Below are 57,671 nucleotides of genomic sequence, written 5' to 3'. Positions count from 1 at the left end.
GAGACAGCTCGCGTGGCTCGGGCAGACGCAGCGTCCCTCCTCGGTGGGACGGGTCCTTACCAGCATGTGACCGGCCTCGGGGTGCAGCATGCCGTGAAGGAGTCTGCCCGCGCACATGACGCCCGCGCCCACGCCGGTGCCGATGGTCACGTAGACGGCGTCCTCGAGCCCCTTGCAGCAGCCGAAGACCACTTCGCCGAGGCAGGCAACGTTCACGTCCGTGTCGTAGGCCACCGGAATCCCGAGGGCGTCGGCGAACGCGGCGCGAAGACCATGGCCTCGCCACGCGAGCTTGGGCGTCTGGAGGATGGAGCCGTAGCGCTCGTCGTTGGGGTCGACGCAGGTCGGGCCGAAGGCGCCGATGCCCAACGCGTCCACATCGCGGGCGGTGAACCACTCGATCATCTGCGGGACGGTCTTGGCGGGCGTAAGCGTCGGGGTCTCCATACGGTCGAGGACCTCGCCGTCGCCGGACACCACGGCACAGACCATCTTGGTCCCGCCGGCTTCGAGGGCGCCGAGCCTCATTTGCTTTTCGCTCATGTGATCCTCCTTACAAAGGGACGCCCGCAGTCATGGTCAACCGCGGGCGCCCATAACGTTGGCTTGTTTCGAGGCGACCCTACCTGGGCACGCGGTCCTGCCTTGCGGCAAACGGGGCGAGCACGGCGTGCGGCTCGCTTTGGTACCAGTAGGCGACGGTGGAGATGTCGTCCTCGCGCTCGTAGAGCTTGATGTCATCGTTGCCGAGGTCCTGGAACGTCACGCGCAGGTCCTCCTTGAACGAGATCGGGTCGGGAAGGTGCCACCTGTAGAGGCCGTGCCTGGGCAGCGCGTCGTCGTTAGTCGCGAGCATCGGATTCGGGTTCGGCTTGCCCGCGCTGAAGCGGTCGCGCGTGGCGTCGCGCGTCGAGCGGTACGGGTAGCCGGCGAACAGCGTGTTGAAGCACTGCGCCTCGGGCAGCGCGTGGGGCGGCCTGTCGAGGAAGGCCCAGGCACCGCCGAAGTAGTCCTCGGCTCCCGTCGAGGTGACCGTGGGGAACTCCTCGTCGCCGTCGAGGAAGAACTTCATCTCGCCCTCGCCCCACCAATAGCGCTCCAGGGCGCACAGGGCCATGTAGGTGCCGACGTAGTAGCCCTTGCCGCGCACGCCGTCGAGCACGGTGTAGTCGACGCCCCTGCGGGTGCTGCGCTCGCGGTTAAAGCGGGCGTGGAAGTACATGGCGTCGTCCGGCACGTCGGTGAGCGCGTAGTTGAACGTGTAGAAGATGTACTTAATGAACCCGGGGTGCTCGCTCGTAAGCGTGACCTTGGCGTGCTTCCTGAAGGGCATCTCGAAGTAGCAGTTCATGCCGCCCGTCGGGTTCACGCAGATGGGCATCGAGTTGACGATGGCGCGCTCACCGAAGCCGTTGCAGAAGAAGTCGCCGACAGGGCACTCGACCGAGGGGGTCTCCTCGTCGTCCCAGTAGAAGCGCAGCACGAGGTCACGCATGACGAAGCTGCCGGCGGCGGTCTTGTCGGGGACGGTCATCCAGATGTGGCGGATGATGCCGGGGCCCTCGATGTCCGCGAGCGTGATGGTCTCGCCGGACTCAAGGGGCACGCAGCACGAGCCCTTGCGGCCGACGCCGAGGTGGCTGGCCGACATGGCGGCGCGGCCCTTCTCGCCCGTGATGTTCTCGGGGGTGATGGCGCGGCTTTCCTCACCGCCGTGCATCCACACGTCCTTAAGGAACTCTCTCATCGTCGACCTCCTCTATTCGTCGTCGTCGCACTCGGCGGAACTGGCACCGTTCACGTAGATGATCTGCTGGCGCGCCTCGTTGACGAGGGCGTCGAAGTCGAGTTTCTCGTCGGGGCGCGCGAGCGCGACCGTCATGGCGAGCGGGAGGTTGACACCCGCGATCACGTGGATCCGGTCGGAGGCGAAGCGGGAAAAGCGCTGGTTCACGCTGCCGCCGTACGCGTCGGTGAGGACGACGACCTCGTCAGTGCCCGAAAGAGCCGCCTCGACCGCCGCGTCGAGCCCCTCGCCGTTGTCGTTCACGTAGGCGCACACGGCGTTGACGGCGTCGCCCTTACCCGTAAGGAACTCGAGGGTATCCTTGAAGCCCTGGGCGAGAAGGGAATGGCTCGCCACAACTATCTTTCTCATTGATTCACCAATCTCTTGGGTCGAAGCTAGGCGAGGATGCCGGCGGCGGAGGCGACCATCGCGAGGACGATCACCACGAGGATGAGGGCCGTCATGCTCGCGTTCTTCTTGGTAAGAAGGTAATACGCGCTTCCCGTGATGGCGGCGGGGATCATGGCAGGCAGGATCTTGTCGAGCAGCGGCTGAATCTCCATCGCGACGTCGCCGAAGCTGAAGCTAATCGGGCAGGTGACGCCGATGACCGAGGCGATGAGGCAGCCGACCACGGTGAGGCCGAGCACGGAGGCGGCGGCAGTGAGGTTGGGAAGCTTCTCGCTGAAGTCGGTGACGAGCTTCACGCCCTGCTTGTAGCCGAACTCGAGGGCGTGCATGCGGACCCAGAAGATGGCCAGGATGAGCGCGAACCAGATGCCGGCTCCCACGGGGTTGCCCTCGATGGCCATGTAGGCGGCGATGGAGCCCATGATGGTCGGGATCATGGTCATGAGCAGGGAGTCGCCGACGCCGGCGAGCGGTCCCATGGTGCCGATCTTCAGGTCTTGGACGGCGTCCGCCGCCGCTAGGCCGTCGCGCTCCTCCATGGCCACGCAGGCGCCAAGGATGATGGCGGCGAGCCAAGGCTGGGTGTTGTAGTAGCGGAAGTGGTTGTTGAGCGCTTGCTTATAGTCCTCGTCGTTCGTGTAGATCTTCCTCAGGACCGGCGAGAGGGCGTAGGCGACTGAGGCGCCCTGCTGGGTCTGGTAGTTGAAGGTGCACACGCTCATGAGCCAGCGCCAGTTCGCGTTGCGCAGGTCCTTCTTGGTGACCTTGTAGCCGGAGGGCTTGCCCTCGGCGACGGCGGTGATGTTCTCGTTTTCCATGGTTACTCATCCTCTCCGATGAAGGCGTCTGCGGAAGCGTGGGCGGCGAGCTCGGTGTCCCTCTCGGCACGCTGGTAGAACGCAATCGCGAGGGCAACGCCGACGATGGCGGCGCCGATGATGGGCACGTTCAGGAAGGCCGAGAGGAAGAAGCCGGCGAGCAGGTACTGGAAGTACTTGGCGGTTGGCATGTAGCGGAGCAGCATGGCGATACCGACGGCCGGGAGCATCTTGCCGGCGAGGGTGAGGCCGGAGAGGAACCACTGGGGCATGACCTCGAGGAGCCAGTTGACGGCGGGCTGGCCGAGCGTCACGGAGACAAAGACGGGCAGGGCGGCGCACAGGCCGAAGAGCGCGGGGCAGACCCACAGGATGGCGTTCATCTGATTGAACTTACCCTCGTTGCAGAACTTCTGGGACTTCTCGACGACAAAGCCGTTGAGGATCTTGGCGACGACGTCGAGCTGGATGCCGAGCATGCCGACCGGCAGGCCGATGGCGAGGCCCGTGTCGGAGCCCAGGGTCACGCCGTAGGCGGTGGCGATGATGGCCATCGTGCCGTAGTCGGGAATGGAGGAGCCGCCGAAGCCCGCGACGCCGAGCTGCATGAGCTGAATGGTGCCGCCGATGACAAGGCCGGTCTTCCAGTCGCCCATGACGACTCCGGTGATGAGGCCCCAGAAAACGGCGTAATTGACGAAGATCATCGGGATGCCGTAGTAGTCCACGTGCTTGATGAAGGCCAGCAGGGTCAAAAGGACGACCTGCAGGATAGTGAAGTTGACCATATTTCCCCCTTAGATGAGGTCTGCGACGGAGACGGGCTTGTCGGCGGGCACGAACTGGGCCGTCACCTTGACGCCACGGGCGATGAGCGCCTTGTAGCTCTGGACGTTCTCGGCGGAGGCGTAGGCGCGCTGGGTGAGCTGGATGCCGTCCTCCTTGACGAGCGAGCCGCCGACGACCAGCGACGGGAGCTCGACGCCCGACTCGACCAGGCGAAGCATCGTCTCGGGCTCCTTGGCGATGACGAAGACCTTCTCGCGGTCGTACTTGCCCGCGGCGAAGTTCTTGAGCGCGGTCTGCTCGGAGATGATCGAAACGGCCATGCCCGCGGGGCGCGCCATCCTCATGGTGGACTTCAGGACCTCGTCGCCGGCGACCTTGTCGTCGATGACCATGACTCGGGTCGCGCCCGACACCGGGGCCCACTGCGTCACGATGATGCCGTGAAGCAGGCGATTGTCGATTCGTGCCATAACAACACTCATGTTTGCTCCTATCAAATGAAGTTTTACGTTCGGTACTGCCTCGGCGCTATCCGGATTCGCGCCGGGCAAGGGGTTATCGGATTATTGAGGACGCGCGGTCAGCTTGCGGCGGCGCGGGGAAGGTCACTCGTCGAGCAGGAGGTCCGAGGAGCCGAGGCGCTCTTCTCGCGCCGGGGCGGCGCTCACGCTTATGTAGTCGAAGACATATGCGATCTCGCTTACGGGAACCTCTACGCGATAGCGCGTCGAGATGCTCGAGAAGCTCTGCCTGAAGGACTCGATGAAATCGGCGCGTTCCTCCTCGAAGCGGTCCTGGCCAACGTAGGTCTCAATGGGGTTTCTGGTAACAAGGCGCTCGACGAGACAGCAGAGGTGAACGTAGAGCCCAATGATGGCGTTGCTGCCGATCTTCTCGCCTGTCCTGCGCTGAAGCTCGTGCACGGCGCTCTCGATCTCATGGAATAGCCGCTCCGGGTCGAGGATGGTGATGGAGCGGATGACGTTCTGCAGCGTCATGTTCGAGAGCAGCTTCTCGTGGAAAGAAGAGAGCTCGGAAGCGTCAAGCCACCTGCCGAACACGGCATCAACCTTAGAGGCGGACGCCGTCGACATGATGTCCTCGAGGGCGACGAAGGGGACGGAGGCGACCCCGGGGTCTCCCGTGCCGATGACGGCGCAGACGCGGTGCTCGGAGAAAACGGCGTCGTTCGACCCGTTCGCGACGAGCTGCTTGAAGGGCCTCGTGAGCAGGCGCGCGCCTATGGTGCGCGGGAGGCTCTGCGAGACGAGCTGGCGTATCCTCTCCGCGGCGTCGACCCCGGACTCGGAGCAGAAGACGATGGCGTCCTCACGGTTGACGCGCTCGATCACCTTGCAGTGCGTCACGCACGCGGCGGTCGCATCGCCAAGAACCTCGGCGATGGACTTGCCGCCGAGCAGCCCGACCCCGATCTCGAGCGCAAGACCGGTAGAGACGTTGTTCACCACGCCGATAGTGGAGTCGGTAACGTTCTCGAGGGCCTTATAGGCCTCCTCCAAGGAGCCCATGTCGACGAGGAACACGACCCCGGTGCAGTAGGAATGGCGGTCGACGAGGCGCTGGAGCGGACCGACGATGTCCTTCAGCTGCTGGTCGTAGGGCATGTCGACAGCCTCGTACACATGCATGCCGAGCATACGGTTCGCCGCGTCGGCGATGCTCGTCGCCGTTGAGTAGCCGTGGGACAGGATGACGCAGAGCGTCCGAAGGGCCTTCGCATCGCGAGACTCCGATGCGACGCACAGCGTCAGAAGCGTCTTCGTGAAGTGATCGAGCGAGATTCCCAGCGCCCCTTCCACGTCTGCGGCGACCTGATCGGAGACACTCGAGGCAAACGGCAATTCGGAGGTCACGGCACCGAGGAGATGGGAGATTTGCTCCGCACAGGCAGACTTTCGCTTAGCCAGGCCGATACCCGGCCACAACTGCAGGCAAATCTCCTGGGCCAGTAGAAAAGCGACCTTCCTCGAAAGCTCGATGCCATAAGAAGAGCCTGCGTCGGCAAGGACCGCGCCCACGACGCGCTCGAAGGCGCGCGACCTCGAGGAGGCGACGCCGTGGTCGAAGATCAAGTGATCCTCAACGCCGCGCACAGCGGAGACAGCTTGCGAGACAAGCTCGGAGACAGAGAGCTCCCCGGCGCAGAATCGCTCATCGAGGGAGCACAGGGCATCGAGCGCCTGCTCGACCGGCCCTGTGCTCTCGGCGGCATCCAGAGACGCGTCGATCAGAACGCCATCGTCGGGCTGTTGATCGATCTGCGCGGAGGAGAGGAGCCCGCTGGGAAGAAGATACGGGCGAACGACGACGTAGTCGCCCTCGCGATTGAGGAACGCTTTGGCGCAGCAGTTCGTCACGCAGGCGCGCAAGCCGGCGATGTTATCGGAAAAGTCCGCGTTCACGAGGCAACGGTATGCGCCGCGGCTGATCTTCACATCAGAACCGATTCGGCACCCCTCGCTGCGCAGGAAGCTCAAGATGAGATCCTCGCGCTCCTCGGGGGTCCGCTCCTTGAGCGAGGGGACGCGGGCACAGATGGGCATTTTGCTGTAGGCCGAGGAAACCTTCAGGTCATCGGCGGATAGCGTCGTCGAAAGAACGAGGCGAGCGCGCGGCGCATCCTGGGAGGCATCGAGCCCGAGGGCCGTCGCAAGGCAGTGCTCCATCGCAGAGGGAGAGAGTGCCTCGATGCCGTTGACAAAGACCACACCCCCGCGCGCATTCGCGATCGACTCGTCAAGAAGCCCGTTGAACGAGGCGGCGTCCGGGACCCCGGCGCAGTCGATGCGCACATAGGAGGAGTCGCGGGACAGCAAGCCCTGGTTCTTGCCGTACTCGTACACAAGGCGAGAAAGGAAAGACTTACCGACACCCACGCCGCCGCTCAAGAGGATGGGCAGGCCAAACGGAGGGTACTGAACCGCAGCCTTGCACTGCTCGACAACGGAGCTGAGGCTCATGTCGAAGCCCACGGCACGCGCGAAGTCGCGGTGATCGGCGATTCCCGTCGCCTGGATGAGGTCGGCGAGCGAGGCGTACTCGCTTGCAGAGAGCTTTACCTGAAAACGCTTCTGGAACGCGCGGCGATGAAAATAACGGACAGGCCTGCCCGCCACCTTAACCACAAGACCGGCGCGAACAAGGTCGTTGAGGTACTGGCTCGCCAGGCTCCTGGAGATGATGAGTGTCTCGGCGATGTCGGAGGTGGACAGACGGGCAAGGTCGTCGAGCGAGACGGCAGAGGTGAGGGCCTCGAGATGCTCGAGAATCCTGTCCCTCATGTCGACGGGTTTCTTTGCCAAGCTGTCCTGTGTGGTCTTGTCCATGACTTCTTACCTCCTCGTACAAGGAGTATAAGGGGAGAACAGAGAACGGAAGGGGGCGCGTGGGGGAATCAACAGCTCCGAGGAAAAGTGCACCACTTGAGGGGCAGAAAACAACGGCCATTGAACATTCAGGGCCGACGCTCAACACTTCGGCTCGACACTTCGCTTTGGAAAGGGCCCCGGCGCGCCGGGGTCCCAACATAAAGAAGGGCCCCGGCGCGCAGGGCCTAAAGCTTAACCATGCGCGCGGCGATGCGGGCGCAGTCGCAGGCGGCCTTCTTCTCGAAGGTGTTGTAGTCGACGACCCGGCCCTCGGCGCAGGGCTTGTCGCTGATGGCGCGCACGACGACGAGGGGCACGCCGTTGAGATAGGCGGCCTGCGCGATGGTGCAGCCCTCCATCTCGCAGCACAGGTCGCCGAAGATCGCGAGGATTCGCTCCTTCTGTTCCGCGGGCGAGACAAACTGGTCGCCGGAGACGACGCGGCCCTTGAGGACCTTAATGTCGGGGGCGACGGCGGCCGCGGCGGCGCACGCCGCCAGCAAGGGCCGGAACGGATCGCGCAAGATCAAGGCGTCGCCCGGGAGGTCGGGCGTTACCGTCAGCCGGCGCCGCGTCTGCCGCATCATGAGGGAGAACGGCCTGGCCGGCGCATACGGCAGGAAAAGGTTCAAGGTGCACCCCGGGGCGATCAACGAGGCCGACGTGTCGAACGTCGTCGCGCGCGGCTTCGGCGGCAGGGCGCCGTACACCCATATATGCAGCGACTTGGCCTGCGTGCGCGTCGGGGCGTCGTGGAACTACGTCTGCCTGCTCGTCGACCTCTGCAACGGGGAAATCGTCGGCCACTCCGAAGGATCGAGGAGGGACGCGCGAGCTCCGAGCCAAGCTCTTGGATTACGTGCACTGGTACAACAACTTCAGGATCCACTCGACGCTGGTCTTCATGTCGCCGGTCGAGTTCAGGGAGGCGGGGCCGTCCCTCCCGGAATCGTCCAAATAAGTGTTGCCAATCCATAGCCAATCCAGCCATCATCTCCGCGAAGGAGGACGTCAGGAAAAGCTCGGCTTGAGCTCGGTCGGACGCGGTCTGTGGGGCATCATTCAGGCTCAGGGGGTCTCCTTGTCTTCTTCGGTCGCAACCTGAATGATAGGGACGGCCCCTTCTCTCTTTCCCCTTCGTTTTCGACGCGTCACCCTCTCGGCGGGCTTAAGGCCCGCGCTCGCGGGTGCAGGGGCTACGCCCAAACCCCAAAAACGTAACGCCGTGCTCGAAGCGTTTCCGGACGTCAGCGTAATCTCAAATCCCGTTCGTCAACTCATGGGCAAGCCACCTGAGACTACTCATTTCTCCTACTGGCAATGAAGACCTGCGACCTGCAGTTTTGCAAACTGCTTGAAAGCCACCTGCGTTGATTCACTTCCTATTGCAGCTGGCGGCTTGCACGCGAAAAGGCATTTAAGTTTCAAAACGGGCGTTTTCGGCGCTATCGAGCCTCCAAAGGCATCCCGCCGCGCCCTTTGGGACAAAAACAAAAACTCAAAGCCCTGAGTTCGAAAATAGTTTTTGGAGTTGTCCCGACTTTTGTCCCCGAAGCCGACGAAACGCGACAGGGTGTCACCTGGCGGCACTCGATTCGAGACGGCACCGAAAACTGGATGCAACCGGAATGACGGGACGGCAGAACCGAAGTCATCGAGTGGGGATAGAAAAAGGCCCGGGTGCCGTGGCATCCGGGCCTTTGCTAGCAACTTGATGTTGCGGGCAGCTTAGAACTTGTGGCCGCACTTCTTGCAGACGCGCAGCTTGTTCTTGCCGTCCTTCTCGTGACCGACGCGGGTAACCTTACCGCACTCGGGGCAGACGAGATTGACGTTGGAGGCGTCGATGGGAGCCTCCTGCGAGACGATGCCGCCCTGCTGGTTGGCAGCGTTGGGCTTGACGGCCTTCTTGACGACCGAAACGCCCTCGACAACGACCTTGTTCTCGGCGGGGAGAGCACGCAGGATAACGCCCTGCTTGCCGCGATCCTTACCAGAGAGAACCTGGACCTTATCGCCCTTCTTGATATACATATATCTCCCCTAACTACAGGGTCTCGGGAGCGAGCGAGACGATCTTCATGTACTTCTTGTCACGAAGCTCGCGAGCGACGGGCCCGAAGATACGGGTGCCGACGGGCGAACCATCGTTGTTGATGACAACGCAGGCGTTCTCATCAAAGCGAATGTAGGAGCCATCCTTGCGGCGGATCTCCTTAACGGTGCGAACGACGACGCAACGGACAACGTCCTTCTTCTTGACGTTGGCGCCAGGGGTAGCCTCCTGGACAGCACCGATGAACACATCGCCGATGCCTGCATAACGACGCTTGGAACCGCCAAGCACCTTGATGCAGCGAATCTTGCGAGCGCCGGAGTTGTCGGCGACGTTCAGCATGGTTTGCATCTGAATCATGGTAGATGTTCCTCCGAACTAAGAACCGAAGAGAGGTGCGCGGCCTTTATACGGCCCGTGGTATGCAAGCCAGGCATACGCACATCTTCGGAAACGTACAAGTCGTAAGAGCGACTGCTTATTTAGCGCGCTCGACGACCTCGATGAGGCGCCAACGCTTCATCTTGGACATAGGACGGGTCTCCATAACGCGGACGGTGTCGCCCACGCCAGCCGTGCACTCCTCGTCGTGAGCGTGCAGCTTCTTGGAGCTGGTCATCATCTTGCCGTACTTGGGGTGACGCTTGCGCTCGGTGATGGTGACAACAATGGTCTTGGCACCGGAGACGGAGGTAACGACACCCGTACGGACCTTACGCGAGTTACGCGAATCAGTCATGTTCTCTCCTTAGGTCCTACTCGGCGACAGCGGACTTCTCCGCTGCGATCTCGCGGGCGCGCTGCTCCGTGAGGACGCGAGCGATGTCCTTCTTCACGGTGTTGACGCGAGCGGTGTTGTCCAGCTGGCTGGTGGCCATCTGGAAACGAAGGTTAAAGAGCTCGGCGCGCATTTCCTTCAGCTTCTCAACGAGCTGAGCGTCCGAGAGCTCACGAATCTCTGCGGGCTTCATTAGTTCTCCTCCTTGGCGGCGGCGGCGTCCTCAGCAGCCCACTTGGCCTCGAGAGCGGCCTCCTCAGCCATCTCCTTCTCGATGCGCTGCTCAGCGTTCTTGGCAGCAACAATCTTGGTCTTGATGGGAAGCTTGTGCTGTGCAAGACGCAGAGCCTCGCGAGCGACCTCCTCGGGCACGCCCTTGACCTCGAACATGATGCGGCCGGGCTTGACGACGGCCACCCACTCCTCGGGGTTACCCTTACCAGAACCCATGCGAGTCTCGGCAGGCTTCTTGGTGATGGGCTTGTCGGGGAAGATCGTGATGTAGACACGACCGCCACGCTTCATGTAGCGGGTCATGGCAATACGAGCGGCCTCGATCTGACGGTTGGTGATCCAATGGGCCTCGAGAGCCTGGATACCAAACTCGCCGAAATGCAGCTCGGTATTACCCTTGGCCTGGCCCTTCATGGAGCCACGCTGCACCTTGCGGTGAAGAATACGCTTAGGGGCAAGCACTACTGACCCCTCCTCTCGGAGTTACGACGACGAGGACGGGAAGAGCCCTCGAGTGCAGGGTTGGGAACAGGCTGGCCCGGGAGCTTCTCGCCCAGGTAGATCCAGACCTTCACGCCGCAAGCGCCCATGGTGGTGCTGGCGACAGCCGTGCCGTAGTCGATCTTGGCACGGAGGGTGTGCAGAGGCACGCGACCCTCGCGGTACCACTCACGACGGCCCATCTCGGCACCGCCGAGACGACCGGAGCACTGGATACGGATGCCCTTAGCGCCGGCCTTCCGGGCGGACTGGACAGCCTTGCGCATAGCGCGACGGAAGGCAACGCGGCCCTCGAGCTGCTCGGCGATAGACTGAGCAACGAGGTTGGCGTCGAGCTCGGGGCGCTTGATCTCGACAACGTCGACGGAGAGCTGGCCCTTGGAGACGCCAGCGACCTTCTCGAGCTCGGTGCGGAGGGTATCGATCTCGGCACCCTTCTTACCGATGACAACGCCGGGGCGAGCGGTGAGGATGATGACCTTCACCTTGTCGCCAGCGCGCTCGATCTCGACGCGGGAGACAGCTGCGCGGGAAAGACGCTTCTCGAGGTACTTGCGGATCTCGAGATCGTTACCGAGGGTCTTAGCGTAATCCTTCTCTGCGAACCAGCGGGAGCGCCAGTTCTCGGTAATGCCAAGACGGAAGCCGGTGGGGTAGACTTTCTGACCCATACAGCTTTACGCCTCCTTTCGAGGAGCAACGACGACGGTGATGTGGGAAGTACGCTTCAGAATGCGAGAAGCGGAACCCTTGGCGCGGGGACGGATGCGCTTAAGCGTCGGACCCTCGTCAACATAGGCAGCGGCGACAACCAGGTTGTCGGCACGCAGACCGTTGTTGTTCTCGGCGTTCGCAACGGCGGAACGGAGAACCTTCTCGACATCCACGGCGACGGCGCGGTCGCAGAAGTGGAGGATGTCGAAGGCCTGAGCGACAGGCTTGCGGCGGATCAGATCGACCACCAGGCGGGCCTTGCTGGGGGAAACACGCACGTACTTAGCGACGGCGCGAACCTCGGTGGCCTCAGTTTCAATAGACTTAGTTGCCATTTACGGTTAACCCCCTATTTGGCCTTGTGGCCACGGAACGTACGAGTCGGCGCGAACTCGCCGAGCTTGTGACCAACCATGGACTCGGTAACATACACGGGCACATGCTTGCGGCCGTCGTGGACGGCGATGGTGTGACCAACCATCTCGGGGAAGATGGTGGACGCGCGGGACCAGGTCTTCACGACGTCCTTCTTGCCAGCCTCGTTCATCGCGGTGATACGCGAGAGAAGGCGAGTCTCCACGAACGGGCCCTTTTTGAGACTTCTGCTCATAAGTGCTTTCTCCTAAAACTCGGTATCCGAAATTACTTCTTACGGCGACGAATGATGTGCTGGTTCGAGACCTTCTTCTTCTTGCGCGTACGAAGGCCCTTCGTCGGCTTACCCCAGGGGGTAACAGAGGGACGACCAGAGGTGTGGTTCTTGCCCTCGCCACCGCCGTGCGGGTGGTCGACAGGGTTCATGACGGTACCGCGGACGGTCGGGCGCACGTTCATGTGACGCTTACGGCCGGCCTTGCCGATGACGATGTTGGCGTGATCGGCGTTGCCGACCTCACCGACGGTGGCGCGGCAGGTAACGAGGATGCGGCGCATCTCGGAGGAAGGCATACGGACGATAGCGTACTTGCCCTCCTTACCCATCAGCTGGCAGGAGTTACCGGCGGAACGGGCGATAGCGGCGCCCTTACCCGGCTGGAACTCAACGGCGTGGATGAGCGTACCGACGGGGATGTCGGCGAGGGGCAGAGCATTGCCCGGCTTGATGTCGGCGTCAGAACCGGACATGATGGTCTGACCGACCTCGAGGCCCTTGGGGGCCAGGATGTAGCGCTTCTCACCGTCAGCGTAGTGCAGCAGAGCGATGCGAGCGGAACGGTTCGGATCGTACTCGATCGTGGCAACCTTGGCGGGCACGCCGTCCTTGTTGCGCTTGAAGTCGATCACGCGGTAACGACGCTTCACGCCGCCGCCCTGGTGGCGGGTGGTGATGCGGCCGTTGTTGTTACGACCGGCCTTCTTGGGCAGGGGCTCGAGAAGAGACTTCTCGGGCTTGGTGCAGGTGATCTCGGAGAAGTCGGAGATCGTCTGCCAACGCCTACCAGCGGAGGTCGGCTTAAGGTGCTTTACAGCCATTACAATCCCTTTCAATAGGAATCCGTTAGCCATCGCAGACAGGGATTCGAGGTTCTGCCTCGGGTGCGATGACACCGGACGTATACACGGTTCCGGGCGTGTCCATTTTATACGCCCAAAACCTTGAGCTCCCGCCTCCCCTATTTGGGAGGCATGAGCTCACTCAACAGCAGCGAGTCTTAGGCCTGGTTGCCAAAGACCTCGATGGTGTCGCCCTCGGCCAGCGTGACGATGGCCTTCTTCCAAGAACGGGTCTTGCCGGCGACATAGCGCACGCGCTTGGTCTTGGGCTTGACCGTCAGGGTGTTCACGCGAACGACCTTGACGCCGAAGATCTCCTCGACAGCGTCCTTGATCTGATACTTGTTAGCATCCTTGGCGACCTCGAACGTGTACTTGTTCAGCTCCATGCCGGAGAAGGAACGCTCGGACACGATCGGACGGATGATGATCTCGTGGGCGGTCATTTATGCAAGCACCTCCCCGAAGTGAGCGGCGATGTCGGCGGGCATCAGCACGGCGTTGTTGTTGACGAGATCGTAGGTGTTGGCCTCGTCGGCAGTGATGATGAACGTCTTGGGAATGTTGCGGAACGACAGGTAGGCGTTGACGTCCTCATCGCGAACGATGATGGTCAGACGCTTGCCCTCAAGGCCGAGAGCCTTGAGCATGGCGACGGCAGCCTTGGTGGAAGGCTTCTCGAAGCCGTAGTCGTCGACGAGCACGAGCTCGCCATCGGCCAGCTTGGCGGACAGCGCGGAGCGCATAGCCAGCTTGACCTCCTTGTTGTTCATACGCTTAGCGTAAGAACGGGGCTTGGGGGCGAAGACGACGCCACCGTGACGCCACTGGGCAGCACGGATGGAACCCTGGCGGGCACGGCCGGTGCCCTTCTGACGCCAAGGCTTCTTGCCGCCACCGGAAACCTCAGAGCGACCCTTAGCAGACTGGGTGCCCTGACGCCAAGAGGCCATCTGGCACTTGACGATGTGGTGCATAACGTGGATGTTCGGCTCGATGCCGTACACCTCAGCGGCGAGCTCGGCCTCGGCGACCTTCTTGCCCTCGCTGTTCTTTACTTCAAACTTTGCCATTTAAGTGTTCTCCTTGGTATGACGCTGGGCTATATGGGCTGGGCCCTTAGGCCATACGGATGGCGACGAGACCATTCTTGGCACCCGGGACAGCGCCCTTGACCAAGATGAGGTTCTGCTCGGCATCGATGCGGACAACGGAAAGGTTCTTGACGGTAACGCGCTCGTTACCCATGTGACCGGCCATCTTGACGCCCTTGAGGACGCGCGCAGGATAGGCGCACTGACCGATAGAACCGGGGTGACGCTGGAAGTGAGAACCATGCGTCATAGGACCGCGGCGCTGACCCCAGCGCTTGATGCGACCCTGGAAGCCCTTACCCTTGGAGGTACCGATGACGTCGACCTTCTCGACATCAGCGAAATCAGCGACGGTGACGACCTCGCCGACCTTGTGCTCCTCGCCGTTCTCGACGCGGACCTCACGAAGGAAGCGGACAGGCTCGACGCCAGCCTTGGCGAAGTGACCAGCCATGGGCTTGTTCACGTTCTTGGCCTTGATGTCGCCGAAACCGATCTGGACGGCGTCATAGCCGTCGGTTGCCTGAGTTTTAACCTGCGAGACAGCGCAGGGGCCAGCCTGGATGACCGTGACGGGAACGACGTTATCGTCCTCGTCCCAAACCTGGGTCATGCCAATCTTGCGGCCGAGAATCATGCTGATCAAGATATGATCCCAACTCTCGCGTGGTCTTGGGACAATGCGTACACCACCGAGCGTACGCCCCTAGAGGACCACTACTTACACGACGTGCTCCCCAGCCTTGTATTTCGCCCGGACTACCTGACAACCCTATTAAGCAGGCATTTTGTCCAGCCAGAATACTCCCCTGGTTTCACACAGCTGTTTAGTATACACGGCTGCGGGCGTATCCATCGAGATTCATATTTCACTCACATTGTTTACGCAGGTAAAGTGCGTGGATGGCTCCCGAGCACGGCGGAGGGCCGGAGAAATATATTAAGGTCCCTGCTCTACAGTCCTGCGCAAGACGGAGAGCACATTAAGTGCTCTCCTTTGCGTGCGGAACTCGCGATGACCTTAATATATTTCTCCGGCCCTCCGCCGTGCTCGGGAGACGACACGTTGATGTCTGCTTAACTCTGCTCGCTCAGGCTAATGACTTTGTTGGGGGTCCACTATTTGCTGGAGGGTGAACTTGCATTGCATTGGCTCGCCCTCTACTTGTGGCTCCGCCTCATCAAAATCGAAAATCATAATGGCGCAGTTGGGGAGTTTTGTTGGGAGCTCGAAGCCCTCTGGGGCTGCAGCTTTGATGAATTGGCGGCTGGCGCTGCCGTGGCTTACTGCTAGGAGGGTTTCGATGCCCTCGGCGTCCATGAGATTGGTGAGGGTGCCCACCATGCGCTCCTGCAGGGCATGGCTTCCTTCTCCGCCAAATGGGATCAGGTCCTCGCCGGGGTCCCAGACGTCGGTGGGTAGGGCGTCGTGGGGGCCTTCTTCGAAGGTGCCGTAGCTGCGCTCGATGATGCCTTCGCAGGGCTCGACTGCTGCATCCCGGCCGAGGAGTTCGGTTGCGACGAGACTTGCCGTGTCCATGGCTCGGCCTAAGGGCGAAGAGACCACTTTGTCGGGAACGACGTTGTGGGCTTTGAGCCACGCGGCTGCCATCCCGGCTTGCTGACGACCCAGGTCGGTCAGCGGTGAATCGCAGCGGCCCTGGACGAGCTTTTTAACGTTGAATTCTGTCTGACCGTGGCGGAGTAGATATAGACGCTTCATGCTCTCCCCTTCTGTATAACTTGCTTTGCTGGCACAGCCCTACTCGTGGGTATGGCCTACGTAGTCTTCGTCGATCGTGATCTTGGCGACCGACTTGGGATATTCCGATTCGACCCGTTTCGCCAGCGCGCGCTTCAGGTCCTCGGCGCTCATCGCCAAATCCGAGGGACGTACGCAGTCAAAGATCACGTTGGTATGCGTGGGGCCCGGAACACAGCGTAGGTCGTGGATCGAGAGGCGGCTATCAATCTCTTGAGCCATAGCGTTGATGCGCAGACGCATGCTCGCCACCTTGGGGTCATCGGTCACGATGGGATCGTAATGGAGCGTGACGATCATGCCGTCTTCGACCCTAAACGACTGCTCGATGTTATCGAGCGTGTCGTGACTTTCCAGCGGGCTGGCCTCGGCTGCCATCTCGGCGTGAGCGCTTGCGAACTTCCTGCCCGGGCCGTAGTCGTGAACCATCAAATCGTGAACGCCCAAAACGCCGGGGTAGCTCATGATCTTGTCTCGAATGTGCTTGACCAGCTTTGGATCGGGTGCCTGGCCCAAAAGCGGGCTCACCGTATCCTGGATGAGCTCAAAGCCGCTCCAGCCGATATAGGCGCCAACGGCAAGGCCGACCCATGCGTCAAGATTGATGTGCGTCACCTGCGAAACAATTGCGCACGCCAGCACGGCACCCGTAGCTAGGACATCGTTCTTTGAGTCCTGAGCGGTCGCATGCAGCGTCTCGGACTCAATGCGATCGCCGAGCTTTTGGTTGAGGGCCGCCATCCAGAGCTTAACAATCATCGAAAGCACCAAGACTGCCACCAGGGCAAGCGAGAACTCGACAGGTTCGGGGTGGATGATGCGCTCAACCGAGGACTTCACCAGCTCAACGCCAATCAGCAGCACGAGCGCCGCCACGACCAGACCCGAGAGATACTCGTAGCGGCCATGTCCGTAAGGATGCTCGGGGTCGGCCGGCTTGCCCGCCAGCTTAAAGCCAAGCACGCTCACGATGTTCGAGCTGGCATCGGACAGGTTGTTCATGGCGTCCGCCACAATCGCAACCGATCCCGACAGCACGCCAATTGCACCCTTCGCAGCGCAAAGCGCAACATTGGCGAGAATACACACTATGCCCGTCAACGTTCCCACGCGCGCACGGTCGCCCTGCGCACGACGAACAATCCACTCGACCATCCTCATCAGTCCCCACGGTACTACCTATATATCTATTGCTCAAACGGATTGTAGTGTAGCCACTTTGTCCTCCAGATACAAAATGGCCGCAGCCCACACGGGCCGCAGCCTTGGAATATGACAAAGGAATCGTCCTTTTGTCGCACAGATTTATGCGCTTGCTTCAGCAGCGCTCGCCACTGTTTCGAGCGAATCAGCTGCGTCTTCTGCCGCCTGCATCTTTGTCGGCACCACGCCAAAACAGCAGCTCAGCGCCGCAGACACCGCAAATGCTGCGCCGCCGGCAGCGCAGCACCACAGCAGATTCGAGATGCCGCCCGTGGCAAAGCCAATGACCATAAGAACATTCGTCATACCGATGGTATAAGCCGTAACGTGGCCTACGGCCGCAACAAGGCCTCCGACGGCGCCGCCAACGGCCATGCACGTCAGACACCTGCCATATTTAAAGCCGCATCCGTACAGCGCTGGCTCGCTTACGCCGCCAAGAATACCCGAGATTGAATAGCCCAACATGAGCGCCTTCTCGTCCTTATCCGCAACGCGGAGCGACGCGCCAAAGGGCATACCCCAAACGGCGAACGTTGCCATCGTCGCGGCGATCAGGATGCACGAATCCGTTCCCACACCCATAAACTGCGCATAGGCGAGCGATAGGACAACGTTGCTGACACCCGCGATCTTAAGAAACTCCCAGCCCGCGGCAAGCCCCATGAGCGTGAGCAGCGACACGATGCCACCGGAATTGCCAAGCATAAACATAAGCTGTCCCAACAGCATGCCCAGATAGCTGCCTGCCGGCGCCGTAACACACAGCGACACCGGAACCATGACAAGCATGGTTGCAAACGGTACAAAAGAAAACGCCACAGCCTGAGGGATAGTGCGCTTAAAGAAACGCTCCACCTGCCATAGCACGGGCACCGAGATGAGAACCGGAATAACAGTCGTCGTGTAATCGTTGACCGGCGCGGGAAGTAGACCATACACGAAAGTCATCGATGCCCCCGTCGTCGATGCGGCATCAACGAGCTTAAGCAGATCGGGCACAATCAATACGCCGCCCAGCATCATGCCCAGCTGCTCCGAGCAACCGAGCTGGCGGGCAGCGGCCCAACCAAGATAGATGGGCAAAAAGTAATAGCCAGCGTTATACAGCCAGCTGTAAAACAGGCGATAGATTTCGGAATCGGCAGGCCATAGACCAAACATGCCTTCGCCCATAATGACGGCAACGGTGCGGAACAGCGCCGCGCAGACAATAAACGGCAACGCCGACATCATGCTTTTGGACAGATAGTCCACCACGGCCATGGCGTTTGATGAAACCGTCGTTGTAAACGAGGTGTTAGAAACTTGTGACATGGAACGCCTTTCCCAATGTGACATGCGGACTGTCCCTTTGTCACATCGTGCGGTACTGACCGATTGCGCGGTACTTTTCGTAGCGGAGGTTTGTGAGGGTCGCGTCGTCGAGCTGCCCAAGCGTATCGAAGGCATCAAATGCCGAGGACATGACGACACCGGCGATCTCCTCATGCGACAGGCCCCTATCGTCAACAATGCCGTCGATGATGCCGAGCGCCAACAGATCGGGGGCCGTGAGCTTAAGCGCCTCAGCGGCCTCATTCGCGCGCTCGGTATCCTTCCACAGGATCGACGCACAGGCCTCGGGGCTCACGACCGAATAGGCCGAGCTCGAGAGCATCAGGATGCGGTCGGCCACGGACAGCGCCAGCGCGCCACCAGAGCCGCCCTCGCCTGTCACCACCGAGACAATCGGCGTCTTAAGGCCGCTCATCTCCATGAGATTCTGGGCAATCGCCTCGCCCTGGCCGCGCTCCTCGGCACCGATGCCGCAAAACGCGCCCGAAGTATCAACCAGGCACAGAACCGGCCGACCAAATTTCTCGGCTTGGTGCATCAGGCGACGTGCCTTGCGGTAGCCCTCGGGATGTGCCATACCAAAGTTGCGACGCATGCGCTCTTTGGTCGTGGTACCGCGCTCGATGGCGATAACCGTCACGGGTCGCCCGTCTTTCCAGCCGATGCCGCCCACCACGGCAGCATCGTCGCCAAAGTAGCGGTCGCCGTGCAGCTCTACGAATCCGTCGAGACCCAACGAGATCATCTCGCCTGCCGTGGCGCGGTTCGCCGAGCGAGTCTGTTTGACGATTTCGAGCGCGCTTTTTGGTGCGGCCGAGCGCTTAAACAAGTGTCCCAGCTTTTTGTCGCGACGACCCGTATGCACGATCTCATGCGGAGCCCCCAGACCAGGCGCGTGCCCTTCGTGCAGCGCCAGCAGCTCGCCTACCGTGAGCGCAATCTCACCACGCGGAACAACGGCATCGCAAAAGCCGTGCTCCAGCAAAAACTCGGAACGCTGGAATCCCTTGGGCAGACGCTTGTGCATGTTCTGCTCGATCACGCGCGGGCCGGCAAATGCCGTCAGGGCATCGGGCTCGGCCAGGATAATGTCGCCCTCCATGGCAAAGCTCGCGGTTACACCTCCGGTCGTGGGATCGGTGAGCACCGTGATATACAGGCCGCCCGCCTCGCTGTGGCGCCTAACCGCCGCAGAAATCTTGGCCATCTGCATGAGCGAGGTCACGCCCTCCTGCATGCGGGCGCCGCCCGATACGGTAAAGCCAACGACCGGCAGCCCCAACTCGGCCGCGCGCTCAAAGACATGACAGATCTTCTCGCCCACCACGGAGCCCATTGAGCCCATCATAAAGTTGGCATCCATAAAGAAGAGCGCGGTATCGCAGCCGCAGATTTTGCCCCTGCCGCACACAACGGCATCGCGCTCGCCCGAACGCTCGCTCACGCTCTTAAGCTTGTTGGCATAACCGGGAAACGAGAGGAAGTCCTTCGACGCCAGATTGGCATCCCATTCCTCAAAGGTACCCGCGTCGACCGTCATGCGCATGCGCGCGCGACCGCTCACGCGAAAGTGTTTGCCGCAACGAGGGCAGACCTCGAGGTTGTCGTGCAGGCGCGCCTCATCGATCACACGGCGGCACTCCGGGCATTTGACAAACACGTGGCGCGCGGGGAACTCGGCGCACGACTCGGTTATCGGCCCCTCAAGGACATTGACCGTCTTCGCTTTTCTATTCATCAGCATAGAGATGCCCCATCAGATCGGTGTGATACATGCCCGACAAAAACTCGTCGTTTGCCAGCACGTCGAGCTGAAGCTCGCTATTTTCGCTCACGCCCTCAATCACGAGCTCGCCCAGGGCCGAGCGCATCTTGCGAATGGCACCGTCACGCGTGGGCGCGCACACGATGAGCTTGCCGAGCATGGAGTCGTAGTACGGCGGAACTTTCGCTCCGGTAAACATGGCGGAATCCCAGCGCACGCGCGGACCACCCGGCACACGCAACGCGGTGACCGTTCCACATGACGGTAGAAAGTCCGGCGTTTCGGCATTGATGCGGCACTCCATGGCGTGGTTGCGGACCGGTACGTCCTCCTGCTCAAAGGGCAGAGGCTGGCCGGCAGCCACGCGCAGCTGCCACTTAACCAGGTCGGTATCGGTCACAAACTCCGTAACCGGATGCTCCACCTGCAAGCGCGTGTTCATTTCCATAAAGTAGAAATTGCCGTCATCTGAGTACAAAAACTCGATGGTGCCAGCGCCCTCATAGCCAACGGCACGAGCCAGGTCGCGCGCGGCCTTGTGCATACGGGCACGAATATCATCGCGTCCGTCGAGGCACGGCGCGGGGCTCTCCTCGATCAGCTTTTGGTTGCGGCGCTGCACCGAGCACTCGCGCTCGCCGAGCGAAAACACATGGCCCTGCTTATCGGCCATAATCTGTACCTCAACGTGATGCGCCGGCGCAACGAACTTCTCCATGTAGCACTCGCCGTCGCCAAAAACGGCCTCACCCTCGGCACGCGCCTCGATGAACGCCTTTGCCGCATCTTCCACGCGCTCGACCTTGCGAATACCGCGACCGCCGCCGCCCGCGCGCGCCTTAATAAGCACGGGGCAGCCGATGCGCTCGGCCTCGGCCGTTGCTTCCTCGGGGCTTTTGAGCAAATCGCAGCCCGGCACGATGGGCACGCCCGCAGCAGCGGCCGTTCGGCGTGCGGCGTCCTTGTCGCCCATGCTGTCGATCACCTCGGCCGAAGGACCGACAAACGCCAGACCGAACTTGTCGCAGTCGCGCACGAAGCTCGCCTTCTCGGAAAAGAAGCCATAGCCGGGATGAATTGCCTTAGCTCCCGACTTTACGGCACAGGTGAGCACGGCATCGTCGTTGAGGTAGCTCTCGGCAAGACGCGGGCCGCCGATGCAATACGCCTCGTCGGCAAGTTGCACGTGTAGCGCGTCCGCATCGGCCGTGGAATAAACGGCGACGGTCTTGATGCCCATATCGCGGCACGCGCGGATAACACGGACCGCGACTTCGCCGCGGTTGGCGATGAGCACTTTGTCGAACATGGAGCCTTCCTTAACTTTCGTGCATGAGTGCAAAAGACATATCGGCGCGGCAGCAAACCTCACCGTTGACGCTCGCAGTACCCGTCGCAAAGCGGAACGGCCCGCGCGCACGCGTGATGGAGCACACTAGATCCACCGTGTCGCCCGGGCGCACCGGACGCTTAAAGCGCACCTTGTCCAGACTCGTGTAGAACGGCGTCGCGCCGCGCGCCTCCTCATCGCCCATCAGCAGCACGCAGCAGTTCTGGGCGAGCATCTCGCACTGAATCACGCCGGGAACGACCGGGTTTCCCGGAAAATGTCCCTGCAAAAAGTACTCGTCGCCTGTAATCGTGATCTTGCCGTGGGCCTCGTCGCCCACCAGCTCGGCTTCGTCGAGCAAAAGCATCGGCTCGCGATGCGGCAACAGCTTCTTGAGCTCTTCTTTGTTCATGGATATCACCTATCCGATCCTCATGAGGCAGCTGCCAAACTCCACGAGGTCGCCGTCGGCCACGCAGATCTCGAGCACCTCACCGTCTGCCTCGGCCGTCACCTCGTTGAGAACCTTCATGGCCTCGATGATGCAGAGGGTCTCGCCGGCCTTGACCTTGGAGCCCACGCGCACAAACGGCTCGTCGCCCGGCGCAGGGGCAGCATAGAAGACGCCCACCATGGGAGCAGTCACCTCGGTGCCCTTGGGCTCCGGCGCGGCGGCAGGTGTCTGCGTGGCGGGCTCCGGTGCGGCAGGCGCGACTGTGGGAGCTGCAACTTGAGCGGCCATGGCGCTCGGCATAGGCATGGGCACGGCAACCGGCTGCGCGGCACTCGCGCGCTCGAGTTCGACCGCGGTGCCATCGGGCTCCTCAACACGTACGCGCGTAAGGCCGCGGTCCTCCATCACATCGGCTATCTCGGCAAGTCTTTTGGAATCCATGCTCTAGCTCCTCGTATATCTACGCAGCGCGATGGCGGCGTTGTGCCCGCCAAAGCCCAGGTTGGTCGAAAGCGCCCAGGTAAGGTCGGCGCGAACCGCTCGATTAGGCGTGTAATCAAGATCGCAGGCGGGATCGGGCGTGTGGTAGTTAATGGTCGGGGGCACCACGCCCTGCTCGAGCGCCATGGCACAGGCCATGACCTCGATGGCACCCGTGGCACCGATCATGTGCCCGGTCATCGACTTGGTCGACGAGACGTGTGCGGCGCGTGCCGCGTCCTCGCCGAGCGCCCGCTTAATGCCTGTCGTCTCGGACGAATCGTTGAGCTTGGTCGAGGTGCCGTGGGCGTTGATGTAGAGACCCTCGGAAGGCTTGACGTCGCCCTCGGCTACCGCCAGCGATATCGCACGGGCAATGCCGGCGGCATCGGGGTCGGGACTCGTAATGTGATAGGCATCATCGGTGTTGCCGTAGCCCACGACCTCGGCATAAATGTGCGCACCGCGCGCCTGCGCATGCTCCATGCTCTCGAGTACCAGCACGCAGGCGCCCTCACCCATCACAAAGCCATCGCGGTCTGCGTCGAACGGGCGGCAGGCCGTCGCGGGATCGGGGTTGGTGGTCAATGCGCGGCAGGACGTAAAGCCTGCAACAGCATCGGGGATAATGGCCGCCTCGGCACCGCCCGCGAGGATCGCGTCGGCATAGCCGTGCTTAATAGCACGGAACGCCTCGCCCACCGCATGGGCCGAGGTCGCGCACGCAGTCACGACTGGCAGGGTCGGTCCCTTTGCCTTGTGACGGATTGCGATATTGCCCGATGCCATGTTGGGGATCATCATCGCAATCATATAGGGCGATGCGCGGCGAGGTCCACGATCGGCGATCGTGTGGACGTTGTCGACGAGCGTCGTCATGCCGCCCACGCCCGAGCCCACGTAGACGCCCAGGCGCTCACGATCGATGGCGCCTTCGACATCAAAGCCCGCATCGTGCATTGCCTCGTCCGAAGCCGCCATCGCAAACTGAACGCAGGGGTCGAGATGCTTGGCGTCACGCTTGCCAAAGTACTCGTTGCCGTCAAAGCCCTTGACTTCGGCCGCCACCTTGACGGTAAACGCATCGGTATCGAAGTGCGTGATCGGGCCGATGCCACAGGTCCCGGCGCACATGGCCGCCCAGGTGGCAAGCGCGGTGTTGCCGAGCGGCGATACGGCACCGATGCCGGTGATTGCAACTCTCTGTTCCATCATGGTCTCCTCATCCAAGCCGTTCTTCGGCCCTGGTTTCTACATCGCCATTCCGCCGTCGACGCGCACGACCTCGCCCGTAATGTAAGCAGCCGCATCGCTCGCTAAAAAGCGCACCACGCCGGCCACTTCCTCGGGGCGTGCCATGCGCTTAAGGGGAATCTGTTCCTCGGTTGCCGTACGCACCTTCTCCGAGAGCTTTGCCGTCATATCTGTCTCGACAAACCCGGGGGCGACCGCGTTCGCTCGTACGCCACGAGGCGCAAGCTCGCGCGCCACCGCCTTGGTAAGCCCTATCACGCCCGCCTTGGAAGCAGCGTAGTTGGCTTGCCCGGCATTGCCCATCAGGCCCACGACCGAGCTCATGTTGACGACGCAACCGCCGCGCTGGCGCATAAAGGTCTTGGTGAGCGCGCGCGTCATATTGAATGTTCCCTTGAGATTGACATCGAGCACGCGATCGAATGCGTCATCGCCCATGCGCATGAGCAGGCCATCGCGGGTGATGCCGGCATTGTTGACGAGCGCCCAAATGGAACCAAAGTCGTTGAGGACCGCTTCCACACACGCGTTGACGGCAGCGGGATCGGCCACGTCGCATTGATATGCGCGTGCCGTGGCGCCAACCGCCTCACAGGCTTCGCACGTCTCGCGCGCCGCATCGACGCTGCCGGCATAGACGACGGCGATATCAAAGCCGTCCTCCGCCAGACCGACAGCGCAGGCGCGGCCGATACCCCGCGAGCCGCCCGTGACCAGTGCCACACGACGTGAGTCGTTGCGCTCGAGCGCGCCGTTGTTCAAGTTGCCCATGTCATTCCTTTCGGGTTACAGCCCTGTGGACTATGCGAGCTCGTCGGCAATAGCTGCGACCTGCTCGGCCGTTTCGCACGAATACACGCGAACGTCGCTCAGCGTACGCTTGGCCAGGCCCGACAGCGTTTTGCCAGGGCCGACCTCAATAAACGTGTCGATGCCTTGATCCTGCAGAGCATGCAGCGTGTCGACCCAGCGCACGGCATGACTCACCTGGTTGGCCAGCATCTCCGCTGCCGCCTGCGGGTCGGCCGGATAGGGCGCCGCTGTCATATTTGCCATAACAGGAATCAGCAGCGGGGACGGCGCGTGACCGGCCTCGATATATGCAGCAAGGCCACAGGTCGCCTCGGCCATATAGGGGCTATGGAATGCACCCGACACCGCGACCTTCATGGCGCGACCGCCAGCCTCTTTCACTAGAACGTCGAGCTCCTGCAGCGCCTCGGGCGCTCCGGCCACAACCGTCTGCTGGGGGCTGTTGTAGTTGACCGGCCAGCAGTCCTCGCCGGCCTGTTTTGCCAAGCCCTCGACCTGCGCCGCATCGAGTTTGATGACGGCGCGCATGCCGCCGGGGTGACGCTCGGCCGCCGTGGCCATCAATGCCGCACGCTCACATACGAGCTCAAAACCCGCTCGCGTATCGAACGCCCCCGCAAAGGTGAGCGCGGCGACCTCGCCAAGCGAAAAACCCGCACAGGCGGTAGGTACCACGCCGCGCTCACGCAGGGCGGCAGCCGCTGCCAAATCGTGAACGAACACGCACGGCTGCGTGTTCTCGGTCTGCGAGAGTTCCTCCTTGGAGGCGCTTCGGCACTGCTCACTGGTCCCCGGGCGCACCTCGTCGGCAATGGCGAACACCTCGGCGGCCGCCGGCGATGCCTCGATCAGGTCGACGCCCATCGCGGGGTGCTGGGCGCCCTGGCCGGCAAACAGAAACGCTACGCCACCCATGCGCACGCACCCTTCAGGACGTGCTCGGCGCCATCGACCAGGTCGTCAACGATTTCACGTGCGCTTTGGCGCTCGTTGACCATGCCGGCAATCTGTCCACACAAAAACGAGCCCTCTTCGTAATTGCCGTCCTTGGCGGCCTTGCGAAGGGCGCCCGTGCCCATGGCCCCGAGCTCCTCGACGCTTACGCCCGCCGCCTCGCTCTTGGCGTAGGCGTTAGTGAAGGGGCTCTTGAGGGCACGCACCGGGTGTCCCGTCGAGCGGCCGGTCGCACGCGTCGAGGTGTCGTTGGCCTTCAGGACCATCTCCTTGTACTGCTCCGATACGGTGCACTCATCTGCGATCAGAAAGCGCGTACCCACCTGCACGCCGGCGGCGCCCAGCATAAAGGCGGCCGCCACGCCGCGGCCATCGGCGATACCGCCAGCCGCAACCACGGGAATATCGACCGCATCGACAACCTGTGGCACCAGTGCCATCGTCGAGGTCTCGCCAATATGGCCGCCTGATTCGGTACCCTCGGCAACCACGGCAGTGGCTCCACGACGCGCCACGAGACGCGCCAGCGCCACCGAGGCAACGACCGGGATGACCTTGATGCCCGCCTCGTTCCACGCCTTCATGTACTTGGTGGGATTGCCGGCACCCGTCACGACGACCGGCACCCGCTCGTCAATCACGACCCGCGCGACCTCGTCGGCAAACGGGCTCATGAGCATGACGTTGACGCCAAAGGGCTTATCCGTCCTGGCGCGCAGCTCATGAATCTGGTCGCGCAGCCAGTTGGCGTCGGCGTTCATGGCCGCGATAATCCCTAAGCCGCCCGCCTCGGACACTGCGGACGCCAGCGAGGCGTCGGCGATCCAGGCCATACCGCCCTGGAACACGGGCTTTTCGATGCCGAGCAGATCGCAGAGAGGAGTCTTGAGCATCTCTACTTCTCCAATGCCGCCTCGACCGTATCGGCGAACTCGCCGACCGTCTTGGGGTTCTCCTCGGTATCGAGCTGGATGCCAAACTCGTCCTCAACGGCGACGAGGATCTCGACGGTGCCCAGACTGTCGAGACCAATCTCCTCGAGCGTGGACTCGGGCTTCATCTCGACGTCGTCAAGACCGGCGGTCTCGCGGATAACATCGCAAACGCGCTCGAAGGTCTTCTGATCTGCCATGGTAGTTCTCCTTTGTTTGTGCCCTAGGGGCGTTTTTATTTCCTATGTGCGACTACTTCCAACGAAGTAGATAGCCACCTATATCCAGACCGGCGCCAAATCCAACGAGGGCGATGGTGTCGCCCGTGTGAAGTGCACCGGCGTTTGCCAGCCGGTCGAGGGCAAGCGGAATGCATGCGCTCGAAATGTTGCCGGTCTCGCGCAGCGTTCGAACCACGCGCTTGTCTGGCACACCGAGGCGCTTGACCGCCTGACTCAGGATTCGTTCGTTAGCCTGATGGAATACAAAATGGTCGATGTCCTCGACCGAAATGCCCGCATCGCTCGCAAGCTTATGGACCGTGTCGCAAATCGCGTTGACGCCGAACTTGAACACGCGGCGGCCATTCATGGACAGCACGCTCTCGCTATCTGCGGAGGCCTTAAACGGCGAGGTGCCGACCAGACCGGGAACGCACAACGTCTCGACGTCGGGCGCCGTCGAAAGCTCAACGGCAAGGGGGCTGTCTCCCCCAGCCTCAATCACCGCGGCGCCTGCCCCATCGCCAAAGAGCACACAGGTGGCGCGGTCGGTCCAGTCGAGCGCGCGCGTCATCTGCTCGGCGGCAACGACAAGCACATGCTTGGCTCGTCCTCGGGCGATATAGCCCTCGGCAACATCGAGCGCAAATACGAAGCCGGCGCAGGCAGCCGAGACATCGAAGGCAGGGCACGTCGCGCCCAGTCGCTCAGCAACGGCACACGCCTCGGCGGGAACAAGGTGGTCACCCGTCGTCGTCGAGCAGACGATCAAATCCAGCTGGCTCGCGTCGATTCCGGACACCTGGAGTGCCCGCTCGCTCGCCGCTACGGCAAGGTCGTCAAGTGACTCGGTGGTGCATACATGGCGGCTCTTGATACCTGTGCGGGTAAAAATCCACTCATCCGAGGTATCGAGGAACTCGGACAGCTCGTCATTGGAAACACTGCGCTTAGGAAGCGCCGAGCCTGTTCCAAGAATCGTGAAACCCATCACTAACCTCCTTTGAGTTGTTGACGTGTTTACATCGACCAAGAGAGGATAGCGCATTTCAGTCGTTGTTAACGTGTTAACATTAAATTGTCCAAATGCGACAAAGGCTTCACATTGTGTCTCTCTCGACACCATTGCGTTATTCACTTATTCATTAAGGAGGTAGCAGCCGTTATGGATGCCAAATTAACGATAGTCGACGTAACCGGATCGACCAACGATGACCTGCTCGAAGCAGGAAAACAGGGAGCGCCGCACGGCACAGGACTTGCCGCCCGGGCTCAGACAGCAGGACGCGGCCGGCGCGGCCACAAGTGGGATTCAACCGCCGGCAATCTGTTACTCTCGATTGTCCTACGTCCTCGTGTTGATCCCGCCAAGTACTCTGGCCTTGCCGCCGTCAGCGGCCTAGCGGTGCTCGAGGCGCTCGAAAAACAGGGTCTTGCAAACGAGATTGGCCTCAAATGGCCCAACGACCTGGTCGCGCGTGGACGCAAACTCGGCGGCATTCTGGTCGAAGCCGCACGCGATAACGAAGGCAACCCCTTTGCGGTCTGTGGCATCGGCGTCAACGTGAACTATGTGCCCGCGGAGGTGCCCGATGGTGGCCTGCCGGCAATCGGTCTCTCGGACCTCAACGAGAACGTTCCCGCCGTCGATATGCTCCTCGATGAGGTCTATCACACCGTCGTAAACGCTGTAGACGCGTGGGCAGATCTGCTCAACGCCATGGAAGAAAACGCCGGACCGCTCGCGCCCGTCCACGGCGAATATGTCGCTCACCTCAATTGGATTGGAAAGCACGTTATCGCCCGCTCCCCTGCCGGTGACGAGCTGGCGCGAGGCATCTTTAAAACCGTCGATACCTTTGGACGCGCGTGTATCGAAACGGAAGACGGCTTGCGATCCTTCCATTTTGAGGAGGCGTCGCTGCGCCCCTTGGGCGAATAGGGCGCCGCAGCCACCTACTCAGCAGCATTACCAGGCGGTCAAAACCCATCATGCAAAACAAAAGAGCCCCGCTACCGTAATGGCAGCGGGGCTCTGTAAGCTATGAGCGATATCGCTTAGAGCTTGATGTCGATGTCGACGCCAGCGGGGAGGTCGAGACGCATGAGCGAATCAACGGTGCCCGAGGTGGGGTCGAGGATGTCGATGAGGCGCTTGTGGGTGCGCATCTCGAACTGCTCACGGGAGTCCTTGTTCACGTGCGGCGAGCGGATAACCGTGTACAGGTTGCGCTCGGTGGGCAGGGGGACAGGACCGGAAACGCGAGCACCGGTCTTCTGAGCGGTCTCGACGATGAGCTTCGCGGACTGATCGACGACCTCGTGATCATAGCCCTTGAGGCGAATGCGGATCTTCTGGGTAGCCAACTTAAACCTCCAAAGAGTGCGAGAGATGTTCTCGCGGATTACGTAACAGGGAGCTCGAACTTAGGCGTTCTTGCTCATGACCTCGTCCACGATGGACTTGGGCGCGGGCTCATAAGAGTCGAACTGCATCGTGTAGGATGCACGGCCCTGGGTCTGGGAGCGAAGGTCGGTAGCGTAACCGAACATCTCGCCCAGCGGCACCTTGGCACGGATGAGCTTGCTGTTCTTGCGATCCTCCATGCCCTCGATCTTGCCGCGGCGACCGGAGAGGTTGCCCATAACGTCGCCCATGTACTGCTCGGGGGTCTCGACCTCGACAGCCATGATCGGCTCGAGCAGCTGCGGATCGGACTTCTTGAGAGCGTCCTTGATAGCCATGGAACCGGCGATCTTGAAGGCGGCCTCGGAGGAGTCGACCTCGTGGTAAGAACCGTCGAACAGGGTGACCTTAACGTCGAGGACCGGGAAGCCGGCGATAACACCGGTGTTCAGGGCCTCCTGGATGCCCTTGTCGATGGACGGGATGTACTCCTTGGGCACGACGCCGCCGACGATAGCGTTGACGAACTCGTAGCCGAAGCCCTCCTCCATCTTCTCGAGCTTGATGACGGCGTGGCCGTACTGACCGCGACCGCCGGACTGACGGACGAACTTGCCCTCAGCCTTCTCGACGTCGTGACCGGCGGTCTCGCGGTAGGCAACCTGGGGCTTACCGACGTTAGCGTCAACCTTGAACTCGCGGAGCAGACGGTCGACGATGATCTCGAGGTGCAGCTCGCCCATGCCGGCGATGATGGTCTGGCCGGTCTCGTGGTTGGTGGACACCTGGAAGGTCGGGTCCTCCTCGGCGAGCTTGGTCAGAGCCAGGGACATCTTGTCCTGCTCGGCCTTGGTCTTGGGCTCGATGGCAACGTCAATAACGGGCTTAGCGAACTCGATCTTCTCGAGGACGATCTCCTTGCCCTCGGCGCACAGGGTGTCACCGGTGGTGGAGTTCTTGAAGCCGACGCAAGCGACGATGTCGCCGGCGGCAGCGTCGTCACGGTCGATACGCTCGGCGGCGTTCATCTCGAGGATGCGGCCGAGGCGCTCGCGCTGACCGTTGGAAGCGTTGACAACGTAGGAGCCGGACTCGGCGCGGCCGGAGTAAACGCGGACGTAGGTGAGTTTACCGACGAACGGGTCGGTCATGATCTTGAAGACCAGGCCGGAGAAGGGCTCGTCGAAGGAAGGATGACGCTGGATCTCCTCGCCGGTGTCCGGATCGGTACCGGTGACGGCCTCGACGTCAAGCGGGCTGGGCAGGTAGTCGACGACAGCGTCGAGCAGCTCCTGAACGCCCTTGTTCTTGTAGGCGGAACCCACGAAGACGAGGTTGAGCTCGTTGGCCAGAACGCCCTTGCGCAGAGCAGCCTTGAGCTCCTCGACGGTGAAGTCCTCCTCCATGAGGATCTTCTCCATGAGCTCGTCGTCAAAGCTGGCAGCAGCGTCGAGGAGCTCCTCGCGCTTGGTGGCAGCGATGTCGGCGAACTCAGCCGGGATCTCGTCCATCGGCTCGGGGTAGGTCATACCCTTCTCGTCGGCCTTGAAGTCCCATGCAGTCATGGTGACCAGGTCGATGACGCCCCAGAAGTTGTCCTCGGCGCCCATCGGGACCTGAGCGGCCACGGCGTTGGCGTCGAGACGATCCTTCATGGTCTCGATAGCGTTGAAGAAGTCAGCGCCCACGCGGTCATACTTGTTGATGAAGGCGATGCGGGGGACGTTGAAGGTAGAAGCCTGACGCCAAACGGTCTCAGACTGGGGCTGAACGCCGGCAACGGCGTCGAAGACGGCGACAGCGCCATCGAGGACGCGCAGGCAGCGCTCGACCTCGGCGGTGAAGTCAACGTGGCCCGGGGTGTCGATGATCTGGATGCGGTAGTCCTTGCCGTCCTTGTTCCAGAAGCACGTGGTAGCAGCGGAGGTAATGGTTACGCCGCGCTCCTGCTCCTGAACCATCCAGTCCATGGTGGCAGCGCCCTCATGGACCTCACCGATCTTGTGGGTCTTACCGGTGTAGTAAAGAATACGCTCGGTCGTGGTGGTCTTACCGGCATCGATGTGGGCCATGATGCCGATGTTACGGGTATCGGAAAGCTTGTACTTAGGCTTAGCCATGTTAGTTCCTTACCTTAACTTACCAACGATAGTGAGAGAACGCGCGGTTGGCCTCGGCCATCTTGAAGACGTCCTCACGCTTCTTGACGGAAGCGCCCAGGCCGTTGGAAGCGTCGAGGATCTCGTTGGCGAGACGCTCGGCCATGGTCTTCTCCTTGCGAGCGCGGGAGAAGTTGACGATCCAGCGGATACCCAGAGCGGTGGAACGACGGGAGTTGACCTCCATCGGGACCTGATAGGTAGCGCCACCGACACGCTTGGGCTTAACCTCGAGCGTGGGCTTGACGTTGTCCATAGCCTTCTTGAAGGTAGCGAGAGCGTCGCCACCCTCGGACTTCTCGGCAACGATCTCGAAAGCGGTGTAAACGATGCGCTCAGCGGTGGCCTTCTTGCCGTCAAGAAGGACCTTGTTGATGAGCTGAGTCACCAGGCGGTTGTTGTAAACGGCGTCAGGCTGAACCTCACGACGATTAGCTGCTGCACGACGCGGCATGTGAAATCTCCTTAAGTGTCTACCGTGCGGCCCTTAGGCGGCACACGGCGAAAGTATCAAAACGTTATCTGGCTTATTTGGCCTTGGGGCGCTTAGCACCGTACTTGGAACGGGCCTGCATACGGTTCTGGACCGGAGCAGCGTCGTAGGCGCCACGGATGACGTGATAACGGACACCAGGGAGGTCACGGACACGACCGCCGCGGACGAGCACGATGGAGTGCTCCTGCAGGTTGTGGCCCTCACCCGGGATGTAAGCAGTAACTTCGATGCCGTTGACAAGGCGAACACGGGCAACCTTACGAAGAGCCGAGTTCGGCTTCTTGGGGCTCGTGGTGAAGACGCGGGTGCACACGCCGCGCTTCTGGGAGTTGTGCTGCAGAGCAGCGTTCTTGGACTTCTTGGGCACGGAACGACGGCCCTGGCGAACCAGCTGGTTAATAGTAGGCAAAGCGTACTCCTTCTCGAATGATTCCAGCTTTCTGTAAAGTGCAACGGCTTGAATCGAGGGGTCAGCATCCCCCTACGAAACACGCAGTTCGATAGGATACGTGCCGTTAGCTGTGCCGTCAACAGACCACGCCGCCGGGCGTATCCCAAAATAGCCATATTTCCGCAAAGCCTCCATAAAAGGAATCCCCGCCTGTGCGCAAGTGCCCATTCCAGCCCTCCATGTAACGCAAAAATGGCCGCTTCCTCTAGCAGGAAGCGGCCTAGACCTTACGAATAGACGATGGTAAAGGGTACTTCTGTTTCGGTCTCTCCTGTTGATGTGCATCTCGTGCCCTCGAGGGTCACCGAGACCACTTGATCGACATTGATCAGTTTTGTCGGAACCCAGATGTTCTCTCCGCTATTGCGCGCCATCGAAACATAGAAATTGTACGCCCCTGCGTCGTCATCTTCGATAATCTGCTCCGATCCATCCTTGTAGCTGACGGTCAGTTTATGATCAACTGCTTCATAGCCCAGATCATCGATGTGCGTCTGGATGGAAAACGGGCTGATCTCGAGAGGCGAGTCGTCGGAGCGGAGCTCCTTTGTATCGACGTGCGCTCCGACGTTAAACTCTGGCGTCGATACCTCGATCACCTTCGCATCCTCACCTTTGCCCTCCGTCCAACTGATATTCCAGGTGACCGCATGTCGTAAATCTCGATCGCGATTCCAAGATGCAAAGTACATCGTGCCGTTAATGACCGTGTCGCTTGATGTGTCTTTATCAATGGTGCAGCGTGTATCAGCCCATTCCTCGCCGAAGTTCATGCTGGGTGTACTGACGCCCCCTTCTTCTTCACCATAGAGAACAAGTTCGCCAAGCTCTGCCGCCGGCTTGTAGTAGCTAACGCCATTCGGATTGGACAATGTAAACGTCACAGCACCGCAACCGTTCTCGTCGATTGCCATCTCATGAATGTCGAGCGTATAGCCGTTGCCCTCGACGGACAGATTGACCTTCTGGACTGCACCCTCCAGGCTTTGGGGCGCGATACCATCACCAAACTCTCTGGTGTAGGTATATTTCGTCCCCGACGAGCCGCCATTTGTCCAGGTAACGGACTCTCCGTTGCCATGGTTTCCCCAGGCAGAGGCAAAATAACTGGAATTGACAACAGCGTAGGCGACCCCTCCGGTCGCCAGCACTCCGGCAAGACATCCGATTACGGCAACATACAGAGGCTTCGCGTGACCCTTTCGGCGAAGCGGCTCGCCAGCAGCGGCATAAAGAACACGGTCAGCAAGATCGCTATCGGCTTGGACGGACTCGAAGGCCTGCTTGATCTGGTTGGATTTCACGGTCGCCCTCCTCTAGGATGAACTTGAGCTTCGATCTGCCGCGAGCTAAACGCGTTCGAACGGTCGCGGCTGGCACATGCAGTAACTCGGCAATTTCTGAAGTCGAGAAGCCCAGATAGTAATAGAGCACGATGGAGATACGGAATCGTTCCGGAAGCCGCATGACGTCTAATAGGACGGCCTTGGTCTCGTCCTGCGCCGTCAAGAGCGAATCGGTCAGACTTTCAATATCCTCCACGCGCCTCCACGGCTTTCGAAAGAGAGATTTGCATTCATTGATCGTGACCCGGATGAGCCATCGACGAAGATGCTCCCAGCTTTCAAAATGCGTATCGCTTTTGAGTAACTTTAGAAAGACGTCTTGAGCGACATCGTCGGCGTCAGCGCGATCACGCAGATACGTCAAGGCGATTCGGAACACGACATCTCGGTGATCCTCGACCGCCTGTCTAAAAGCTTGTTCTTCCATAATCACCTCCCGGTGACACTGATGGTTCTTGATGGGGCCCTCACCATAGATACGCTTTGACCAAACGGAATGTTTCAAATTCAAGCAGGAAAAACTACCAAAATAAACCTGTCCTTTTTTGCAAGTGATCAACGGAACGCAACAAGAACGGAACGCAACAAGTTGAGCATACGCAAGCGAGCGGCCCCCAGAGCGTACAAGGTGGCATGAAAAAGGCAGGGCATTGACCTTTTGGTCATGCCCTGCCTTTTGAATGACAGATTGTAGCTCTGGGGGCCGCGCAGCGACGGAGGTCGCCGCCGTTCGTTAGAACGGCGGAACTAATTACTCCTCGTCGTTGTCCTTGGCCTCTTCGGCGTCGTCGGTGTCCACGAGCTGGTTGAGCAGCTCGTCGAGGGAAGCCATGTCCTCGTTGATCGCGCCGTTGGCGGGAGCCTTCTTGTCGTCGATCGGGGCGCCCAGGAGCTCCTCGTCGGCGTCGGCGTGATGCGTCGGAGCGGAGGTACCCAGCAGGATATCGTCCGGACCGTCGGGGCTAAAGACCATCTGCAGCAGCTGCGAGAGGTCTTCCTCGTCGGCAACGTCGTCGTTGTTCTCGAGGATGTAGAGCAGATCGTGGGCCTCCAGGCCGTCACGGAGCTCCTCGATCGCCTTGGCGCCGATGCCATCGATGCGCAGCAGATCCTCCTCGGACTTGCCAACCAGGTCGCCGACCGTCTCGATGCCAACCTCGCTGAACTTGTTGGTCCAGCGCTGCGACACGCCCAGATCGTCGAACAGGTACAGACGAGCCTTCTCGGCGGAGATGGTGTGGCCGTTGCGGGTGAACGAACCGTCAGCACCACCGAACTCGTCGTAGCCGGCCCAGTCGAGCTGCTGCGGGAGCTGCTCGTCCAGGTCCTTGAGCTCCACAGGAGCCCACTCGGGCAGCGACTTGGCGTTGGGCGAAGCCGGGCCGTCGATGTCCACGTAGCCGTCGGCCGTGCGATACGTCAGCTTGGCGTTGGCGTACGGCTTGAGGCCGGTACCAGCCGGGATCTTCTTACCGACGATGACGTTGGACTTAAGGTCGAGCAGGTGGTCGACCTTGCCCTCGATGGCAGCCTCGGTAAGGACGCCAGCGGTACGAATGAACGAAGCGCTCGACAGCCAGGAGTCGATGTTGGACGCGACCTTGAGCGTACCCAGGATGACGGGCTCGGCCACAGGAGCCTGACCGCCCAGACGGGCAACGCGCTCGACCTCGTCGGCAAACTCGTAGCGGTCGACGTACTGACCAAGCAGGTACTTGGAGTCGCCGGGGTTGGTGATCTGAACGCGACGCAGCATCTGGCGTGCGAGCACCTCGATGTGCTTGTCGTTCAGGTCGACGCCCTGGCTGGTGTAGACGTCCTTGACGCTCTCGACGAAGGTGTGCATCGTCGACTCGATGTCGGTCAGCTTGCGCAGGTTGCGGAAGTTGACGAAGCCCTTGGTGATCTGGTCGCCGGCGCGCACCTCGCAGCCGTCCTCGATCTCGGGCATAAAGCGCACCGATGCGGGGACGCGACGCTCGTCGAGGACACGGGTGTGGTCCTCGGAGTCGGTGAGCGTCAGCACGTACTCGGACTTCTCGGGCTTAATCGAGAGGTGGCCGGAGTACGGAGCCAGCTCGGCCTCGCGACCCAGGATCTTCTCGTTGACGTTGCCGACGATATCGAACATACGGCTGACCGTAGGCAGACCCTGCGTAATATCGTCGACGCCAGCGACGCCGCCGGAGTGAATGGTACGCATCGTAAGCTGCGTGCCGGGCTCGCCGATGGACTGGGCGGCAATAATGCCGACCGCGGTACCGATGGCGACCGGACGACGGGTGGAAAGATCCCAGCCGTAGCACTTCTGGCATACGCCGTACTTGGAGCGGCAGGTGAGCAGTGCGCGAAGCTTGACCTTCTTAAGGCCGGCATCGACCATCTTCTGGATGTCGGCGACCTTCTCGATGTAGCCGTCCTGCTCAAAGAGCACGGTGCCATCGGGAGCCACGACGTCCTCAATGAAGCAACGGCCGACGAGGTCGGTATTGAGGTCGGTGGTGCCGGGGATGATGAGGTTGTAGGTGACGCCCTCGTGCGTACCGCAGTCCTCCTCGCGGACGATGACGTCCTGGGCCACGTCGACCAGACGACGGGTCAGGTAACCAGAGTCCGAGGTGTGGGATGCGGTATCGACCAGGCCCTTACGGGCGCCGTAGGTCGAAATGAAGTACTCGAGCGGCAACAGGCCCTCGCGGAAGTTCGCCTTAATGGGAAGGTCGATCGTCTCGCCGGACATGTCTGCCATCAGGCCACGCATGCCGCCGAGCTGACGCAGCTGGGTCTTAGAACCACGGGCGCCGGAGTCGGCCATCATGTAGAGCGGGTTCTCCTCGTCGAACAAGTCGAGCATGAGCGCTGCAACCTTATCGGTACAAGCGGTCCACTCGTTAACGACTTCGATGTGGCGCTCCGTCTCGTTGATGAAGCCCTCCTCGAAGTACTCGTTGATCTGGTCGACGTTGGCCTGGGCGCGATCGAGCAGCTCCTGCTTCTCGGCAGGGATGAGAGCGTCCCATACCGAGATGGTGAGGCCGGCGCGGGTAGCGTAGTGGAAGCCGGAGTACTTGATGGCGTCGAGGATCGGGCCGACCTTGGCCTCGGGGTAACGATCGCAGCAGTCGGCAACCAGCTTGGCCACATCGCCCTTGACCATCTTGTAGTTCATGAACTCATAGTCTTCGGGCAGGCACTGGCGGTTGAAGATGATGCGGCCGATAGAGGTCTCGAAGCGCGCGGTCTTGTTGCCGGTGACGTCGTAGTCGACGAACTCGTTCTTGCCGTTCTTGACGCGGAAGATACGGGTGCCGTCCTCGTTGATGACGTTGGCATCGGCAGCGGACACGCGAACCTGGATCTTGGCCTGCATGTCGACCTCGGAACGGCAGTCATAGGCGTGCAGCGCGTCGTCGAAGCTGGCGAACACGTGGTTCTCGCCCGGCAGACCCTCGCGGACCTGGGTGAGGTAGTACACACCAATGATCATGTCCTGCGAAGGGATGTTAACCGGCTTGCCGGATGCCGGCGAGCGCAGGTTGTTCGCAGAGAGCATGAGCACGCGAGCCTCGGCCTGAGCCTGGCTGGACAGCGGCACGTGGACAGACATCTGGTCGCCGTCGAAGTCGGCATTGAAGGGCGAGCAGACCAGCGGGTGCAGGTGGATAGCCTTGCCCTCGACCAGCACCGGCTCAAAGGCCTGGATGGACAGACGGTGCAGGGTCGGTGCACGGTTGAGCAGCACGACGCGACCGTCGATGACCTCTTCGAGGATATCCCACACAAAGGTGGCACCGCGGTCGATAGCGCGCTTGGCGCCCTTGATGTTCTCGACCTTGCCGAGCTCGACCAGGCGCTTCATGACGAAGGGCTTGAAGAGCTCCAGCGCCATGGTCTTGGGCAGACCGCACTGGTGCAGCAGCAGCTTGGGGTCGGTAACGATTACCGAACGGCCGGAGTAGTCGACACGCTTGCCCAGCAGGTTCTGACGGAAACGACCCTGCTTGCCCTTGAGGGCCTCGGCGAGCGACTTGAGCGGGCGACCGCCACGGCCAGAGACCGGGCGACCACGACGGCCGTTGTCGAACAGGGCATCCACGGACTCCTGGAGCATGCGCTTCTCGTTGTTCACGATGATCGCAGGGGCGTCCAGGTCGAGCAGGCGCTTGAGTCGGTTGTTACGGTTGATCACGCGACGATACAGGTCGTTGAGGTCGGACGCGGCGAAGCGGCCGCCGTCGAGCTGGACCATCGGGCGCAGATCGGGCGGAATGACCGGGATGACATCCAGGATCATGTTCGCGGGGCTGTTGCCGCCCTTCAGGAAGGCGTCAACGACCTCGAGGCGCTTAACGGCCTTCTCGCGCTTCTGCTTCTGGGAATCCTCGTCGGCGATGATGGCCTTGAGCTTCTCGGCCTCGGAGGGGAGGTCGATGGCAGCGAGCAGGTCGCGGACGGCCTCGGCACCCATACCACCCTTGAAGTACATGGAGTAGTAACGGGTCATCTCGCGGAACAGCGGCTCATCGGAGATGAGGTCGCGCTCGGTGAGCTTCATGAAGGCGTTGAAGGCGTCCGTGCGGAGCTGCTTCTCGTCCTTGCACTCTTCCTCGATGTCGACGATGCCAGAGGCGATCTCCTCGGGGGTCAGCGGCTCCTCGTCGGAGAACTCGTCAAAGTTCTCGGGGTTGCCCTGCTCCTTGAGGGACTCGATCTGGCGGGCGCACTCGGCATCGATCTCTTCCAGATCGGCGGCGAGCTCCTCGCGCAGGTCGTCAGCGTCGGCCTCGCGAGCCTCGTAGTCGACCTCGGTGATGATGTAGCTGGCAAAGTACAGAACCTTCTCGAGGTCCTTGGACTTGATGTCGAGCATACGGCTCATCGGGAAGCTCGTGGGGCTCTTGAAGTACCAGATGTGGGACACGGGAGCGGCGAGCTCGATGTGACCCATGCGCTCGCGACGAACCTTGGCCGAGGTGACCTCGACGCCGCAGCGCTCGCAGACGATGCCCTTAAAGCGGATGCCCTTGTACTTGCCGCAGGAGCACTCCCAGTCCTTGGCGGGACCGAAGATCTTCTCGCAGAACAGGCCGTCCTTCTCGGGCTTGAGGGTACGGTAATTGATGGTCTCCGGCTTCTTGACCTCACCGTGCGACCAGGAACGGATCTGGTCGGCGGAGGCAAGGGAGATCTTTACCGAGTCAAAATCAGTAGCTTCGAAATCTGCCACAGTCAACTACTCCTTATCAGTGGTCGTGGCGGCGACAGCCTCGGGTGCCTCGGCGGTCTCGGCATCCTGGGCCTCGACGTCGGTGTCAACGCCGGCGAGCGCAGCCAGGTCGTCGAGAGCAGAGGTCTCCTCGGCGGTCACAGGGGCGGAGGCGTCCTCGTCGGCATCGTGCATGGGCTCGATGTCCAGTGCGAGGGAACGGATCTCCTTGACGAGAACCTTGAAGGACTCGGGGATACCCGGAACCGGGACGTTCTCGCCCTTGACGATGGACTCGTAGGTCTTGACGCGGCCCACGGTATCGTCGGACTTGACGGTCAGGATCTCCTGCAGGACGTTGGCAGCACCGTATGCGTACAGTGCCCAAACTTCCATCTCGCCGAAGCGCTGGCCGCCGAACTGAGCCTTGCCGCCCAGCGGTTGCTGGGTAACCAGGCTGTAAGGGCCGGTCGAACGGGCGTGGATCTTGTCGTCGACCATGTGGCCGAGCTTGAGGATGTAGGACGTACCCACGGTAATGGGCTCGCGGAACTCCTCGCCGGTGCGGCCGTCGAACAGGCGGGTCTTGCCGCGCTCGTCAAGCTGGGTGACAAACTCGGGGCGCATGTGATCGCCAAAGGCAGCGGTGGCCTTGTTGAGCATGTTCTTGTTGGCGCGACGGATGACCTCGGCGATCTCGTCCTCCTTGGCGCCGTCGAAGACGGGCGTCGAGACGAAGAACGGACCGGGGACATACTTGTCGGAGTCGGCATCCTCGGTATCCCAACCGCAGGCAGCAGCCCAGCCAAGGTGGCACTCGAGCAGCTGACCGACGTTCATACGCGAAGGAACGCCCAGCGGGTTGAGGATAACGTCGATCGGGGTACCGTCAGCCATGTAGGGCATGTCCTCGACCGGCAGAACGTTACAGATAACGCCCTTGTTGCCGTGGCGACCGGCGATCTTATCGCCCTGCTGGATCTTACGACGCTGGGCGACGTAGACGCGCACCTGCTCGTTGACGCCGGGGGCCAGGTCGTCGCCGTTCTCGCGGCTAAAGCGGACGACGTCGATGACGCGGCCATAAGCGCCGTGAGGCATCTTAAGGGAGGTGTCGCGAACATCGTGAGCCTTGGCACCGAAGATGGCGCGCAGCAGGCGCTCCTCGGCGGTCAGAGCGCTCTCGCCCTTAGGCGTGACCTTGCCGACCAGGATGTCGCCAGGGCCGACCTCGGCGCCGATGCGGATGATGCCGTCCTCGTCGAGGTTGGCAAGCATGTCCTCGGAGAGGTTCGGGATCTCGCGAGTGATCTCCTCGGGGCCGAGCTTGGTATCGCGGGCGTCGATCTCGTGACGGGTGATATTGATGGTCGTCAGCAGGTCCTCGGCCACCAGGCGCTCGGACACGACGATACCGTCCTCGTAGTTGAAGCCTTCCCACGGCATGTATGCCACGGTGAGGTTCTGGCCCAGTGCGAGCTCGCCATGATCGGTCGAAGGACCGTCGGCCAGAGGCTCGCCCTGCTCAACGGTGTCACCGACGCGCACGAGCGGACGGTGGTTGATGCAGGTGGACTGGTTGGAGCGCTGGTACTTGGCCAGGTGATACTCGTCCATGCCGCCGGCGTGCTTGACGATAATCTTGGAGGCGTCGGCATAGATGACTTCGCCGGCGTTCTTGGCCAGGGTAACCTCGCCAGAGTCCAGGGCGGCGCGACGCTCCATGCCGGTACCGACATAGGGAGCGGCGGGGTGAACCAGCGGCACGGCCTGACGCTGCATGTTGGCGCCCATGAGCGTACGCTTGGCGTCGTCGTGCTCGAGGAACGGAATCAGCGTGGCTGCGACGGAGAGCATCTGACGCGGCGAGACGTCCATGTAGTCGACGTCCTCGACAGGCACGTCGGCGGGAGCGCCGAAGGAGCCGTCGAAGTCGCGGGTACGGGCGATCACGGTATGCGGACGGACGATCTTGCCCTCGGCATCGGTCGTGATGAACTCGTTGGTCTTGGGATCGAGCGGCGTGTTGGCCGGCGCGATGACGTGCTTCTCTTCCTCGTCAGCGGTCATCCAGTCGATCTGATCGGTGGCAACGCCGTTCTCGACACGACGGAACGGGGCCTCGATGAAGCCATACTCGTTGACGCGGGCGTAGAGGGCGAGCGAGCCGATCAGGCCGATGTTGGGGCCTTCGGGGGTCTCGATCGGGCACATGCGGCTGTAGTGCGAGTTGTGAACGTCGCGGACGGCCGTCGGCACGTTGGTGCGGCGGCTGGAGCCGGACTTGTGGCCGGCAAGACCACCAGGGCCGAGTGCGGACAGACGGCGCTTGTGGGTCAGACCGGTCAGGGGGTTCGCCTGGTCCATGAACTGCGAGAGCTGCGAGGAACCGAAGAACTCCTTGATGGAGGCCACGATCGGGCGGATGTTGATGAGCGACTGCGGGGTGATCTCGTCGATGTCCTGGGAGCTCATGCGCTCACGGACGACGCGCTCCATACGGCTCATGCCGATACGGAACTGGTTGGCGACGAGCTCGCCGACGGTGCGGATGCGGCGGTTGCCGAAGTGGTCGATGTCGTCGACCTTGAAGCCCTGCTCGCCGGCAGCGAGGGACAGGAGGTAGCGCAGCGTCGCGACGATATCCTCGTCGGTGAGCACCGTGACCTCTTCCTCGGTGGTGAGGTTGAGCTTCTTGTTGACCTTGTAACGACCGACGCGGGCCAAATCGTAGCGCTGCGGGTTAAAGAGCAGGCCCTCGAGCAGGCTGCGGGAAGCGTCCACGGTGGGAGGCTCGCCCGGGCGCAGGCGACGGTAGATCTCGATGAGGGCGTCCTCGCGAGTGAGGGCGGTGTCGCGCTCCAGGGTGCGCTTGATCACATCGGAGTTGCCGAGCAGCTCGATGATGTCGTCGTTGGTGACGGCGATGCCAAGGGCGCGCAGGAACATCGTGGCGCTCTGCTTGCGCTTACGGTCGATGGAGACCATGAGCTGGTCGCGCTTGTCGACCTCAAACTCAAGCCAGGCACCGCGGGACGGGATGATCTGGGCCTTGTAGATCTGCTTGCCCGAATCCATCTCGGAGCTGTAGTACACGCCCGGGGAGCGGACGAGCTGCGAGACGACGATACGCTCGGTACCGTTGATGATGAAGGTGCCCTGATCGGTCATCATGGGGAAGTCGCCCATGAAGACGAGCTGCTCCTTGATCTCGCCGGTCTCCTTGTTGGTGAGACGGACGTCGGTCAGAAGCGGAGCCTGATAGGTCATATCCTTCTCGCGGCACTCCTCGACGGTGTGCGCGGGGTCGCCGAACTGATGCTCGCCGAAGGTAACCTCGAGAACATGGTTCTGACTCTGGATGGGGCTGGATTCCTTGAACGCCTCACGAAGGCCCTCATCCTTAAAACGCTCAAAGGATTCCCTTTGAACAGAGATAAGGTTGGGGAGCTCCATGGCCTCCGGGATTTTCCCGAAGCTGACGCGCTTGCGCTCAGTGGCAGTGTATGCGTAGGTCACCAGGTTTTTCCTCCTTCACGGAAATGCTCGGTGGGTTGGCGAGGCATAGCTTCGCCAGTTATCGCAACCTAATAGTTTATCAGGTACCGACCGTTGGGCAAGAAAAGCCTTGACGCGATTGAGTTTTTGGAGTAGCAAAGTTTTTCGACAGAAAACACGCAGGTAGATGTATGTGTATCGAACATCTGTTCATATATTTTATGTGAACAGAGAGCTAGCAATCGCAGCTCTTATAAAAAACGGGCGCGAACCGAGGTCCACGCCCGTAAATGTCGGTGCCCGAAGGCTTACTTGCGCATCAATCCGCCGCGCTCGTCGATGGCGTCCCAGAAGGCATCGGCAAAGCGGGGGTCGCTTGCAGCCATGAGGGCGTTGGTGGCCATCCAGCCAGAGGGAGTGCCGGTGTCGTAGCCCGACAGCGGGTCGATGACGACTGCGTACATGGCTTCGCGGTCGAGCGAACGGGCCATGGCGTCGGTGAGCTGGATCTCGCCGCCCTTGCCGGCCTGCTGATCTGCCAGCAAGTCCATGACCAGCGGGCTCAGCAGGTAGCGACCGACGATGTACAGGTTGGACGGAGCCGCCTCGGGAGCGGGCTTCTCGACCAGACCGCCGATGCGCCAGACAGCGCCCGGCTCGACATCGGCAACGCCCTCGGCGCCCTCGAGCGAACCGACGCGCTCGCCAGCGATAACGCCGTAGCGGCTGACTTCCTCGGGCGAGCAAGCAGCGACGGCGATAACCGAAGCGCCACCGTGCTCCTTGGAAACGGCAAGCATCTTGTCGCAGATATCGCGGTTAGGCACAACGTAGTCGCCCAGAAGAACCAGGAAGTTCTCCCCTGCCACGGCGTCGGCAGCAGAGCGAATAGCATGGCCGAGGCCCTTGGGCTCGTACTGATAACGGAAGTCGACCGGCATACCGCCAGCGTGGGCGACGGCATCGGCATAGGCGTTCTTACCGCGCTCGCGCAACAGGTTCTCGAGCGAACGGTCGGGCTGGAAGTAGTTCAGTAGCTCGGGCTTACCGGGAGAAGTAACGATGATGGCATCGTCGACCTCCTCGGGGTCGAGTGCCTCCTCGACGACATACTGGATGACCGGCTTGTCGAGCACCGGCAGCATCTCTTTGGGCGTGCACTTGGTGCCAGGCAGAAAACGCGTGCCAAGACCGGCGGCGGGGATGATTGCCTTCATGTTATTCAAAGATCCTTTCGCAGGCGCAAAAGCGCCCCGTGCGTGCGGCGCACAGCCGCAGACCAAATTGCGATACCCAAGCATCTTACCGCTGGAACTATATGTCGCTACAAGGCAGAGACAATTCTTCAGCAGGTCAACGCAAATTATTGCTCGAATGGTGCAATTTTATTGCCCAACGGCAGGGCACGCGATACGACGCAAATCACAGAACATGGCAGTTTGAGCAACCGATGTCGAGGAACCGAAAAACAAAAAAGACGGGGCTCGCAATGCGAACCCCGTCTGCAAAGAAATCTGGCGAGAAAGCCTGATTACTTGAGGGTGACAGCAGCGCCAGCAGCCTCGAGCTTCTCCTTGGCAGCCTCGGCGTCCTCCTTCTTGGCACCCTCGAGAACAGCCTTGGGAGCGCCCTCGACGACCTCCTTGGCCTCCTTCAGGCCAAGGTTGGTGAGCTCACGGACGGCCTTGATGACCTGGATCTTGTTGTCGCCGAAGCCCTCGAGCACGACGTCAAACTCGGTCTTCTCCTCGGCCTCAGCAGCGCCAGCAGCGGGAGCGGCGACAACAGCGGCAGGAGCAGCGGCGGAAACGCCGAAGGTGTCCTCGATAGCCTTAACGAGCTCGGAAGCCTCGAGAAGGGTCATTTCCTTAAGAGCATCGATGATCTCATCGGTGGTAAGCTTAGCCATTTCTAAGTCCTTTCGGTTTCCGTGTCTGTGCACGGAGATCAGTTAAAACACGGCGCGAATGCGCCAGGGGTGCGGCGTTGCCGCCGCGGGTGAAAACAGCGACTAGGCTGCCTTCTGCTCGGAGACCTGCTGGATCGAACGAGCGAGACCAGAGGAAACGCCGTTGACGCAGACAGCGATGTCGCGAGCGAAACCGGAGATGAGACCGGCGATCTGGCCGAGAAGCTGATCCTTGGTGGGCAGCTCGGCGATAGCCTTAACATCATCAGCGGAAACGGCCTTGCCGTCGGAGATACCGCCCTTGATCTCAAGGACGCCCTTGGACTTAGCAGAGAAGTCCTTAAGGGCCTTAGCGGCCTCGACCGGCTCGGACTCGTAGAACACATAAGCGACGGGGCCGGCGAGGATCTCGTCGAGCTCGGGCTGCTCCTGGTTCTTGAGAGCGATCTTGACCAGGTTGTTCTTGTAGACCTTCATCTCGGCGCCGCACTCGCGAAGCTGATGACGCAGCTCCTGAGCCTGCTTAACCGTCAGACCGTTGTAGTTGACGACAAACAGACCGGCGTTCTCGGCGATACGGGACTCGATCTCTGCAACCTTGTCGATTTTGTACTGCTGGGGCATAAATTACACCTCCTCGAATTCTTTCCGGGCACGGTCCGCCACAAGGACGTGACGGGGGCATGTCCAAAAAGAAAGCCCCCGCGCTGCATGAGCGACGGGGGCGAGAAGACATATCTACTCGACCACCTCGGCTGGCGGGATATCCCATTAAGCTCGCGGGCGATGCCCGTTTGCACCGGCTGTCTCTGGCAGCGGATTCGTGCGTGAACCGAAAGTATTATGGCGGGGACCCCGGCGTCGGTCAACGGGCACGAGGATTCGCACACAAACCCTGCATACGCTCCGGTCGGGAGGGGCAGGGCGAGTTTTCCGCTCGGTCAAGTCCTGGGCTCGCACGAAGGCCACATTAAGTGGCCTTCGGCTCGTGCGGAATCTACGGAAAACTCGCCCTGCCCCTCCCGACCGGAGCTACGTTGCCTTTGTTGCGAATCCTCGTGCCCGTTGGCCGGCGCGCCCCACGCATAACCCTTAGGTCGGTGGGCTGATGGGTTGGGTCCCGTTGGGCTACAGGGTTGAAAGGAAGGTGGACAGGCGGCGGAGGCCTTCGTCTAGGTCTTTGTCGGAGACGCAGTAGCTTAGGCGGATGTGGCCTTCGGTGCCGAAGCAGTCGCCCGGGACTAGGGCTACGTTTGCCTCTTCGATGGCTTTGATGCAGAAGTCTTCGCTGGTTAGGCCGAACTTTTTGATGCTCGGGAAAGTGTAGAAGGCTCCTGCGGGCTCTACTACGTCGAGGCCCATGGCGTTTAAGGCTGCGAGTACGCGTTCGCGGCGGGCTCGGTAGACTTTGAGCATGGGGGTTGGGTCGACGGTCAGGGCTCGGGCTGCGGCGTCCATTTCGAAGGAGACAGCACTCGATACTAAGTATTGGTGAGCCTTTGCGATCTCAGCGATGACGGGGGCTGCGGCTGCGAGCCAACCCAAGCGCCAGCCGGTCATGGCCCAGGGCTTGGAGAAGCTCTCGATGACCACCGTCTGGTCGCGCAGCTCCGGATGGCGCTGGGCAAAGCGCTCGTAGCCATCCACATAGACCAGACGGTTGTATACGTCGTCGCAGACTACGTAGATGCCCGCCTGCTCTGCCACGCGCGCCACGGCGTCGAGCGACGCCGTGTCGAGGATGCAGCCCGTAGGATTGTTGGGCGAGCAGATAACGATGGCCTTGGTCGCCGGGGTCACACAGGCGCGAAGCGCATCCTCGTCAATCTGAAATTGCGCAGGCTCCGTATCCAAAAAGACCGCTTTGGCGTGATTGGCTACGACGATGCTCTCGTACAGGCCAAAGGCCGGCGTGGGAATAATGACCTCGTCGCCGGGGTTGAGCATAGCCATGAATGTTGCCGACAGGGCCTCGGTCGCGCCATCAGTCAGGATGACCTCATCGGCGGAAAGCTCCAGACCCGCGTCACCCATATATTCGGACAGCGCCTCGCGCAGGGCGGGGCGGCCGTTGTTGGGCGGATAGTGCGTGTCGCCACGGTCCAGCGAGGCGGTTACCTCGGCGCTAATCACATCGGGCGTGGGAAAATCGGGCTCGCCAAGCGCAAGCGCAATGCACCCCGGGTGCTGGGCGGCGAGCGCGTTAATCCGACGGATGCCGGAGGGCTTGAGCGTGGCAAGCGAGGTATTCATGGGCAGACGCATGGCGTTCCTTTCGTAAGGGTTGCACTAGGATAGCGCGCCCAGCGCCACCAGACGGTGTAACCTAAACGGAAACGAGCCGGAAAGGAGATGGCATGGAGACGACCGCGCGCGGCGATGTACCAAAAACACTGCACACCATTGCGTATATCAGTATTCCCGATAGCGCCGATCTTGAGTTTTTGCTCTGGGACCTTCAGGATGCCATCGCAGCCTATGCGCAGCTTTCCGGCACCGCACTCCCCCATCCAGTCGACTTGAAGGCGAATAGCGCCGATACCGCCGATGGCATCGTGCTCGCCGTTGAGGATATGCCCGATGACGAGGCAGTGACAGACATCGAGAAGGCACTCAATCGCTTTGGCGATACGGGGACGCGCGTCTATGTCGTCGTTCAGGCCATCTACGAGCGTACCGAGGGGGCGCGCATGCTCATCGAGCGCCTGCGCCAAGCTTGCGAACTCCGTAGGCTAACGTGGTGCGGCGGCGTTATCGCCTGCACCGGCAGCGGCATCGCGGCGCTTCGCCATTCCCCACGCATGGGCCTCTTGCGCCGACCATTTTCGGAAGCGATGGATAAGCTTGTGGGCGCCGTGCGCATAGGCTGCTCCATTGAGCATGCGCAGCTGCTGGGCGGTGGCAATGCCGGTAGCGTCGATACCGACGGCATGGTGCGCGCTAGGCCTGCTGTGCCCGCGCTAATCTGGCGCGCCATCATCAAACGCCTCGGCGCCCATACTCAATCAGATATCTAAATTACAGGGCGCCCCAGTCAATGGCTTCGTGCCAACGCTCAACAAGGCGCTCAAGACGCCAAGCCGCATTGGCAGGACTTGTCGAGGGCAGGACGATGGCGGGCAGCCCGGTGCGTTCTTGTAGATAGCGCTTGTAGAGCCGGCCAGCCGTACCACCGTTGCATATCACCTGCTCAATGGGAGCTGCATCGGTAATGCGCCCGATATGTGCCGGTACAACGTTGCGAATGCTCGCGTCACTCGAGCCCTTAATGTCACAACTCTCGATCACATCCCACAGGGCTACGCCGCCGTTAAGCAGCATGGATCGCTTGGCGGCAATGGAGACATCGAGCGTCGCGGGCTCACCGTTTGCCAAAGGATCACCCTCGTTGGGCGGCACAGGCACACCGAGACACGCCGCCGTGACCCGCCAAAAGCGGTTCTGCGGATTGCCATAGTAGAAGGCATTGGCACGCGAGAGCACCGAGGGAAACGACCCCAGCACCAAAACGCGCGAGCGCTCGTCAAACACGGGTTCAAACCCATGCTCAATATGTTGATAGCCCTCGTCGGACGCAGCCATGGCCTAGGCCCTCAACAGATAGCGCACCTCGTAGGGCGCAAGCTCAAGGGAGCCAGCCAGCTCGACCGTGGGCACGCCATCGGCAAGCAGGTCGACAAAGGACCCGTTGAGCTCGCCGGCGCCAAAGGTGTAAGGCTCGCCCACGGCGTTCACCGCCACGAGCACCGTCGCGTCATCACAGGCGCGCTCGAACAGCAGCTGCTTGTTCTGGATCACCACGTTGCGATAGGCACCGTAGTTGAGAGCACAGGCCGCCGCGTCATCGGCCGAGCGAAGGTGCGCAAGCTGCGTGATGAACGCCGTCAGCTCGTTGGGCGCAGGCTCATCGAGCGCAGGTCGCAGCGCCCAGTCACCATCGGGGCCGCCCTTTTCGCCGGCAATCCCCCACTCGCTGCCATAGTAGACGCACGGAATGCCCGGCATGCCAAAGAGCATGCCATAGGCGGGACGCAGGCACGACTTGTCGGTGAGGATGCTCGCCAGGCGCGGCACGTCGTGGTTGTCGACAAACGACAGCAGGTGTTTGCCGCGGTAGATGCACCACGGATCGCCGCCAAACTGGCGATGCAGCGAATGGGCAATCTCGAACATGTTGACCGAGTTAAAGCTGGAGTACAGGCCCTTGTAGCACTCGTAGTTGGTGCAGGAGTCAAGCATCTCGTCGTTGACGATCTGGTTGTAGTCGCCGTGGAGCGTCTCGCCGATCAGCACAAAATCGGGCTTGAGCTCGCGGGTAAAGGTATGCAGACGACGCATGAAGTCGCGGTCGAGCATATAGGCAACGTCCAGGCGCAGGCCGTCGACGCCAAACACGTCAGCCCAACGGCGCACGGACTCGAGCAGGTAATCGACCACAGCGGGATTTTGCAGGTTGAGCTTCACGAGCTCAAAATGGCCTTCCCAACCCTCGTACCAAAAGCCGTCGCCATAGCAGGAGTCGCCGTCAAAGCTAATGTGGAACCAGTCCTTGTACGGCGAGTCCCACTTACGCTCCTGCACATCACGGAAGGCCCAGAAGCCGCGGCCGACGTGGTTGAAGACCGCATCGAGCACCACACGGATGCCATGGGCGTGCAGCGTCTCGCATACGGCGGCAAAATCGGCATCCCCGCCCAGGCGGCGGTCGACATGGCGCAGGCTGCGCGTATCGTAGCCGTGGCTGTCGGATTCGAGCGGCGGGTTGATGAGCACAGCGCCAACGCCGAGTTCTTGCAGGTAGTCAGCCCATTGGGCGATCTTCATGATGGGTGCATCGGGGTTGGGCGCAGCGTTGACAGCCTGGGCGAGTTCATCCTCGGCAACGGGAGCGGCGTTTTCGCGCGGAGCTCCGCAAAAGCCCAGCGGATAGATCTGATAGAACGTCGTCTCGTATGCCCACATAGCAACCTCCCGGTAAGCTCAACACAACGATATCCATTGTATGCCCGGCTTGTATCCTCTCCCCCAAAATAAGTTGCGGTGAAATAATTCCTGCTTGGGCCTTCAGAGGCCTTAAACAGGAGCTATTCCACCGCAGCTGATGAGGGGACGTGATTAGGCGACGGGCTTTGCGCGGCGTATGGCTGGGAACAGTACGGTGATGGCAAGGATGACGCCCACGACGGTAATCGCCCCGCCCGCAAAGCCAATCCAAGCGATACCGGGACCCGAAACCACGGCGCCGCCGATTGCGGTGCCCGTGCCGATACCGAGGTTAAACAGGCCCGAGAAGATCGACATGGCGACGGCCGACGAATCCGCCGGCGTGTACTTGATGAGCTCGGCCTGGAACGCAACGTTAAAGGCCGTGGAGCAGCAGCCCCATAGCGCGCAGACGGCAAGCACTGCTACGAGCGACGATGCGACCGGACCCACGAGCAGCAGAGCCACCGGCACGCCGGAGAGCGTGATAGCCAAGAACGGGAAGCGATGCCCATCGAACAGGCGGCCAAACAGCCAGCTTCCGAGCAGACCAGAGCAGCCAAACGCCGTCAGCGTCATGGTAATAGCGCTTGCGTCGACGTGCGCGACCTGCGCCAGGAACGGCTCGATATAGCTGTAACCCGCATAATAGCCGGTCGCCATAAAGACCGTGACCGCGTAGAGCGCAATCAGGAACGGGTTCTTGAGCAGCTCGGGCAGCTGTTTGACGGTAAAGCGCTCGCCCGCCGGCATGGCCGGGAACACCGCGGCCTGGTAGACAACCGCGACAGCCGAGAGGGCCCCGACCGCGGCGAATGTCATGCGCCAGCCCACGGCCAGTCCGATGGCGCGGCCGATCGGCAGGCCAAAGATCTGCGCGATGGACGAGCCCGTGGCGATCATGCTAATGGCGAGCGCCCCGTGGCGACTGTCGACCAGGCGCGAGGCCATAATCGAGGCGACCGACCAGAACACGGCATGTGCGCAAGCGACCACCAGGCGCGCACAGACCAGGATGGGATATGTCGGTGCCACAGCGGACAGGAACTGACCCAGAGAAAACACGGCGAGCACGCCGAGCAGCATCCGTTTGAATTCAAAACGCGAGGCAAACACCATGAGCGGCAGCGACAGCAGCATGACGCCCCAGGCATAAACCGAGATCATGATGCCCGCCTGGGCCTCGGTGAGCGAAAACGACGTGGCGATGTCGGTTAGCAGGCCGATGGGCATAAACTCCGACGTGTTGAACACGAACGCGCAGCAGGTGAGCCCGATAAGCGGGAGCCACTGCCCGAGCGTGATACCACCTTGCTTTGTTTGAGCCATATAGGAAAACCTCTCCGATCATCTAGAGCGGTGGGCGATTATAGCAATGAGAAGTCTATAAAATGAGCAACAAAAGAATTCTTGGAAAACGATCGTTAACAGATGGCGTGCCAATTCTGCTTAGAAAGCAAGGTACGCAGAAACTCAGTGTCGAAAACGCGGCTTCATCTTCGGGCTATCGCGCCTGCTCGGATACGCACAAGGACACCCCCATGAGCACGTCAATTTCAAGCCAACTCGCAACCGCACAATGAACTAGCAAAAGCAGCATATAAGCAAACGCCCCATAATAAAGTCCCTCATGTACAAGCGCCGTCACTGAAAGTGCCGACGGCAGCGCCGCACTCGAAACTACCCATCCAACAAGAACCTGGATAGCGCAACTTGCAACCAGGTTCCATGCCACCAGCAGCGTTGCGGGACGCGCGATTTCCCTGCAGGAGGAACGAAGCACCGTGACCGAACGCATGATGTAGCGTGGTGCAAACCGAATGCCTCGTAGTCCCCTCTGCTCCACGTCCGCATCTTCAATTAACACGAATACGAACGACGCGGAAAGAAGCGTCACGATTACTGCCACCACAAGCGAGCACAACACCCCGAGCTGGCTACTCGCAAGCGAGGCAAAGACTACAATTGCCGATAAAATCAAGTGAACCAAATAAATTAGCAGCGCCCCAGAAATCTGGAGGGGAACCGTCGAGGCCAAGAGATAAACCGGAGGGGTTCGAGCAGGTTGCACCGTCTCTTTGGACCGGTCGACGGCAAATAATGAAAAAGCCACATTCGATAGAAGCAGGTTTAAAAAGGCCGCGACCACAGTGCAAATAAGCGTAATGGACGGATTGATATAGGCGAGCTCAGTTGCAACGTTTGATACACCAATTTGAAGCGCGCTCATAACAAACAAGGGGATATATAACGCCATCGTACAGCCACTCCGGCATCCCTTCGCCCGATCGCCCGATTCCAGAAAGACATTGAAGTTCTCTCGCAAGTTCACTCTATACCCGTTTTCTTACTAGGCAGGGCGAACGGGCGCCAATATAAACGCCGGTCCGCCCATCCATAATTTCTAGTTTTAACGTCCAGACTAGTCTGTCCAGCCGTCGATGTAGTCGCGGTTAAGCTCAAAGTACTGCGCGGCGATATCTTTCGCCAAGGAGTACGAATTAACGAGCGGGTGCATCGCGAGGCTCTCGACAATGTCGCGCTTCGATCGGTTAACGATGCCACGCGCCACGGTGCGCTCGTAGTACTTGACGCGACGAATCAATTCGAGGTTTCCCGCAGGCACAGAATCGGCTTCGACGCGATGCGGTACGCAGCCATCGGTGGAGATATCGCACGTTGACTCAATGACATCTGTATCGAGAAGGCCGGGGATGGCACCATTGTTGGGGGTGCACAGGATCATCTGCTGCGTCTTGCCAGAGCGAGCAATATCCATGAAACGGAGCGCGACACCCGCGTATCCACCAGCATCTTTGCCGTACACGTCAAACGTCCACGGCTTGTCGCGGTGAATACCCGTCTCGGCCGCCATGTAGTTGTTTTCGCGCATTCCGTACCACTTCTCAAAGCACGCGAGGCCTTTTTCGAAGTCGTTCTCAATATCGATAGATGCAAGCTCGCTCGTCATTTCTCGATTAATTTCTTCGATGAGTTCGCCGCGCGTCTGGGGCGAAGAGAGAACGTTGGCAACGGCGCGCTCGCGATAGTAGAAATAGTATAGGTACTCATTTGGCACGCATCCGCGATTTAGGACGAGGTCCTTCTCGAAGAACCTAAGATCTGTATGAGCATATGCCCCGTCGTCGTGGATCAAGTCGGGCATGATGTCCTCGCCGTCAACCGTCACATTGCGGAAGAACGAGAGGTGGTTGAGTCCATAGCACTCGCCCTGAACCGATGCGGGATCAACGCCTTTATACTCGGCAAACTGATGCAACATGCCCGAGGGGGCATCGCAAATGCCATAAGTAAAATCATAGCCCATATCGCGTAGGGCCTGAGATACGACGCCAGCGGGATTAGTAAAGTTAAACACCTTGACGCCCGGCTTTGCGTACTTCTTGATTAACTCGCAATACGAAGCAAGCGCAGGGACGGAGCGCATGGCAAAAGACACGCCGGCTGCGCCAGTCGTCTCTTGGCCAAGAACCCCATGTGAAAGAGCAATGCGCTCATCGCGAACGCGCATATGGTCCCCACCGACGCGAATCGTCGTGATCACGTAATCGGCGTCCTTAACGGCCTCGACCGCATCGCCCGTCAGTGAAAAATTAAGCGTGGGGCAAAGCATGCCCGAGACATGGGCGGCAAGGCCACCGTAGATGCGCAGCTTCTCGGGATCATTGTCCATAAACACAAGCTCGTCGATTCCAAGCGATGACGCCTGCTGGGCTATGCTCTTTGCCAAAAACATGGAGCGGACGCCACCGCCCCCTATGACCGTAAGTTTCATATCGAAACCCCCAATTAGCACATTCAATATTGCATGGTTCGCCTGTGTATGGATATTGTATCCAGCATGGAGGGCCGCTTCCCGCCCCGGCTGCAAGGCGGGAAAGGAATTCCCCAAGGAGTTATTATTTACGCAACGGAAGCGGCCACACACGTCCGGCGGGAAGGAAGCACCGATGGTTGATAAAAAGCAGATTTCCAAGCTCTACTCAGCCGCAAAGCTATCCGAAACCGAGCAAAGCGTACTCGAATACCTACTCAACAATATCGACACCCTCGATGATATTGGCATAAAACCCGTCGCCATGGCATGCTTTACCAGCATGACGACAGTCATCAGGCTTTCGAAAAAGCTCGGCTACCGTGGCTACCGCGAAATGATGTACGACCTCAAGCACCTTCAGCATGTCTCCCGCGAAATGAATCAATCACTCAAAGACAGTAGCGTCCACTTCGTATGCCACACCGGAGATGTAGACGTATTCATCGCCGCCCTGCATCGCAACAGAATGATCGGAGTAAACGGAGAGGGCTTCTCACGCATCGTTGCGCAGTACATGGCGACCAAGCTCGTTGGACTTGGCTTTTTGGCCGTCATACAGGACTTCCTAGAAACCGATCAGTTTGTCGAATCCAACCGAAATACGCTCAGCTGCATGATGCTCATATCCAAATCGGGTCAGACAGAAGCCATCCTGGAAACCGCAAGGGCATGCCACGACGCGGGCATTACGACCCTCGCGTTTACCGGCAACGAAGACAGCGAGCTCGCCAAGACGGCAGACGCGATCTTTACGATACATGACGATCACCCAATGGATCTTAAGAACGTTAAGCCTAACTGCTTTACCGGAAGTTGTATTCTTGCATTCGAAGAACTATTGAGTATCTGCCTTGACAATCTAAAACAAGAAGGCTTGGCCCCCTAAATCATGCGATAGGAAGCCAAGCCCTGGAATTGCGCTATGCAATTGAAAGCCACTTGCGCGTTTTACTCGTCACCGAGAACTTCGTGCACCTCAGAAGCGACTTCGCCGACACGAGGACCGTAAATGACCTGGATTGCCTTGTCGCTCAGGCGGATAACGCCCATAGCTTCAAGATTCTTGGTGAACACCTCGTCGTCTGCAACCTTAGAACCATCCTTGACAATCACGCGAAGACGTGAGATGCAGTTGTCAAGATCATCAATGTTGTCGGCTCCACCAAGCGCTTCGACAATGCCAACAGCAAGCGCGCTGTCCTTGGTCGCACGGCCCTGGACTGCCTTCTCGGGAGTGCTACCAGACTCGCCCTTTGCCTCAGCGGCCTTTGCCTCGAACTCAGCTCTGCTGTTGATCAACTCAATATCGTCACCATCATCTCGACCGGGCGTCTTGATATCGAACTTAGTAATAAAGAACCGGAAGAGGAAGAAAGCTGCCAGGAAAAAGGCGGGGAGCAGAATAAGGTACGGAAGCAGATTAAGCTTCTCGGGGCGGAATAAAAATGGGATCAGGTCCTTGATATTTCCCTGGTACACCGAAACGCCCATTGCCTCCGAGAGAACTTCACCCAGTCCGGAAAGCGGAGCGTAAACGCCAAAGTAGAGCCAGGGAGCGGCAAACAGGAACGTAAAGAGAATAGGCTCCGTAACGCCAAAGAAAACAGTCGAAATCACTGTGGGGATTAAAAGGCCAGCAACCTTCTTGCGGTTCTGGGGCTTGGCACAAGACCACATAGCAAGGGCGATGCCCGGGAACAACGCGTAATCGTTAATGCCATAGCCAGCCATGAAGGCCCTAACCAAGAGCTTGTCGCTGCTGGGAGAAGCGAGCTGTGCAAGCTGAATAGCGCTATTGCCCACCACGCGCGTTCCATCGACGACCATGGAGCCACCAAGCTCAGTCCAATACATGGGCGTCTCGAGCAGCGGATGCAAGCCAAACGGCACAAGGCTCTCGAGCACCCAGCGATAGACAAACGTACCGACCAGACCGGAGCCTTTCACGAACGTCGCAATACCCGAAAAGCATCCACCGATGACGGGCCAGACGAAGTACATGATGCCGCCCAGGACGCCACCGGCAACCAACGATACAATGGGGACCGTTCGACTGCCCGCAAAAAACGCCAGCGCCGTTGGAAGCTTGGTCTTGTAAAAACGGCCGGTGATCCAAGCGACCAGGCAGCCCACGATAATGCCGCCAAAGACACCAGAGCTGTAGCCAAAAAAGCCGAGCGAGGTAGTGTAGAGTGCGGACTGCTCACTCGCCTGAATGGACGTAAGGCCAACCTTCTGAAGAGCTTCCACCGTTGTATTGTCGGCAGCCAAGCCAGCTGCTCCAAGCAGAATCTCAACCGTCTTGAGCATGGTGAGATAGCAGACAAGGGCAGAAAAGGCAGCCCAGCCCTTCTCTTTGCGAGACAAGGAGAAGGCGCAGCCGACGGCAAACAAAACACCGAGGTTTCCAATGATTACCTCGCCGAGACCCTTAAATACCGAGAAGAACGTAAAGAGCGGCGAAGCGGCATACCAGTCCCAATTAACGCCAAGGGACACAAGGGTCAGTTCGGTCGTAAAAACGCTACCGATACCCAAAAAGAGACCGGAAATGGCAATGAGCGTAATCGGAACGAGCATTGCCTTTCCGAACGATTGGAATTTTTCTTTCATCAATTCCCTCCTCAATGAGCCTCTATAAACGACTATTGCAGCCCACGTCCCCACACAGGCGAAACGGAAGACATGTTCGGCAATAGACACAAAGTGATTGTAGAAAGGGGCACACAAAATGCGCATCGGCATCGCGTAATGCGGTTAAATCGACCGACGATTGCAAGTATTTACGAATCCGTAAACGGCAGCAAATAGGCAGCGAACGGCAATCTGCAGCGTAGGACAGTCCCCGCAGTTCAACAATTGTCGGTATTTCGACTCATATTTATTGAATTGTTGCTCGCCCAAAAGTGCGGAGCATCAACGCGCCCCTAAGCCAACCCCAGCAATATGCCCGCCGAATGCACGACAAACGCCACGATCCAGGCGACCGTCACCTGAAACGCGAATACAGCCACGGCATAGCGCGCGCCCAACTCGCTCTTAACGGCGCCGATTGCCGCTACGCAGGGCGGGTACAGCAGCGTAAAGACCAGGAACACGTAAGCGGTAAACGGCGAAAACATGGTTGACAGCACCGCGGGCGACGTTGCGCCCAAAAGCACCGTGAGGGTCGAAATGACGCTCTCCTTGGCGATAAGTCCGGTGACGAGCGCCGTCGAGGCGCGCCAGTCGCCGAAGCCGAGCGGCGCCAGCAGCGGAGCGATAATGCTGCCCAGACCGGCAAGCAGACTCTGCGACTGATCGGCGACCACATTAAAGCGGATGTCGAACGTCTGAAGGAACCAAATGACCACCGTAGCGGCAAAGATAATGGTGAAGGCCTTGGTGATGAAGTCCTTGGCCTTATCCCATGCCAGCATCACCGTCGTCTTGATGCTCGGCAGGCGGTAGTTGGGAAGCTCCATGATAAACGGCACCGGGTCGCCCTTAAATGCCGTGCGGTTGAGTACCAAAGCCGCGATGCAACCGACCGCAATGCCAATCAGATAGAGCGAGACCATGGCGGGAACCGTCGCCTGCGGGAAAAACGCCCCGCACAGCAGACCGTAGACCGGCAACTTGGCCGAACAGCTCATGAACGGCGTGAGCATGACCGTCATCTTGCGGTCGTGCTCGGATGGGAGCGTACGGGTCGACATGATAGCCGGCACGGTGCAGCCAAAACCGACGAGCATAGGCACGAAGCTGCGGCCCGACAGGCCAAAGCGACGCAGCACTTTATCCATGACAAAGGCCACGCGCGCCATGTAGCCCGAGTCTTCCAGAATGGAGAGGAACAAAAAGAGCACGACGATAATCGGCAGGAAGGTCAGCACGCTGCCCACGCCCGTAAGCACGCCGTCGACAGCCAGCGAGCGCACCACATCGTTGGTTCCGAACGCCTTGAGGCCCGCATCAGCCGAGGCGATGATGGCAGCGATGCCGTCCTCCATAAGTCCCTGCAACGCCGCGCCGATCACGCCAAACGTCAGCCAAAAGACGAGACCCATGATCACCAGGAACGCCGGAATGGCCGTGTAGCGACCCGTCAGGATGCGGTCGATCTTGACGGAACGCACGTGCTCGCGGCTCTCGTGCGGCTTGACGACGCAGCGCCCACACACGTCGCCGATAAAGCCGAAGCGCATGTCGGCCAGAGCAGATAGACGGTCGGTGCCGGCCTCGCCTTCCATCTGGGTAATGATGTGCTCGATGGCGTCAAGCTCGTTACGGTCCAGGTGAAGCGCCTCGGTTACCAGCTCGTCGCCCTCAACCAGCTTGGTCGCCGCAAAACGCACGGGAATGTGCGCCGTCGCGGCATGGTCCTCGATAAGGTTGGCGATGCCGTGAATGCAGCGATGCAGCGCGCCGCCGTCTGGGCCATCGGGCGCGCAGAAGTCCAGGCGACCGGGGCGCTCGCGGAACCGTGCCACGTGCAAGGCGTGATCCACCAGCTCGCCGATACCCTCGTTACGGGCAGCGCTAATGGGGACAACCGGCACGCCCAACAGGCTCTCGAGAAGGTTGACGTCCACGGCGCCGCCGTTGGCCGTCACCTCGTCCATCATGTTGAGCGCGATGACCATGGGGCGGTCGAGCTCCATAAGCTGCAGCGTCAGGTACAGGTTACGCTCGATGTTGGTGGCGTCGATGATATCGATGATGGCGTCGGGGTTTTCGTCCAAGATGAATTGGCGGCTGACGATCTCTTCGCCCGTGTACGGTGACAGACACTATGACCCAATCCGAGGGCACTAAAAAGATAG

The 57,671-nt window shown here is 60.5% G+C and carries 54 protein-coding genes and 2 pseudogenes (1 of these 56 running past the window's edge); 4 read left to right on the top strand and 52 right to left on the bottom strand.

Going from position 1 to position 57,671, the window contains the following annotated elements; genetic code table 11:
- The 8 genes from DWY03_RS00280 to DWY03_RS00245 form a co-directional block, all read right to left on the bottom strand.
- Positions 1–543, bottom strand: partial view of an ROK family protein gene (locus DWY03_RS00280; protein ID WP_197032763.1) — the 5' portion only. The gene continues 342 nt to the left of window position 1, outside the view; 543 of the gene's 885 nt are visible here — the first part of the coding sequence; its start codon is at positions 541–543; its stop codon lies off the left edge, out of view.
- Positions 544–622: 79 nt separating this feature from the next.
- Positions 623–1,747 carry a glycoside hydrolase family 172 protein gene (locus tag DWY03_RS00275; protein WP_172676343.1) on the bottom strand — a complete coding sequence of 375 codons (1,125 nt, stop codon included), beginning with the start codon at positions 1,745–1,747 and terminating at the stop codon, positions 623–625.
- 12 nt (positions 1,748–1,759) lie between these two features.
- Positions 1,760–2,158, bottom strand: a complete 399-nt coding sequence (locus DWY03_RS00270) for a PTS sugar transporter subunit IIA (RefSeq protein WP_089572475.1) — start codon at positions 2,156–2,158, stop codon at positions 1,760–1,762.
- Positions 2,159–2,184: 26 nt separating this feature from the next.
- Positions 2,185–3,018, bottom strand: coding sequence for a PTS system mannose/fructose/sorbose family transporter subunit IID (locus DWY03_RS00265; protein WP_089572476.1), 834 nt, complete (start codon positions 3,016–3,018; stop codon positions 2,185–2,187).
- A 2-nt stretch (positions 3,019–3,020) separates the two neighbouring features.
- Positions 3,021–3,806: a PTS sugar transporter subunit IIC gene (locus tag DWY03_RS00260; RefSeq protein ID WP_089572477.1), complete on the bottom strand. Its 786-nt coding sequence runs from the start codon at positions 3,804–3,806 to the stop codon at positions 3,021–3,023.
- A gap of 9 nt (positions 3,807–3,815) precedes the next feature.
- Positions 3,816–4,289: a PTS sugar transporter subunit IIB gene (locus tag DWY03_RS00255; RefSeq protein WP_089572478.1), complete on the bottom strand. Its 474-nt coding sequence runs from the start codon at positions 4,287–4,289 to the stop codon at positions 3,816–3,818.
- Between the two features lie 123 nt (positions 4,290–4,412).
- Entirely contained in the window at positions 4,413–7,154 is a 2,742-nt protein-coding gene (locus DWY03_RS00250) for a PRD domain-containing protein (protein WP_117806126.1), read from the bottom strand.
- A gap of 227 nt (positions 7,155–7,381) precedes the next feature.
- Positions 7,382–7,726, bottom strand: coding sequence for a 5'-methylthioadenosine/S-adenosylhomocysteine nucleosidase (locus DWY03_RS00245; protein ID WP_231500733.1), 345 nt, complete (start codon positions 7,724–7,726; stop codon positions 7,382–7,384).
- A 329-nt stretch (positions 7,727–8,055) separates the two neighbouring features.
- On the opposite strand from DWY03_RS00245, the gene DWY03_RS10160 reads away from it, so the two are divergent.
- On the top strand, positions 8,056–8,157 hold the full coding sequence (locus DWY03_RS10160; RefSeq protein WP_231500741.1) for an IS3 family transposase: 102 nt from the start codon (positions 8,056–8,058) through the stop codon (positions 8,155–8,157).
- A 767-nt stretch (positions 8,158–8,924) separates the two neighbouring features.
- Here the strand turns inward: DWY03_RS10160 and rplX are convergent.
- The 25 genes and pseudogenes from rplX to DWY03_RS00115 form a co-directional block, all read right to left on the bottom strand.
- On the bottom strand, positions 8,925–9,230 hold the full coding sequence (gene rplX / locus DWY03_RS00235; RefSeq protein ID WP_099432059.1) for a 50S ribosomal protein L24: 306 nt from the start codon (positions 9,228–9,230) through the stop codon (positions 8,925–8,927).
- Positions 9,231–9,243: 13 nt separating this feature from the next.
- Positions 9,244–9,612: a 50S ribosomal protein L14 gene (gene rplN / locus DWY03_RS00230; RefSeq protein WP_006235041.1), complete on the bottom strand. Its 369-nt coding sequence runs from the start codon at positions 9,610–9,612 to the stop codon at positions 9,244–9,246.
- A 118-nt stretch (positions 9,613–9,730) separates the two neighbouring features.
- Entirely contained in the window at positions 9,731–9,991 is a 261-nt protein-coding gene (rpsQ, locus tag DWY03_RS00225) for a 30S ribosomal protein S17 (RefSeq protein ID WP_006235040.1), read from the bottom strand.
- Between the two features lie 16 nt (positions 9,992–10,007).
- Positions 10,008–10,223 (bottom strand): 50S ribosomal protein L29, encoded by a 216-nt coding sequence (gene rpmC / locus DWY03_RS00220; protein ID WP_006235039.1) that lies wholly within the window; start codon positions 10,221–10,223, stop codon positions 10,008–10,010.
- 107 nt (positions 10,224–10,330) lie between these two features.
- A pseudogene (gene rplP / locus DWY03_RS00215) lies at positions 10,331–10,726 on the bottom strand (50S ribosomal protein L16); the annotation flags it as partial.
- On the bottom strand, positions 10,726–11,436 hold the full coding sequence (rpsC, locus tag DWY03_RS00210) for a 30S ribosomal protein S3 (protein WP_006235037.1): 711 nt from the start codon (positions 11,434–11,436) through the stop codon (positions 10,726–10,728). The gene rpsC and the pseudogene rplP, both read right to left, overlap by 1 nt.
- Before the next feature lie 6 nt (positions 11,437–11,442).
- Entirely contained in the window at positions 11,443–11,814 is a 372-nt protein-coding gene (gene rplV, locus DWY03_RS00205) for a 50S ribosomal protein L22 (RefSeq protein WP_006235036.1), read from the bottom strand.
- 14 nt (positions 11,815–11,828) lie between these two features.
- On the bottom strand, positions 11,829–12,089 hold the full coding sequence (gene rpsS, locus DWY03_RS00200; RefSeq protein ID WP_006235035.1) for a 30S ribosomal protein S19: 261 nt from the start codon (positions 12,087–12,089) through the stop codon (positions 11,829–11,831).
- A 32-nt stretch (positions 12,090–12,121) separates the two neighbouring features.
- Complete coding sequence (rplB, locus tag DWY03_RS00195) at positions 12,122–12,952, bottom strand: 50S ribosomal protein L2 (protein ID WP_055250219.1); 831 nt, start codon at positions 12,950–12,952, stop codon at positions 12,122–12,124.
- Positions 12,953–13,131: 179 nt separating this feature from the next.
- Complete coding sequence (gene rplW, locus DWY03_RS00190; protein WP_022094197.1) at positions 13,132–13,419, bottom strand: 50S ribosomal protein L23; 288 nt, start codon at positions 13,417–13,419, stop codon at positions 13,132–13,134.
- Positions 13,420–14,046, bottom strand: coding sequence for a 50S ribosomal protein L4 (rplD, locus tag DWY03_RS00185; RefSeq protein WP_006235032.1), 627 nt, complete (start codon positions 14,044–14,046; stop codon positions 13,420–13,422).
- A 46-nt stretch (positions 14,047–14,092) separates the two neighbouring features.
- Positions 14,093–14,713 (bottom strand): 50S ribosomal protein L3, encoded by a 621-nt coding sequence (gene rplC, locus DWY03_RS00180; RefSeq protein WP_035137484.1) that lies wholly within the window; start codon positions 14,711–14,713, stop codon positions 14,093–14,095.
- Positions 14,714–15,163: 450 nt separating this feature from the next.
- The gene (locus DWY03_RS00175) at positions 15,164–15,790 is read right to left on the bottom strand and encodes a histidine phosphatase family protein (protein ID WP_117839652.1); all 627 of its coding nucleotides are present in this window, start codon (positions 15,788–15,790) and stop codon (positions 15,164–15,166) included.
- Between the two features lie 39 nt (positions 15,791–15,829).
- Positions 15,830–16,984, bottom strand: a complete 1,155-nt coding sequence (locus tag DWY03_RS00170; protein ID WP_231500734.1) for a cation diffusion facilitator family transporter — start codon at positions 16,982–16,984, stop codon at positions 15,830–15,832.
- A 150-nt stretch (positions 16,985–17,134) separates the two neighbouring features.
- Positions 17,135–18,349 carry a PTS fructose transporter subunit IIB gene (locus tag DWY03_RS00165; RefSeq protein WP_147334491.1) on the bottom strand — a complete coding sequence of 405 codons (1,215 nt, stop codon included), beginning with the start codon at positions 18,347–18,349 and terminating at the stop codon, positions 17,135–17,137.
- 40 nt (positions 18,350–18,389) lie between these two features.
- Complete coding sequence (accD, locus tag DWY03_RS00160; RefSeq protein ID WP_231500735.1) at positions 18,390–20,108, bottom strand: acetyl-CoA carboxylase, carboxyltransferase subunit beta; 1,719 nt, start codon at positions 20,106–20,108, stop codon at positions 18,390–18,392.
- On the bottom strand, positions 20,101–21,444 hold the full coding sequence (locus DWY03_RS00155; RefSeq protein WP_117647602.1) for an acetyl/propionyl/methylcrotonyl-CoA carboxylase subunit alpha: 1,344 nt from the start codon (positions 21,442–21,444) through the stop codon (positions 20,101–20,103). The genes accD and DWY03_RS00155 overlap by 8 nt, the downstream gene beginning before the upstream one ends.
- Positions 21,445–21,454: 10 nt before the next feature.
- The gene (gene fabZ / locus DWY03_RS00150) at positions 21,455–21,877 is read right to left on the bottom strand and encodes a 3-hydroxyacyl-ACP dehydratase FabZ (RefSeq protein ID WP_099432064.1); all 423 of its coding nucleotides are present in this window, start codon (positions 21,875–21,877) and stop codon (positions 21,455–21,457) included.
- A gap of 9 nt (positions 21,878–21,886) precedes the next feature.
- Positions 21,887–22,360, bottom strand: coding sequence for an acetyl-CoA carboxylase biotin carboxyl carrier protein (accB, locus tag DWY03_RS00145; protein WP_117839649.1), 474 nt, complete (start codon positions 22,358–22,360; stop codon positions 21,887–21,889).
- A gap of 3 nt (positions 22,361–22,363) precedes the next feature.
- The gene (gene fabF / locus DWY03_RS00140) at positions 22,364–23,611 is read right to left on the bottom strand and encodes a beta-ketoacyl-ACP synthase II (protein ID WP_117839648.1); all 1,248 of its coding nucleotides are present in this window, start codon (positions 23,609–23,611) and stop codon (positions 22,364–22,366) included.
- Between the two features lie 39 nt (positions 23,612–23,650).
- Complete coding sequence (gene fabG, locus DWY03_RS00135; RefSeq protein WP_117563766.1) at positions 23,651–24,424, bottom strand: 3-oxoacyl-[acyl-carrier-protein] reductase; 774 nt, start codon at positions 24,422–24,424, stop codon at positions 23,651–23,653.
- A gap of 30 nt (positions 24,425–24,454) precedes the next feature.
- Positions 24,455–25,381 carry an ACP S-malonyltransferase gene (locus tag DWY03_RS00130; protein ID WP_117817114.1) on the bottom strand — a complete coding sequence of 309 codons (927 nt, stop codon included), beginning with the start codon at positions 25,379–25,381 and terminating at the stop codon, positions 24,455–24,457.
- Positions 25,369–26,313, bottom strand: coding sequence for an enoyl-[acyl-carrier-protein] reductase FabK (gene fabK / locus DWY03_RS00125; protein ID WP_117563768.1), 945 nt, complete (start codon positions 26,311–26,313; stop codon positions 25,369–25,371). The genes DWY03_RS00130 and fabK overlap by 13 nt, the downstream gene beginning before the upstream one ends.
- A gap of 2 nt (positions 26,314–26,315) precedes the next feature.
- A complete protein-coding gene (locus DWY03_RS00120; protein ID WP_006235019.1) occupies positions 26,316–26,552 on the bottom strand; it encodes an acyl carrier protein in 237 nt (78 codons plus the stop codon).
- Between the two features lie 52 nt (positions 26,553–26,604).
- A complete protein-coding gene (locus tag DWY03_RS00115) occupies positions 26,605–27,564 on the bottom strand; it encodes a 3-oxoacyl-ACP synthase III family protein (protein WP_117646091.1) in 960 nt (319 codons plus the stop codon).
- Positions 27,565–27,738: 174 nt separating this feature from the next.
- Here DWY03_RS00115 and DWY03_RS00110 point away from each other — a divergent pair, with 174 nt between their 5' ends.
- Positions 27,739–28,515: a biotin--[acetyl-CoA-carboxylase] ligase gene (locus tag DWY03_RS00110; RefSeq protein ID WP_117839647.1), complete on the top strand. Its 777-nt coding sequence runs from the start codon at positions 27,739–27,741 to the stop codon at positions 28,513–28,515.
- Positions 28,516–28,631: 116 nt separating this feature from the next.
- Here the strand turns inward: DWY03_RS00110 and rpsJ are convergent, their stop codons facing one another.
- From rpsJ to DWY03_RS00050, 12 genes are all read right to left on the bottom strand, one after another.
- Positions 28,632–28,940 carry a 30S ribosomal protein S10 gene (gene rpsJ, locus DWY03_RS00105; RefSeq protein WP_022094184.1) on the bottom strand — a complete coding sequence of 103 codons (309 nt, stop codon included), beginning with the start codon at positions 28,938–28,940 and terminating at the stop codon, positions 28,632–28,634.
- A gap of 60 nt (positions 28,941–29,000) precedes the next feature.
- Positions 29,001–31,100 carry an elongation factor G gene (fusA, locus tag DWY03_RS00100; RefSeq protein WP_022094183.1) on the bottom strand — a complete coding sequence of 700 codons (2,100 nt, stop codon included), beginning with the start codon at positions 31,098–31,100 and terminating at the stop codon, positions 29,001–29,003.
- 19 nt (positions 31,101–31,119) lie between these two features.
- The gene (gene rpsG, locus DWY03_RS00095; protein WP_006235013.1) at positions 31,120–31,593 is read right to left on the bottom strand and encodes a 30S ribosomal protein S7; all 474 of its coding nucleotides are present in this window, start codon (positions 31,591–31,593) and stop codon (positions 31,120–31,122) included.
- A 73-nt stretch (positions 31,594–31,666) separates the two neighbouring features.
- A complete protein-coding gene (gene rpsL, locus DWY03_RS00090) occupies positions 31,667–32,044 on the bottom strand; it encodes a 30S ribosomal protein S12 (RefSeq protein WP_006235012.1) in 378 nt (125 codons plus the stop codon).
- 269 nt (positions 32,045–32,313) lie between these two features.
- On the bottom strand, positions 32,314–33,390 hold the full coding sequence (locus DWY03_RS00085) for a DUF4179 domain-containing protein (protein WP_117817112.1): 1,077 nt from the start codon (positions 33,388–33,390) through the stop codon (positions 32,314–32,316).
- Positions 33,341–33,859, bottom strand: a complete 519-nt coding sequence (locus DWY03_RS00080) for an RNA polymerase sigma factor (protein WP_187361806.1) — start codon at positions 33,857–33,859, stop codon at positions 33,341–33,343. Before DWY03_RS00080 ends, DWY03_RS00085 begins: the two co-directional genes overlap by 50 nt.
- Positions 33,860–34,183: 324 nt before the next feature.
- A complete protein-coding gene (locus tag DWY03_RS00075; RefSeq protein WP_199410946.1) occupies positions 34,184–38,659 on the bottom strand; it encodes a DNA-directed RNA polymerase subunit beta' in 4,476 nt (1,491 codons plus the stop codon).
- 6 nt (positions 38,660–38,665) lie between these two features.
- On the bottom strand, positions 38,666–42,094 hold the full coding sequence (locus tag DWY03_RS00070) for a DNA-directed RNA polymerase subunit beta (protein WP_231500742.1): 3,429 nt from the start codon (positions 42,092–42,094) through the stop codon (positions 38,666–38,668).
- Positions 42,095–42,444: 350 nt separating this feature from the next.
- Positions 42,445–43,353, bottom strand: coding sequence for a UTP--glucose-1-phosphate uridylyltransferase (locus DWY03_RS00065; RefSeq protein ID WP_117817109.1), 909 nt, complete (start codon positions 43,351–43,353; stop codon positions 42,445–42,447).
- A 314-nt stretch (positions 43,354–43,667) separates the two neighbouring features.
- A complete protein-coding gene (gene rplL / locus DWY03_RS00060) occupies positions 43,668–44,045 on the bottom strand; it encodes a 50S ribosomal protein L7/L12 (protein ID WP_006235005.1) in 378 nt (125 codons plus the stop codon).
- Positions 44,046–44,147: 102 nt separating this feature from the next.
- Entirely contained in the window at positions 44,148–44,669 is a 522-nt protein-coding gene (gene rplJ / locus DWY03_RS00055; protein WP_006235004.1) for a 50S ribosomal protein L10, read from the bottom strand.
- Positions 44,670–45,173: 504 nt separating this feature from the next.
- Positions 45,174–46,310 carry a pyridoxal phosphate-dependent aminotransferase gene (locus DWY03_RS00050; protein WP_117839646.1) on the bottom strand — a complete coding sequence of 379 codons (1,137 nt, stop codon included), beginning with the start codon at positions 46,308–46,310 and terminating at the stop codon, positions 45,174–45,176.
- Between the two features lie 92 nt (positions 46,311–46,402).
- Here DWY03_RS00050 and DWY03_RS00045 point away from each other — a divergent pair, with 92 nt between their 5' ends.
- Positions 46,403–47,062, top strand: coding sequence for a hypothetical protein (locus DWY03_RS00045; protein WP_055250261.1), 660 nt, complete (start codon positions 46,403–46,405; stop codon positions 47,060–47,062).
- A gap of 1 nt (position 47,063) precedes the next feature.
- Here DWY03_RS00045 and DWY03_RS00040 read toward each other — a convergent pair whose 3' ends face one another.
- From DWY03_RS00040 to DWY03_RS00020, 5 genes are all read right to left on the bottom strand, one after another.
- Positions 47,064–47,627 (bottom strand): DNA-deoxyinosine glycosylase, encoded by a 564-nt coding sequence (locus DWY03_RS00040; RefSeq protein WP_117839645.1) that lies wholly within the window; start codon positions 47,625–47,627, stop codon positions 47,064–47,066.
- Between the two features lie 3 nt (positions 47,628–47,630).
- Positions 47,631–49,007: an alpha-amylase family glycosyl hydrolase gene (locus DWY03_RS00035; protein WP_117839644.1), complete on the bottom strand. Its 1,377-nt coding sequence runs from the start codon at positions 49,005–49,007 to the stop codon at positions 47,631–47,633.
- Positions 49,008–49,160: 153 nt separating this feature from the next.
- Positions 49,161–50,357 (bottom strand): MFS transporter, encoded by a 1,197-nt coding sequence (locus DWY03_RS00030; protein WP_117839643.1) that lies wholly within the window; start codon positions 50,355–50,357, stop codon positions 49,161–49,163.
- 175 nt (positions 50,358–50,532) lie between these two features.
- Positions 50,533–51,354 carry a hypothetical protein gene (locus DWY03_RS00025; RefSeq protein ID WP_147330888.1) on the bottom strand — a complete coding sequence of 274 codons (822 nt, stop codon included), beginning with the start codon at positions 51,352–51,354 and terminating at the stop codon, positions 50,533–50,535.
- Positions 51,355–51,450: 96 nt separating this feature from the next.
- Positions 51,451–52,824 (bottom strand): 6-phospho-beta-glucosidase, encoded by a 1,374-nt coding sequence (locus tag DWY03_RS00020; RefSeq protein WP_117583084.1) that lies wholly within the window; start codon positions 52,822–52,824, stop codon positions 51,451–51,453.
- A 175-nt stretch (positions 52,825–52,999) separates the two neighbouring features.
- Between DWY03_RS00020 and DWY03_RS00015 the strand changes: the two genes are divergently transcribed.
- Entirely contained in the window at positions 53,000–53,752 is a 753-nt protein-coding gene (locus tag DWY03_RS00015) for a MurR/RpiR family transcriptional regulator (protein WP_158550125.1), read from the top strand.
- Positions 53,753–53,814: 62 nt separating this feature from the next.
- Here DWY03_RS00015 and DWY03_RS00010 read toward each other — a convergent pair whose 3' ends face one another.
- The gene (locus DWY03_RS00010) at positions 53,815–55,479 is read right to left on the bottom strand and encodes a PTS transporter subunit EIIC (protein ID WP_158558581.1); all 1,665 of its coding nucleotides are present in this window, start codon (positions 55,477–55,479) and stop codon (positions 53,815–53,817) included.
- A gap of 314 nt (positions 55,480–55,793) precedes the next feature.
- A pseudogene (feoB, locus tag DWY03_RS00005) lies at positions 55,794–57,635 on the bottom strand (ferrous iron transport protein B); the annotation flags it as partial.
- Positions 57,636–57,671 lie beyond the last annotated feature (36 nt).

It is taken from the genome of Collinsella sp. AF23-2, from assembly GCF_003459245.1.
GTDB lineage: Bacteria > Actinomycetota > Coriobacteriia > Coriobacteriales > Coriobacteriaceae > Collinsella.
Note: the sequence above shows the minus strand (reverse complement) of the source record. Positions and strands in the feature narration are given on the sequence as shown.

Bases quoted from the DNA above. Each gene is read 5' to 3' on its own strand.
- DWY03_RS00165 (WP_147334491.1), bottom strand. From the start codon at position 18,349: ATGTCACAAGTTTCTAACACCTCGTTTACAACGACGGTTTCATCAAAC.
- DWY03_RS00040 (WP_117839645.1), bottom strand. From the start codon at position 47,627: ATGGCTGCGTCCGACGAGGGCTATCAACATATTGAGCATGGGTTTGAA.
- fabG (WP_117563766.1), bottom strand. From the start codon at position 24,424: ATGGGCAACTTGAACAACGGCGCGCTCGAGCGCAACGACTCACGTCGT.
- DWY03_RS00275 (WP_172676343.1), bottom strand. From the start codon at position 1,747: ATGAGAGAGTTCCTTAAGGACGTGTGGATGCACGGCGGTGAGGAAAGC.
- DWY03_RS00155 (WP_117647602.1), bottom strand. From the start codon at position 21,444: ATGTTCGACAAAGTGCTCATCGCCAACCGCGGCGAAGTCGCGGTCCGT.
- rplD (WP_006235032.1), bottom strand. From the start codon at position 14,046: ATGGCAAAGTTTGAAGTAAAGAACAGCGAGGGCAAGAAGGTCGCCGAG.
- rplL (WP_006235005.1), bottom strand. From the start codon at position 44,045: ATGGCTAAGCTTACCACCGATGAGATCATCGATGCTCTTAAGGAAATG.
- rplB (WP_055250219.1), bottom strand. From the start codon at position 12,952: ATGGCTGTAAAGCACCTTAAGCCGACCTCCGCTGGTAGGCGTTGGCAG.
- DWY03_RS00170 (WP_231500734.1), bottom strand. From the start codon at position 16,984: ATGGTCGAGTGGATTGTTCGTCGTGCGCAGGGCGACCGTGCGCGCGTG.
- rplW (WP_022094197.1), bottom strand. From the start codon at position 13,419: ATGACCGCCCACGAGATCATCATCCGTCCGATCGTGTCCGAGCGTTCC.
- rpmC (WP_006235039.1), bottom strand. From the start codon at position 10,223: ATGAAGCCCGCAGAGATTCGTGAGCTCTCGGACGCTCAGCTCGTTGAG.
- rplJ (WP_006235004.1), bottom strand. From the start codon at position 44,669: ATGCCCCAGCAGTACAAAATCGACAAGGTTGCAGAGATCGAGTCCCGT.
- DWY03_RS00255 (WP_089572478.1), bottom strand. From the start codon at position 4,289: ATGAGTGTTGTTATGGCACGAATCGACAATCGCCTGCTTCACGGCATC.
- DWY03_RS00120 (WP_006235019.1), bottom strand. From the start codon at position 26,552: ATGGCAGATCAGAAGACCTTCGAGCGCGTTTGCGATGTTATCCGCGAG.
- DWY03_RS00250 (WP_117806126.1), bottom strand. From the start codon at position 7,154: ATGGACAAGACCACACAGGACAGCTTGGCAAAGAAACCCGTCGACATG.
- rplN (WP_006235041.1), bottom strand. From the start codon at position 9,612: ATGATTCAGATGCAAACCATGCTGAACGTCGCCGACAACTCCGGCGCT.
- rpsC (WP_006235037.1), bottom strand. From the start codon at position 11,436: ATGGGTCAGAAAGTCTACCCCACCGGCTTCCGTCTTGGCATTACCGAG.
- DWY03_RS00020 (WP_117583084.1), bottom strand. From the start codon at position 52,824: ATGAAACTTACGGTCATAGGGGGCGGTGGCGTCCGCTCCATGTTTTTG.
- fabK (WP_117563768.1), bottom strand. From the start codon at position 26,313: ATGCTCAAGACTCCTCTCTGCGATCTGCTCGGCATCGAAAAGCCCGTG.
- rplV (WP_006235036.1), bottom strand. From the start codon at position 11,814: ATGGCAACTAAGTCTATTGAAACTGAGGCCACCGAGGTTCGCGCCGTC.
- DWY03_RS00030 (WP_117839643.1), bottom strand. From the start codon at position 50,357: ATGGCTCAAACAAAGCAAGGTGGTATCACGCTCGGGCAGTGGCTCCCG.
- fabF (WP_117839648.1), bottom strand. From the start codon at position 23,611: ATGGAACAGAGAGTTGCAATCACCGGCATCGGTGCCGTATCGCCGCTC.
- rpsS (WP_006235035.1), bottom strand. From the start codon at position 12,089: ATGAGCAGAAGTCTCAAAAAGGGCCCGTTCGTGGAGACTCGCCTTCTC.
- fusA (WP_022094183.1), bottom strand. From the start codon at position 31,100: ATGGCTAAGCCTAAGTACAAGCTTTCCGATACCCGTAACATCGGCATC.
- rpsG (WP_006235013.1), bottom strand. From the start codon at position 31,593: ATGCCGCGTCGTGCAGCAGCTAATCGTCGTGAGGTTCAGCCTGACGCC.
- DWY03_RS00070 (WP_231500742.1), bottom strand. From the start codon at position 42,094: ATGGAGCTCCCCAACCTTATCTCTGTTCAAAGGGAATCCTTTGAGCGT.
- DWY03_RS00270 (WP_089572475.1), bottom strand. From the start codon at position 2,158: ATGAGAAAGATAGTTGTGGCGAGCCATTCCCTTCTCGCCCAGGGCTTC.
- DWY03_RS00265 (WP_089572476.1), bottom strand. From the start codon at position 3,018: ATGGAAAACGAGAACATCACCGCCGTCGCCGAGGGCAAGCCCTCCGGC.
- accD (WP_231500735.1), bottom strand. From the start codon at position 20,108: ATGAATAGAAAAGCGAAGACGGTCAATGTCCTTGAGGGGCCGATAACC.
- fabZ (WP_099432064.1), bottom strand. From the start codon at position 21,877: ATGAACAAAGAAGAGCTCAAGAAGCTGTTGCCGCATCGCGAGCCGATG.
- DWY03_RS00045 (WP_055250261.1), top strand. From the start codon at position 46,403: ATGGAGACGACCGCGCGCGGCGATGTACCAAAAACACTGCACACCATT.
- DWY03_RS00065 (WP_117817109.1), bottom strand. From the start codon at position 43,353: ATGAAGGCAATCATCCCCGCCGCCGGTCTTGGCACGCGTTTTCTGCCT.
- accB (WP_117839649.1), bottom strand. From the start codon at position 22,360: ATGGATTCCAAAAGACTTGCCGAGATAGCCGATGTGATGGAGGACCGC.
- DWY03_RS00175 (WP_117839652.1), bottom strand. From the start codon at position 15,790: ATGAAGCGTCTATATCTACTCCGCCACGGTCAGACAGAATTCAACGTT.
- DWY03_RS00015 (WP_158550125.1), top strand. From the start codon at position 53,000: ATGGTTGATAAAAAGCAGATTTCCAAGCTCTACTCAGCCGCAAAGCTA.
- DWY03_RS00130 (WP_117817114.1), bottom strand. From the start codon at position 25,381: ATGGGTGGCGTAGCGTTTCTGTTTGCCGGCCAGGGCGCCCAGCACCCC.
- rplX (WP_099432059.1), bottom strand. From the start codon at position 9,230: ATGTATATCAAGAAGGGCGATAAGGTCCAGGTTCTCTCTGGTAAGGAT.
- DWY03_RS00260 (WP_089572477.1), bottom strand. From the start codon at position 3,806: ATGGTCAACTTCACTATCCTGCAGGTCGTCCTTTTGACCCTGCTGGCC.
- rpsQ (WP_006235040.1), bottom strand. From the start codon at position 9,991: ATGACTGATTCGCGTAACTCGCGTAAGGTCCGTACGGGTGTCGTTACC.
- DWY03_RS00080 (WP_187361806.1), bottom strand. From the start codon at position 33,859: ATGGAAGAACAAGCTTTTAGACAGGCGGTCGAGGATCACCGAGATGTC.
- DWY03_RS00010 (WP_158558581.1), bottom strand. From the start codon at position 55,479: ATGAAAGAAAAATTCCAATCGTTCGGAAAGGCAATGCTCGTTCCGATT.
- DWY03_RS00050 (WP_117839646.1), bottom strand. From the start codon at position 46,310: ATGCGTCTGCCCATGAATACCTCGCTTGCCACGCTCAAGCCCTCCGGC.
- DWY03_RS00110 (WP_117839647.1), top strand. From the start codon at position 27,739: ATGGATGCCAAATTAACGATAGTCGACGTAACCGGATCGACCAACGAT.
- DWY03_RS00035 (WP_117839644.1), bottom strand. From the start codon at position 49,007: ATGTGGGCATACGAGACGACGTTCTATCAGATCTATCCGCTGGGCTTT.
- DWY03_RS00115 (WP_117646091.1), bottom strand. From the start codon at position 27,564: ATGGGTTTCACGATTCTTGGAACAGGCTCGGCGCTTCCTAAGCGCAGT.